Consider the following 44,176-nt stretch of genomic DNA (forward strand, 5'->3'; position numbering starts at 1 on the left):
AAGCAAAACTTGCTCTTACTGTACCTGGTATATTAAAAAAGTCCATAATAGGCTGTGTGCAGTGATGACCTGTGCGCACCGCTATACCCATCTTATCTATAATTGTGCCAATATCGTACGGATGTATTGCATCTATAATAAACGATAGTACAGAGGCTTTTTGTTGAGCCGTGCCAATAATTTTTAAACCTTCTATTTCTAGGAGCTTTGTTGTGGCATATTCTAATAAATCTTTTTCATAAGACGCTATAGCATCAAAACCTATGGTGTTTAAATATTCTATTGCTGTACCAAGAGCAATACCAGCCTCTATATTGGGTGTTCCTGCTTCAAATTTATGAGGCAGGTCGGCATAGGTGGTTTTGTTAAAAGTAACTGTAGCAATCATTTCGCCTCCACCTTGATAAGGGGGTAGTTTTTGGAGCCATTCTTCTTTTCCATACAGAATGCCAACTCCTGTAGGAGCACACATTTTATGACCCGAAAAAACATAAAAATCGCAATCAAGTTCTTGTACATCTGGTTTTAAATGAGGTACTGCTTGGGCTCCGTCTATCAAAACTGCTGCGCCAAATTGGTGTGCTTTGTCTATAATATATTTTATGGGATTTATAGTTCCAAGTGCATTAGAAATATGATTTACAGCTACTATTTTGGTTTTGTTGGATATTTGTTTTTCAAAATCGCTTAAAATAAGTTCTCCGTTTTCGTTAATAGGAATTACTTTAAGCAAAGCTCCTGTGCGCTCGCAAAGCATTTGCCAAGGCACAATATTACTGTGATGTTCTAAAGCTGAGATAAGTATTTCATCATCTTTTTGTAAATACTTTGTAAAACCATTTGCCACAGCATTAATACCATGTGTTGTACCTGCTGTAAAAATTACTTCATAATTATGTTTGGCATTGATATGTTTTTGCACAATGTTTCGTGCATTTTCATACGCATCGGTAGCCTTTTGACTTAATGTATGAACGCCTCTATGTATATTAGCGTTAATTTCTGTGTAATATTTTTGAATAGCATCTAGCACCACTTTGGGTTTTTGAGAAGTGGCTCCGTTATCAAAATAAACGAGGGGCTTGCCATTTACTTGCTGTGATAGCAAAGGAAAATCGGCTCTTATTTGGTCTATATCAAACATGTTATTTAGAAAAATTCTAAATACAAAGATAGTAATTTTAGTTTTTTACAAGCAATAGAACGTTAATAACTTTCGCCGCTACCACCGCCGCTAAATCCACCGCCACCAAACTCCATAGGTGATTCTTGTTTTAATGTGGTTGTAGTATCTATTTGGTGTAATAATAGTATATTTTTTAAAACATCAAAAGTCATCGGATTTATACTTTTATCGGGTAAGAAAGTAAATCCTTTTCTGTTATTTTTTATTTTTTGTATTAAAATGTAAGCTATAGAAAACAATACAACACCTGCAAGTATAAGTGCATATTCTGGTTCTAAAACAGCGTAGTAATATCTAATGGTGAGCACACTTAATGCAAAACAAAACACACTAATCCAAAGCATATAACGGTCTTTTGTTTTTAGAGCCCAATAAAAAATCATGATAGGAATCAAAAATGTAAGTACATAAAACAATATAGCAAAAGGAATGTCGCTATTGGGCTTTATTTCCAAATTCATAAAAGAAATCGCAACTTCTCTCACTGTATAATAATTAATAGAAACATAGGCTATTAAGACCGAAGAGTATTTAACTACGTGTAAAACATTTTGGTATAAATAACCCGATTCTTTCTTTGTAAAAACAAAGTATAGCCAAAGAAATAAAACGGAAACAAGTACTAGGAGTATCGGAAGCAAAAAAGGATTTAGTAATTTTTCTTCCAATACAAGGTATGATATAAAACTTACAACACCTAGCATTGTTAAAAATACACTCGGTGTATGCACATATCTTACAACACAAAAAATGCCAGATAAACTATAAACAAGTAATCCGAAAGCAACACTTTCTGTATATATACCAAATGAAAGGGCTGTAAATAAGTGTGCTCCCATTACGAATGAATCATCAAAACCAAATGCAAAGTAATTATTTCTATAAGCAATTTCTGATGCTCCATAACAAATTACAGCATACACAAAAAGCATTGCTTTATAAGACTCATTGCTTTCGGTAAAACCAGCAAAAATAAATAGAGATAGTATGCCAAATAGAGAAGAAAGCAAAAATAATCCTAACAGAAAAAACCCAATTCTTACCAAAATATTAGTATTTGTTTTAGTAATAACAAAATCTTGAACTGCTTTACTATATTGAATATCCGAAATGAGCATATTGCTTTTTAGCTCTTTTAAATCTTCTACCAAAAAAAGATTTTTTATCAGGTTGTAATTAAGCTTCGTCATGTTTGTGTGCATTAAATTTTTTAACAGCTTTTATAAAAAACACTATAGAAGCCAACAAATAAAAAGGCGTACAATACAATACTAACGCTGCCAAAAAATCTGTACTATACAAAATGGCTACGAGAATTTGGTTAAAGCCGATATAACCATATAATAGCGTAAATACATACAGTGCTATAGATTTGTATTGAAAACTTTTTTGGTAAAAATAATATGTGCTTGCAAGTAAAACTAAACAACACAACCACCAATATATATCGAAATTTAAACCACTTATACAAGCTACATTTATAATATGTACGGCAAACATTAAAAATACAAATCCAAAATGTAATTTAATTTTTGTTTTTACGGTAAAATACTCCCAAACCAATAAGATTATTCCAAATAAAATCGCAGAAAAAAGCACAGTCGTTTCATCTGTAAAACTTCCGTTAATAAATACATAAGAACTTAAACTTAAACCTACAAAAGTGGCAAAAGAACTTATACTGACTGTTAATGCGCTTGTGCTGTCAAAATAATACGCCATTATAACAGAAAAAATTCCTGCTAATAGACTAGAAACATTATAATTAGTATATTCTAATTTTAAATTATACTGAAAATAACCAATAAAAATGCACCCTAGCAAAGTAGTTAAAGTAACTAAGTAATCATACAAAGGATTTTTAAAGAAAAACTGTTCTTTTTGAAAACCATTAGCTTTTTTATAAGCAAAATAAAAACAAGCAACAGTACACACAAACAATGCAATTAATAATATTTGATGACCTATTGAATCTATGTTTTTATAAACTAAAACCCCTATCCCTGAAGTAAAAAATAAAACCGATACCGAAATTAGAAAAAGCAGTTCATTTCTTAGAGAAAACAGCCCCAATTTATTATAGCCGTCTATGGCATCTTTTTGTTTTTGAGTCAAAATATTTTTGGAAACAAAATACTGTAAAGCATATTCTTTAAAAAAACTCATACTTATCAACTTTAACCAAAGATAGAAATAAAATGCAAAATCTTGTATAAAACTTAGTATCTTGCTACAATTATATTAACGTATGTTTTTTATGAAAAAATTCTTAAAATACTTTGGCTTTGGGGTACTTATTTTTATTATTTATTTTGTAATTACCAGTTATCCAAAGCTAGATTTAATTTCTGGTTTTGCTTCAAAAAGCGTGGCATCGGCACATTTTATAGACAACAGACCTTTGAATCTTATAGAAAAAACAGACAATGACATTCCATTAGTAAAAAAAGCCTCAAACAGCATTGATGATAAAAATTTATGGGCAACTTCTTCTGTATTTGGACTCAAAGAAAGAAAAGCAATTTATAGAAAAGGCTTGGGTTGCACACTTATTGACGATACTTTTGATGTTAATGCACCTTATTTGGTTCCACATAGAGCCACAACAAAAACTTTATTATTTCCAAAAGGAAATGTAAAAAAAGATACTGTTTTTGCAAATATTGATTATAAAAAACTTCAAACAGCACTCAATAATGCGTTTGATGCCAAAGGAAAATCGACAAAAAAAACCCGTTCTGTTTTGGTAGTATATAACGATCATATTATTGCAGAAAAATATGCAGAAGGCTTTAACGAAAACTCCAAAATATTAGGTTGGTCTATGACAAAAAGCCTTACAGCCACCTTGTACGGTATATTACAACATCAAAATAAAATAAACATTACAAACCCTGTAAATTTAGCCGAATGGCAAAAAGACGAGCGTAAAAACATTACTTACAACGATTTACTACACATGAATTCTGGCTTAGAATGGGAAGAAGATTACACAAAAATTTCCGATGTAACACAAATGCTCTTTTTAGCCAAAAACATGGGGCAAGTACAAGCGGAAAAACCTAGCGTTGGAAAACCAAATCAAACATGGAACTATTCATCGGGAACAACCAATTTGCTTAGCTTATTATTAAGAAAACAATTCAAAACTCATCAAGAATATTTAGATTTTTGGTACAGTGCTTTACTAGACAAAATAGGCATGAACTCTGCTTTGGTAGAAGTTGATATGGCAGGCAATTATGTTGGATCGTCTTATGGCTGGGCAACCACTCGCGATTGGGCAAAGTTTGGATTACTCTATCTACATAAAGGAAACTGGTTTGGCGAACAAATTTTTTCTCCAGAGTGGGCAAAATATGTAGCAACACCTACACCTACTTCTGGCAATAGGTATGGTGCACATTTTTGGCTTAATGCTGGCGGAAAATTTCCAAATGTACCCAAAGAAATGTATTATTGTAGTGGATATCAAGGTCAAATGGTTGCTATTTTTCCAAATCATAATCTCGTTATCGTGCGAATGGGAACTAGCGAAGATTTTGATTTTGATACACTATTAAGCGAAATAATTAAAAGTATAAAACCAGAAAACACCAAATTGAAATGATGCAATGGGAAAAACTCTTGTCACTAAAAAGACAAGGAGATAAAAACAAAAGATTACGCATAAAGCAAGATGATTTAAGGCTTGGTTTTGATGTAGATTATGATCGTATCATTTTTTCGGCTGCTTTTAGAAGTTTGCAAGACAAAACACAAGTAATTCCTTTATCTAAAACCGATTTTGTACATACACGCCTTACCCACAGTTTGGAAGTTTCTGTTGTAGGGCGCTCTTTGGGTAGATTGGCCGGAAAAAAAATTCTTGAAAAATATTCCTATCTACAAGAAGAATATGGCTACCAAGCTACCGACTTTGGTACTATTGTAGCAGCAGCAGCACTAGCCCACGACATTGGTAATCCGCCTTTTGGTCATTCTGGAGAAAAAGCCATTGGTGAATATTTTTCTATTGGAAACGGACAAAAATTTAAAGATAATCTTACCCCAAAACAATGGCAAGACCTCATTGATTTTGAAGGAAATGCTAATGGTTTTTCTGTGCTTTCGGGCAGCAGACCTGGCGTAGAAGGTGGATTAAGGTTGTCTTATGCTACCTTGGGTGCTTTTATGAAATACCCAAAAGAAAGTTTGCCTAAAAAACCTACTACTGCCATTGCCGACAAAAAATATGGTTTTTTTCAAACAGATAAAGATTTTTTTATAGATGTTGCCCAAGAATTAGGACTCATTTATAACAAAACGGGAGAAGATATTGGTTACGAAAGACATCCATTGGCATATTTAGTAGAAGCCGCCGATGATATTTGTTATACCATTATTGATTTTGAAGATGGGATAAACTTAGGTTTGATTTCTGAAGATTTTGCATTAGAATATTTTATCAAATTAGTAAAAGGCACTATAGATACGCATAAATATAACTTGTTGCAAAACAAAGAAGACCGAATTAGTTATTTACGTGCCTTGGCTATTGGAAATTTAATACAAGATGCTGTTTCTATTTTTATAGAAAATGAAGAAGAAATAGTAAAAGGAAAATTTCCTTACGCCTTAATGGATAAGTCTCAATACAAAGCGCAAATGAAAGACATTATTACATTAAGCGTAGAAAAAATTTACCGAAGCCAAGAAGTTGTAGAAAAAGAAATAAAAGGATATCAGGTAATAAACACATTATTAGACGCTTTTATTACAGCCTACAATAATGAATATGAAAATAAAGCGACGAACTTTGATAATTTATTACTAAAAATACTTCCCGAAAAACATTTAGTAGAAAAAGAAAGTCTTTATGAACGATTATTACACATTTGTCATTTTGTATCGATGCTTACCGATGGAAAGGCTCTTATGTTTTATAAAATGATTAAAGAATAATTTATTTTACAAAAATTCTTGCAATACCTCAGCAATGCTTGTTACATCAATATCACATATTTGTTGTAGTTGAGCAATGGTTCCATGTTCTACAAAAAGGTCGGGAACACCCAAATTTTTTACTACAACTTTGTATTTATTTTTATGTGCAAACCTAGATATTTCTGAGCCAAACCCACCAATTATTACACCATCTTCTACTGTAACTACAGTGGTACAAGTAGTAAAAACATGGTGCAAAGTTTCTTCGTCTACTGGTTTTATAAATCCAAAATGATAATGTGCAATTTTTTCTTTTTCTGCTAATGAGTCAATAGCTAAATTAACATTATTAGCCATAACACCCGTAGATAGTACTGCTATATTTGTACCCTTTTTCAAACAAATAGCTTTTCCTATTTCTACAACTGCAAAATCATTTGCATTTACAGAAAAATGTGGTAAAAAACCTCTACCTCTAGGGTAACGTATGGCAATAGGTTGGCTTAAACCCAATGAAGCTGTATAAAGTATGTTTTGCAATGCTAATTCATCTTTGGGAGCAAAAACAATAAGGTTTGGAATACAATTTAAGTAAGCCAAATCAAAAACACCATGATGTGTCGCGCCGTCTTCTCCAACAAGCCCAGCTCTATCCAAACAAAATATTACAGGCAAATTTTGCAATGCTACATCATGTATAACTTGGTCGTATGCACGTTGCAGAAATGTAGAGTAAATAGCGCAAAACACAACCATGCCTTGTGTTGCCATTCCTGCCGAAAGAGTTACCGCATGTTGCTCGGCAATACCTACATCAAAAGCTCTTTCTGGAAAAGCATCCATAAACATTTTCATAGAGCTACCAGTAGGCATAGCGGGCGTTACACCTACAATTTTTACATTTATTTGTGCCAAACTCAACAATGTTTCTCCAAAAACATCCTGAAATTTCATTGGCAAATGGTTCTCTTCTTTTGGATATAATTTGCCCGTTAATGCATCAAACTTGCCTGGTGCATGGTAAACAACTTGATTTTCTTCGGCGAGTTGTAACCCTTTACCCTTGGTAGTTATTACGTGTAAAATTTTTGGCCCTTTTTTGTTTTTTAATAGTTCGAGTTCGGCAATCAAGCTTTCAATATCATGCCCGTTTATTGGCCCCGAATAATGAAATTTTAAGGCTGTAAATACATTATTTTCGGCGGCTTTATTTTGTTGTTTAATCTCTGTTAAATAATGTTTTAAAGCACCAACACTCGGGTCGATACCCATAGCATTATCATTAAGCACAATTAAAATATCTGTTTCTGTATCGCCTGCATGGTTAAGTGCTTCAAAAGCCATACCGCTAGCAATACTCGCATCGCCAATTACAGCGATATGTTGCTTGAATTCATTTTTTATTTTTGAGGCCAATGCCATACCTAATACCGCAGATATAGAGGTAGAAGAATGCCCTACGCCAAATGTATCGTAGATGCTTTCTGTTCTTTTTGGAAAACCAGATATGCCGTGCAGTTTTCTGTTGGTATAAAATACATCTTTTCTTTCGGTGAGTATTTTGTGTACATAAGCTTGATGCCCTACGTCCCAAACGAGTAAATCTTTAGGCGTATTAAAAACATAATGCAAGGCTATGGTAAGTTCTACTACACCTAGGCTTGCTCCAAGATGTCCTTCGTGTTCTGAAACAATTTTTATAATAAAATCTCTCAACTCTTGAGCCAAATGAGGCAATTGAGAAATATCGAGCTTTCTTAAATCGGAAGGACTGTTTATATTTTGTAGTAGACTGTTTTTCATTTGAAATAAAACACAAATTTACATTTTTAAAATCTAAATCAATAAGATGTGTTTTAATGCTTTGTTTTAATCTAAAAAAAATACCCCAAAAATAAATTTTGGGGCATTTTCAAATTAAAATTTAGAAACAATTATAATTAAGGCAATTATTCGTTTTCTAGTGCTAGTTTTCTAGCTGTTCTTCTATCTCTGAGCCAATATTTAACTCGTTTTACCAAATAAAACATTACGGGTACCATAACCAAAGTTAAGACTGTGGCGTAAGTCAATCCGAAAATAATTGTCCACGCCAATGGTCCCCAGAATACAACGTTGTCTCCACCCATAAAAAAGTGCGGATTAAAATCGGTAACCAAAGTAAAGAAATCAAAATTCAAACCTATTGCGAGCGGAATTAGTCCTAAAACTGCGGTTAAAGCTGTTAATAATACTGGGCGCAATCTTGACTTTCCTGATTCGATGATTACTTCTTTTATTTCTTCTAATGATAAATCGTCGTGGCTTTCTACTTGTTTTTCGGCTACTTTTTGATCGAGCAATAGCACAAAGAAATCCATTAATACAATTCCGTTTTTAACCACTATACCTGCCAAAGAGATAATACCCATCATGGTCATTAATATTACAAAATCCATGTTGGCAATTACATAACCGTAGAAAACTCCGCTAAAACTAAGCAAAACTGTAAATAAAATAACTAGAGTTTTGGATATCGAATTGAATTGTAACACAATAATTAACGTAATACCTGCCATTGCCAAAAAGAGTGCATAAAACAAGAATCCTTGATTTTTACCTTGCTCTTCTTGAACTCCAGAAAATGAATAGGTTACGGTTTTTGGTAATTTGTAACTTTTTAGTTCTGATTGAATTTGTTGCGTAATTTCATTTCCGTTAAAACCTGTTAATACATTAGAATAAACGGTCATGATACGCTTGTAATTTTTTCTCTTAATTTGGTTATACGTTGTCGTTTTATCGGTTTTAGAAATTGCTGAAACAGGCACTTGCATCATTTGTCCGTTATTCGGATTTCTAAAAGTAAGCGATTGATTGAAAAGAATGTTTTCGTTTTTACGTTGGTCGTCTTGCATACGCATTACAATATTGTAATCGTCATCGCCTTCTTTATAGGTTGAAATTTCTTGTCCATATACGGAACGACGCAATGTAAAACCAAGTTGTCCTGTAGAAACACCCATGCTACCCGCATTTACTCTATCTACTTTTACCTCAAGCTCTGGGCTTTCTCTATTTACATCGACACTCAACTTTTCAATTCCAGGAATGTTTTTCGAATTGATATAAGCAATCATTTTATCTGCTTCTTTTAGCATTACATCGTAATCCGTTCCTGTTAATTGAATACTAATAGGGTAACCCGCCGGTGGCCCATTAGCATCTTTTTCAACGGTAACTGTTGCACCTGGAATTCCTTTTACTTTGCCTCGAATTTCTTCCAAAATATCGGCTGTATTAATGCCTTGTCTAAATTTATATTCCGAAAAATTTACGGTTACTTTTCCTTTAAATGGAGTTTCTGAAGCCGAACCCGCATCTACATTTGGATTACCAGCTCCTACTCCTACTTGAGAAACAATAGACTCTGCAAGGAAATTTTTATTGGTTTTTGGATCTACATATTTTTGTAGAATATTGATAACTTGTTTTTCTACAAATAGTGTGGCTTTGTTTGTTTTTTCTATAGATGTACCTTGTGGGTATTCTATATAGGCAATTACTTGATTTGGAATATTTTCTGGAAAAAACAATACTTTTCGTGGGAATATTCCAACCAAAATGAAGGATAAAAATAACATTCCTATAATTCCTCCTAATGCATACCACGCTTTTTTGCCTGTTAATATTTTGGCTAAAAATACTTTGTATTTTTCTTCCATTCGAGGGAAAAAATTGTGCTGAAAATCTTGCGTCCACTGAAATATTTTTAAGCGATAAGCCCACATTAATACGAGCGATATTAATAGTATGTGACCAATACCTCTTATAAGTTTGTTATCAAACGTATATTTAGAACCCAAAACTGCAAATAAAACACCTACTACCAAAAACAATATTGTGTAACGTTTTATAGATTTTTTGGAAATATTTTTGTCTTCGATATCCATAGAACCACCTGTCATAGCAGCATTAATAACCATAGCTACAAACAAAGAAGCGGTAAGGGTAACTGTTAATGTTAGTGGAAAATATTTCATAAATTTACCCATAGTACCTGGCCATAAAGCAAAAGGTAAAAATGCCATAAGTGTTGTAGCTGTAGATGAGATTACAGGCCAAGCAATTTCTCCAATACCTATTTTGGAAGCTTTAACACGAGGCATTCCTTTTTTCATATTGGCAAAAACGTTGTCTACCACTACTATCCCGTCGTCTACTAGCATACCCAAGCCCATAACAAGTCCGAATAAAACCATTGTATTTAGGGTTAATCCCATAGCCGAAAGTATGGCAAAAGCAATCATCATAGATAATGGAATGGCTGCTCCAACAAACAACGAGTTTCGTAACCCCATAGTAAACATCAACACAATCATTACCAGTATAATACCAAAAATAATGTGGTTTGATAATTCGTCTACTTGATGTTCAACTCGTGAAGATTGATCGTTGGTTAATTCAATTTTTAAATTTTTTGGTAAATAAGTCTCTTTGGCCTTTTCTATGTGTTCTTTTACTTGTTCTATGGCAGAAATCATGTTTTGTCCTGCTCTTTTTTTCACATTAAGCATAACTACTTCTGTACCTTTTTCGCGGGCGTAAGTAGTTTTTTCTTTTTCTTTAAAACTTATTTTTGCGATATCTTTTAGATAAACAATTCCTCCAAATGATTTTATAACTACATTTTCAAGTTCTTTAGGATCTTTTATTTCTCCAACAATTCTAATATTATTTCTAGAACCTTGAGAAACTAGATTTCCTCCAGAAAGTGTCATATTTTCGTATTTAATAGCATTTTGAATTTCATCAAAAGTAACTTGAGCAGCAGTCATTTTGAATATATCTACAGCTATTTCAACTTCTTTATCATCTACACCCAAAATATCAACTTTTTTTACTTCAGATATTTCTTCTAAATCATCTTGAAGCAATTCTCCATATTTTTTTAGCTGTTGTGTAGTATAATTTCCTTGAAGATTTATATTTAGAATAGGCACTTCTTCAGAAATATTCAATTCAAAAACATTGGGTTCTACTTTGCTACCATTATCTAGATTTGGCCAATCGGTATCGGCTTTGGCATTGTCTACCTTATCTTTTATTTTTTGTTTGGCTTGCTCTATTGTAACCTTGTCTTCAAACTCTACGATAATCATACCATAATCTTGAAATGAACTTGAGGTTACTTTATCTACACCACTAATGTTTTTAAACTCTTTTTCTAAAGGTTTAATGACCAATTTTTCTACGTCTTCGGCTGAATTTCCAGGAAAAATAGAAGAAATATATACTTTGTTTTCAATAATTTCTGGAAAATCTTCTCTTGGCATAGTAATATAGGCTGTAATACCCAATATTACTATCATAAATGTGAGTATATATACTGTAACTCGATTGTCTACAGCCCAACTCGATATGCTAAATTCTTTAGTTTGATGACTCATATTTTTTTAGTTTATGAGGTTATTTGTTTATGGGTTTATAAGCAAATTATTTTAGCAATTGAGATTTATACAAACCATCAATCAGCAAGGTTACCTCTGTTATTTTTTCTCTAATTTCAATATATTTTTTCTCTTCGATGTATTCAAAGTCAAATGATAATATTACTTGGTTTAGTAATTCTAAAGCAGATCCAAAAGATATTTCTGTAAATCGAGCTTTATCTTTCATTGAACTTCTTCCAGAACCTTCAGCTAGGTTTGAAGCAATAGAAACCGAACATCTTCGCATTTGACTTGTCATTCCAAAAAGTTCATCTTTTGGAAAATGTTTTGTTATTTTAAAAATTTCTATCGCTAACTCTCTTGCTTTCTGCCATGCAATAAGTTTTTCAAAACTAAATGTTTTCATCTTTATACTTTTAAACTTATAAACACATCAACTTATAAACTAAAAATTCAATTTCATTCCTTCTGAAATGCCATTCATACCATCTGTTACAATAACATCGTTGGCAGATAAACCGCTTAGTATTTCGGTAACGTTGTCTGATGATTTACCAACTTTTACCAAAACTTTTTTGGCTGTTCCCGTTTTTCCATTGATGTTTACAACTGTAAATACAAATGTGTTATGCGAACCATCTTCTTGCACTACATTGGTAGGTACTACAATTGAATTTTTGCTTGTATAATCTATTATTTTTAGTTTAGCTACTTGGTTCGGGCGTAGTAAATTTTCAGGGTTTGGCACACTTACTTCTATACCAAAACTTCTATTGCTTGGATTGATAAAATTACCTACTTGACGTACTTTTCCTTTGTATGTTTTTCCTAATGATGCTAAAAATACATCTACCTCTGTACCAACTTTTAGTTTACCTATATATGTTTCTGGCACTGTGGTAGAAACATACATATTGCTTAAGTTTACAATACGCATTAATCCTTGTGGGCTTGGTGCTACAACTTGACCTTTTTCTACAAAAACTTCGTCAATAGTACCTGTAAATGGCGCACGAATAACTGTTTTCGCCAGTTGCGCTTTCATTTGTGCTACTCCTTTTTGAGCAGATACCATTTGCGTTTGCGCTTGAAGAAATTGTATTTCGGAACCAATTTTTTTATCCCAAAGATTTTTTTGCCTTTCAAACGATGTTTTTGCCAAAGCGTATTGGTTTTCCAAACTGGCTAATTGTTGGCTCATTCCTGCATCATCTACTCTACCAAGAATTTGACCTTTGGAAACTCTTTGTCCGGCTTTTACGGTAAGAGAAGTTAATGTACCACTAAACTCTGGCTGAATTAATATATTTTCTTTGGTATTTACATTACCTTGTACTTCCAAATAATGGTTAAACAATGTGTCTTTAAGTGTTGCTACAGAAACTAATGCTTCATCTTGTTTTACTTCGAGTGTGGCAAGCGCATCGTCTATTTTTGCTAAATCTGCCTGAATAAGCGCTTTTTTTGCCTGAAGTTCTTTGGTGTTTTTAGCTTTTATAAGTTCATCTATAGATTGATTATTTTCTTTACTTCCGCAAGAAAAAAGCAACAAAGATAAGGCTGTAATGGATACTATTTTTTTCATATTATGGGTTAGTTTTTGTTTATTATTTTTTCTAAAGTAGCTCTTTTGTTTATTACATCGAGCATGGCTTGCAAGTAGTTTTGCTGTGCTGTATATAGTTGCTCTTGTGCTTTGGTTAAATCAAAACTAGAAGCAAGTCCTTCTTTAAATTTTACTTGATTTTTAGTTTCGATGCGCTCTGCAAGTTTTAAGTTGTTTTTTGATGTAGTAAGTTGTTCTATACTAAATTCATAATCGCTTTTTGCTTTTTCAAATTGCAGTTTCAACCTTTGTTCTGTTTCTGTAAGTTGAGTTTTGGCTTGCTCTACAGCAATTTTGGCTTGCTGTGCACGAGCACTTCTACCAAAGCTACTAAAAATAGGAACGTTTAAACCTATACCTATATTGGAATAATTATTCCATTTTTGATCACCATTAAACATAGTAAATCTGCTACCAAAGGTATTTGCACCATAATTTATAGAAGCGCCCAATGATGGTAAAGCTTTACTTCTTTCTAGTTTTAACAAAAGCTCTTTACTTGTTTGAAGGTTTTTACCTATTTGATAGTCAATATTATTTTTTACATCAAAATCTTCTTTCAGCAAAGCTAAATCTAGATTTGTTGTGGTTAATGTATCGAGTTTATCAGTAAGTTTTAACTCGCTAGACAGGTCTATTCCCAAAATTAACTTGAGCATATCATTGGCAATATTCTTTTGTCTTTTTACATTTTCTAAACCGCTATTAATAGAAGCTAATGTAATTTGAAGCTGTTCTACATTTTCTTCTTCTATCAATCCGTTTTTGTAAATTTCTTTGGTATCAGAAAGTGTTTTTTCTAAGATTGCTTTGTTTTTTTGCAAAATTTGAATGCTTTCTTCTGCCAATAAAACATTTCCATAAGAGCTTATTACAATTTCTTTTAGCTCGTTGTTTGTTTTTATTTTGGCATTTTCCGAAATTTTTAAATACGTTTTAGCAGATTGCAATCCTACCAAATACGAACCATCAAAAATAAGTTGGCTTAGTGTAAGCTTACTATCCATAGTATTGTACTCTCCCATAGCTAGTTCTACCGGAACTCCTCCAAAACCAATTATCGATTTTTGAAGTCTAAATGCGTTTTGGTAAGCAACCGAACCATTAATTTGGGGTAAACCCATTGTTGTTGTTTCCCATTTTTTTTGTTTTGCCGCTTCTACATCTCTATTTGCATTTATAGCCGAATAGTTATTTTGTATAGCATACTCTATGGCTTCTTTTAGAGAAAAAGAATAACTCTTAAGCTCTTGGGCTTGAACCAAAGAAGCAAATAGCATTGCGGTTAATAAAATTTTCTGTTTCATTTGTTACATTTTGTTTTTTAGAGTTTGCTGATTTTTACAGCTTTTTGATTGATGATTATGTAGTAAGATTTAACAATTGTTTTTCGAGCTCTTCAATACCTTTTGGGGTTGCAATGGCTCTAGTATGATATTCTAAAGCTTTGCCTTCGAGTATAAAAGCTTCGCTTTCCAATACAGTATTTTCATTAATAGAAAATATCAAGGTGTAATAAAACTGAGTTGCAGCATCTACATCAGTATCAGGCCTATACAAACCTTGCAAGATACCTTTTCTTATGTTTTGAGAAAACATTGTATTACAATCTTCCATTTCATTGGCAATCATTTTCTCGTAAATTTCTGGATAATGTTTTTTTAATTGATATGCTGGTGAATGATCAAAAGATTGAAACATCTCTTTAAACATTTTTCGCATTTCAAAATTTTCTTCAATTGCGTTATAATTTTTAGCAATTACAGTATCCATAAGAGCATGAATTTTTCTATGCACAACTTCGGTTCCTTCTTCAACCAAAGCTTCTTTATTGCTAAAATATTTGTAAATTGTTTTTTTTGAAATACACATTTCACAAGCAATATCATCCATAGTAACACTCTTGAAACCTAATTTCAAGAACATATCGGTAGCCTTTTTGATGATTTTGTCTTTCATAATGATATTTACTTATATAACCTTAAATTTCTATACTTTTATTTTGGGTACAAAAATAAAAAGGAAACTTTAAATACCAAAAAAGTTTCCTTTGTTTTTTATTTTTTAACAATTTTTAGCTTTTGTTACAATAAATGAAGTAATTAGCATTAAAAACAGTAATTAAATAAAAACATCTATAAAATAGTTTAGATAGTTTGGATAATTCGCAATTTAAAATTGAAAAGTTTTAAATGAAAAATTACATTTTTTAAAAATATTTCATTTTTATAGATTGTTTTTTGAAAAAAAGTTTATCTTTGAGAACAATTAATTATTTTTTTAAAATGCAAACAGGAAAAGTAAAATTTTTCAATGAATCTAAAGGTTATGGATTCATTACAGATGACGAAACTGGAAATGACATTTTCGTTCATGCCACTGGTATAAACTCTGAGTCGCTTAACGAAGGTGACAAAGTATCTTATCAGGAAGAAGAAGGTAGAAAAGGTAAAGTAGCTGCTCAAGTAACAGTGATAGAATAATATATTTATTTTAAATTGCCTAATGACTCATGCTCTGGAAAATTCCAGAGCATTTTTTTTGAAAAATAAAATTATTTAGAATTAATATAAATAAATTTTGAGTGGCAACTTTTGCTTTTGATTATTGCTAATTAAATTAACCGCCGTATATTTGTGGCTAATTTTATATATATAAATTTTGAGTATGCAATCTAATCAACTAGATTATATCCCAATACTTATGCAAATTGGGCTTTCTGTGGGTTTTGTAGTAGGTACAATATTTATTTCCAACCTTTTAGGGCCAAAAAGACATTCTAAAAGTAAGGATAAAAATTTTGAATGTGGTATAGAATCTATAGGAAATGCGCGCATTCCATTTTCGATAAAATATTTTTTGGTCGCTATTTTATTTGTACTGTTTGATGTAGAAGTAATATTTCTATACCCTTGGGCAGTAAATTTTAGAGATTTAGGTGTAGAAGGATTAGTAAAAATGATAATTTTTATGGCACTTTTAATGATAGGGTTTCTTTATATCATTAAAAAACGTGCTTTAGAATGGGAATAAATTTGTAAAAATTTTTAATGACTAATTAAAAAATGAGTACAACAAAACCAAATATGGTAGCCCCTCCAGACGGTTATGCTGGCGAAGGATTTTTTGCTACAAAACTAAGCGATGTAGTAGGTTTGGCACGTGCAAACTCTTTATGGCCTTTGCCTTTTGCTACCTCATGTTGCGGTATTGAGTTTATGGCAACTATGGCTTCGCACTACGATTTAGCACGTTTTGGCATGGAGCGCAATAGCTTTTCTCCTAGACAAGCCGATATGCTACTAGTAATGGGAACTATTTCTAAAAAAATGGCTCCAATACTACGTCAAGTATACGAACAAATGGCAGAGCCAAAATGGGTTATTGCAGTAGGTGCTTGCGCTACTTCAGGTGGTATTTTCGATACTTATTCGGTATTACAAGGTATAGACAAGGTAATCCCTGTAGATGTATATGTGCCTGGTTGTCCGCCAAGACCCGAACAAATAGTAGACGGCGTTATGCAATTACAAGAATTGGTTAAAAACGAATCTGTTCGCAGAAGAAATTCGCCTGAATACAAAGAATTATTAGCTTCTTATAATATATAACATGGCTTTAGAAACGGCATACATACAAGAAAAATTATCTCAAAAGTTTGGCAACAATGTGCTGAATTTTGAAATGAAAAGAGATGTGTTTTCTTTTGAAGCTACTTCAGATTTTACCCATGAAGTAATACAATTTTTGAAAGAACAACCCGATTTGAACTTTCATTTTTTAACCGATTTATGTGGTGTTCATTTTCCAGATAATGATGAAAATCATCAATTTGAAGTAGTATACCTATTGCACAATTGGATTGAAAATACACGAATTCGAGTACGCACATTTCTTCCTGCTTCAAACCCAGAAATACAAACTATTACAGACTTATTTCTTACTGCAAATTGGATGGAGCGTGAAACTTTTGACTTTTTTGGAATTACTTTTAAAGGACATCCTCAATTGAAACGTATTTTAAATATGGATGAAATGGAATCTCATCCATTAAGAAAAGAATTCCCACTAGAAGATCAAGGAAGAACCGACAAAGATGACCGTTTCTTTGGTAGAATACCAACTACAACATTATAAAATATAATTTTTCACATTATACTAATGTCAGAACTATTATTACCACCAGAGCATCGATATGCTAAAATTATAGAAAAAACCAAAAATGAAGATGGTAGTGAGCTCTCTATTCTTAATTTAGGACCAACTCACCCAGCTACACATGGTATTTTCCAAAATATACTTCTTATGGATGGCGAACGCATTCTTGATGCCGAACCTACTATAGGATACATACACAGAGCATTTGAAAAAATTGCCGAAAACCGTGCTTTTTATCAAATAACACCACTCACAGACCGTATGAACTATTGTTCGTCGCCAATAAACAACATGGGGTGGTTAATGACTGTTGAAAAATTATTGAATATAGAAGTACCAAAACGTGCGCAATATTTGCGAGTTATCGTTATGGAATTGGCTCGTATTGCAGACCACATTATTTGTAATTCAATTTTAGGAGTTGATACTGGAGCCTATACAGGATTTTTATACGTATTTCAATATAGAGAAAAAATATATGAAATATACGAAGAAATTTGTGGCGCTAGACTAACAACCAATATGGGTAGAATAGGTGGATTTGAAAGAGAATGGAGCGATGAAGCTTTCAAAAAACTAAATACCTTTTTGGAAGAATTTCCAAAAGTTTGGAAAGAATTTGAAAATCTTTTCGAAAGAAACCGAATTTTTATTGACCGTACCGTAAATGTAGGTCCAATTTCTGTAGAAAAAGCTATGCAATATGGTCTTACAGGTCCAAATCTTAGAGCTGCAGGAATAGATTACGATGTGCGTAAAGCACAACCTTACTCATCATACGAAGACTTTGATTTTGATATACCAGTAGGAAAATCTGGAGATACTTACGACCGTTTTTGTGTAAGAAATGCCGAAGTTTGGGAAAGTTTACGCATCATTCGTCAGGCATTAGAAAAATTACCAGAAGGTTCATACCATGCCGATGTACCCGATTACTATCTTCCACCAAAAGAAGATGTATACCACAATATGGAAAGTCTTATTTATCATTTTAAAATAGTAATGGGAGAAGTACCTGTGCCTGTAGACGAAATTTATCATGCGGTAGAAGGCGCCAACGGCGAACTTGGTTTCTATTTAATTTCCGACGGAAGCCGTACTCCTTATAGACTACATTTTAGAAGACCTTGTTTTATTTATTATCAAGCTTATTCTGATATGATAAAAGGCGGAATGCTTTCTGATGCCATTGTAATATTATCTAGTTTAAATGTAATTGCAGGCGAATTGGACGCTTAGAGTTATGGAACACAATCAACATAAACACTACACTCAGGAAATTAATATTACGCCTCAATTGATGGAGCGTATTAACGAATTGATTAGTCATTATCCTGAAGGAAAACAAAAATCAGCACTTTTACCTGTTTTACACGAAGTACAAGATGCTCACGATAATTGGTTGAGTATTGAACTTCAAAATAAAGTAGCCGAAATACTTAGTATTAAACCAATTGAAGTGTATGAAGTGGTAACTTTTTATACCATGTTTAATCAACGTCCTATTGGTAAATATATGTTTGAATTTTGTCAAACATCTCCTTGTTGCCAACGCGGTGTAGAAGATTTAATGGATTACACCTGTGAGAAATTGGGAGTTAAAGTAGGGCAACCTACCCCAGATATGATGTTTGAAGTACGTGGCGTAGAATGTTTAGGTGCTTGCGGATATGCCCCAATGATGCAATTGGGAGATTTCTTTCAAGAGCATTTAACAAAAGAAAAAATCGATCAATTAATTGACGATTGTAAAGCGGGGAAAATAACTTTACACGATAAATAGTATCATGGGAAGAAAAATATTATTAGACAAAATAAATGTTCCAGGCATAAAAACTTATGAAGTATACCGCAGAGAAGGCGGTTATTCTTCTGTAGAAAAAGCCTTAAAATCACTCTCACCAGATGAAGTAGTAGAAGAGGTAAAAACTTCTGGACTTCGAGGTCGTGGTGGAGCAGGTTTCCCTGTAGGAATGAAATGGAGTTTTATTGATAAAAAATCAGGAAATCCAAGACATTTAGTTTGTAATGCAGACGAATCTGAACCAGGAACTTTCAAAGACAGATATTTAATGGAATACATTCCGCATCTATTAATAGAAGGAATGATTGTATCAAGCTATGCTCTAGGTGCTAACCTTTCGTACATTTATATTCGTGGAGAATATATGTGGGTATACAAAACCCTAGAAAGAGCAATTGCCGAAGCTAAAGCCGCAGGCTGGTTAGGAAAAAATATTTTAGGAACAGGCTACGACCTAGAAGTACATGTTCAAATAGGAGGCGGTGCTTACATTTGTGGCGAAGAAACCGCGCTCATTGAAAGCTTAGAAGGTAAACGTGGAAACCCAAGACTTAAACCACCTTTTCCTGCGGTAAAAGGTCTTTGGCAAAATCCAACCGTTGTAAATAATGTAGAATCTATATCGGCAGTACCGTGGATTATCAATAACTCTGGGGCTGATTATGCCGCCATAGGAAAAGAACGTTCTACAGGAACCAAACTCATTTCTGCATCTGGTAACATTAAAAAACCAGGTGTATATGAAATTGAACTAGGTTTATCTGTATATGAATTTATGAATTCTGATGAATACTGTGGCGGAATGGAAACCGATAGACCGCTAAAGGCATTGGTGCCTGGCGGAAGTTCTGTGCCAATTTTACCCGCTCATCTTATCTATAAAACAGCCAATGGCGATGACCGATTAATGACCTATGAAAGCCTTTCAGATGGTGGTTTTGCTACAGGTTCTATGCTAGGTTCTGGCGGATTTATTGTTTATGATGATAGAGCGTGTATTGTACGAAACACATGGAATTTTTCGCGTTTTTACCACCATGAATCGTGTGGACAATGTACACCATGTCGCGAAGGAACAGGTTGGTTGGAAAAAGTATTGTGGCGAATTGAAAATGGAGAAGGACGTGAAGAAGACATCGAATTACTTTGGAGCATTCAATCTAAAATTGAAGGAAACACAATTTGTCCATTAGGTGATGCAGCTTCTTGGCCTGTAGCTGCAGCAATACGTCATTTTAGAGATGAATTTGAATACCATATTCGTTTTCCAGAAAAAGTAAAAAATAGAAATCATTTTGTGACTGAACCTTTTGAAAAAGTAAAGCATTTAGTAGTAAAACAAGAGATATAAAATAGTTTCAGGTTTCAAGTTTTTTTAGTTTCAAGTTTTATAGCATGAAACATTAAACTTGAAACTAAAAAAACAAAAATAGATAATGAAAGTAACCATAGACGGTCAAGAAATTGAAGTAGCACCAGGAACGACCATTCTGCAAGCTGCTCGTATGATTGGTGGAGAATCAGTTCCGCCAGCCATGTGTTATTATTCGAAATTGGAAAAAACAGGTGGAAAATGCCGTTGTTGTTTGGTTGAAGTAACCAAAGGCAGTGATGCAGATCCACGTCCTATGCCAAAACTTGTTGCCTCATGTGTAACAGGCTGTATGGACGGCATGGAAGTAGCAAGCAAATCATCTGAAAGAGTAACCGAAGCTCGAAAAGCCGTTACCGAATTTTTACTTATAAATCACCCTTTGGATTGCCCTGTATGCGATCAAGCAGGCGAATGTGATTTACAAAACTTGAGTTTTGAACATGGCAAAGCGCAATCTAGGTTTATAGAAGATAAAAGAACTTTTGAGCCAGAAAATATAGGCGACAAAATACAACTTCACATGAACCGTTGTATACTTTGCCAACGCTGTGTACAAGTTGCCGAACAATTAACCGATTATAGAGTACACGGTGTATTAAATCGTGGCGACCACGCTCAAATTTCTACCTATGTTGCAGCGGCTATCGATAATGATTTTTCAGGAAATATGATAGATGTTTGCCCTGTGGGAGCATTGACCGATAAAACATTTCGTTTCAAATCGAGAGTATGGTTTAACAAACCTTTCAACGCACATAGAAATTGTGAGAACCCTGAGTGTTGTGGCAAGGCAACATTGTGGATGTTTGGAAATGAAATTCAACGTGTTACCGCAAGAAAAGACATTTATCATGAGGTAGAAGATTTTATTTGTAATACGTGCCGATTTGACAAAAAAGAAGTTACCGATTGGGTAATTGAAGGACCAAGAAAATTTGAAAAAGATTCGGTAATAAACCAAAATAATTACACACGCCCTATGGAAAAAGTAATTATGAATACCGAAAAAGGAATACTTGAAGGTAGAGAGCAAGACCGTAAAAAGATCAGTATGGCACAAATACCTTTTAACAATCAAAAAAAACAATAAGAAATGGATAGTGCGTTAATTATTGAAAAAAGCGTTGTTATAGTTGCTGTATTTGTCTTTACTATGATTATGGCAATGTATTCTACATGGGCAGAGCGTAAAGTAGCCGCCTATTTACAAGATCGTATAGGTCCAAACAGAGCAGGTTGGGGAGGATTATTACAACCACTTGCCGATGGTTTAAAACTATTTGCAAAAGAAGAATTTGAACCCAATACACCCAATAGAATTTTGTTTTTTACAGGGCCAGCCATAGCGATGAGTACAGCACTCATTACCAGCGCAGTAATACCTTGGGGAGACAAATTAGAATTATTTGGTAGAACCGTAATATTACAAGCTACAGATATAGATGTGTCTATTTTGTATGTTTTTGGTATTGTATCTATTGGAGTATATGGTATTATGATTGGTGGTTGGGCATCAAACAATAAATTCTCACTCATGGGAGCTGTTCGTGCTGCATCTCAAATGGTGTCATACGAAGTAGCTATGGGACTGTCTATCATTGCTTTATTAATGATGACAGGCACATTGAGTCTTAAAGAAATTGCACAACAACAATCTGGATTACATTGGAATGTATTTTACCAACCATTATCGTTTTTGATATTCTTAATTTGTGCCTTTGCAGAAACCAACAGAACACCTTTTGACTTAGCAGAATGTGAATCAGAGCTTATTGGCGGATATCATACAGAATATTCTTCTATGAAAATGGGATTTTACCTATTTGCAGAATATGCCAATATGTTTATTTCTGCTACCATAATATCAGTATTATTTTTTGGAGGATACAACTACCCTGGTATGTCTTGGGTAATAGAACATTGGGGTAACAATGCAGGAAATCTATTAGGAATGTTAGCATTATTTGTAAAATTATGCTTTTTTATATTCTTTTTTATGTGGGTACGTTGGACAATACCAAGATTTAGATACGATCAATTAATGCATTTAGGATGGAAAATATTAATTCCACTAGGTATTATAAATATCGTAATTACAGGAATTGTATTGTTAAGAAGTGAAATTTTTGCCTTTTTAGGATTTTAAATAATTACAGAACATGTCATCATTACAAACAATATCACTCTCGGGAAGTAAAAAAGAAGTTTCTAAAAAAGAAATGACTTTTTTAGAAAAATTATACCTGATTGCTATAATAAAAGGATTATGGATTACTATAAAACACTTTTTTAAGAAAAAAGCAACTATACAATATCCAGACCAAGTAAGACCTTTTAGCCCAGTATATCGCGGACGACACATGCTAAAAAGAGACAGTCAAGGAAGAGAAAATTGTACTGCTTGTGGGCTATGTGCTTTATCATGCCCTGCCGAAGCTATAACAATGAAAGCCGCAGAAAGAAAACCAGGTGAGGAGCATTTATACAGAGAAGAAAAATATGCCGAAATTTATGAAATAAACATGCTTCGTTGTATATTTTGTGGTCTTTGTGAAGAGGCTTGCCCTAAAGACGCCATTTATCTAACCATTTCAAAAGAATTGGTACCTGCTCAATACCATAGAGAAGACTTTATTTTTGGCAAAGACAAATTAGTAATGCCTTTAGAAATGGCAATTCGTAATACCCAACAAAACTCAGTAAACTAATGTCTACAGTATTAATAATTTTTTATATTCTATCGGCAATTACGCTATCTATGGCTTTTTTGGCCGTGTTTACACGAAACCCTATACATAGTGCTATCTATTTAGTTGTATGTATGATGAGTATAGGTGGGCATTTTTTATTATTTAACTCTCAGTTTTTAGCTATAGTACAAATTATAGTATACGCTGGTGCTATTATGGTACTTATACTATATACTATCATGCTCATGGATTTAAATAAAGAACACGAAGTACATAGACCAAGAGTTACTCGACTTGTAGCGATTATTTTGTTCTCACTTACGTGCATTATTTTAATATTAATATTTATCAATTCTGACCCTGTTGCAGGCACAATAGATAGATACGACAACTTTGGAGAAGATTTTCAATCGATTAAAAAGCTAGGAAAAGTATTGCTTAATGAGTATTTAGTACCATTTGAATATGCTTCTATACTACTACTTACAGCTATGATTGGAGCAGTATTATTGTCTAAAAAAGAAAAACCAGGGAAATAATATGAACAATATTTTAAATGAAATTGGTATAGAAAATTACATCTATCTTGCAGTAATTCTTTTTAGTATAGGTGTATTTGGTGTATTGTATAGAAGAAATGCCATTATAGTATTTATGTCTATAGAAATTATGCTTAATGCAGTAAACTTACTATTTGTAGCATTCTCTACATACCATCAAGATGCCGAAGGGCAAGTATTTGTATTTTTCTCTATGGCTGTAGCCGCCGCAGAAGTAGCAGTAGGATTGGCCATATTGGTTTCTGTATTTAGAAATATAGGCTCGATAGATATTGGTAAATTAAAAAATTTAAAAGGATAAATCCTAATGGAAAATAGTTTAGTTTTAGTATTACTACTTAGCCCTTTCATTGGGTTTTTAATAAATGTTTTCTTCGGAAAACAACTTGGCAAAACGGTTTCGGGAGCACTAGGCACATTGGCAGTAGTGGTTTCGTTTTTGGCAAGTATTTATTTCTTTGTTGAAATAAATCAAACAGGAAAACCAATTTCTATAAAGTTTTTCGATTGGATTTCGTTACATAATTTTAAGTTGGATATGGGTGTTTTACTAGACCAACTTTCATTACTATGGTTGTTATTTGTAACAGGTATTGGATCTTTAATCCATTTATACTCGATAAGCTATATGCACGATGACGAACATTTGAATAAGTTTTTTGCCTATTTAAATTTGTTTGTTTTCTTTATGATTACCCTTGTTGTAGGAAGCAACTTAGTAATCATGTTTATAGGCTGGGAAGGTGTTGGACTATGCTCTTATTTATTAATAGGATTTTGGTATAAAAATCAAGAGTATAACGATGCCGCAAAAAAAGCATTTATCATGAATCGTATTGGCGATTTAGGATTTCTAATAGGTATTTTTATATTGGGTAGCTTATTTTCTACATTAGATTTTTCAACATTAAAAACCTTAATTACTAGCGGAACTAATGCAAATGTAACTTTACTTTCTTTAGCAGCACTATCACTCTTTATTGGAGCAACCGGAAAATCGGCGCAAATACCGTTATATACATGGTTACCCGATGCAATGGCTGGGCCAACTCCTGTATCGGCATTAATACACGCAGCAACAATGGTTACAGCAGGTATTTTTATGATAACAAGAATGAACTTTTTGTTTGATTTAGTACCAAACATTCAGTTTATTATTGCTGTAGTAGGTGCTGTAACTGCTTTGGTAGCTGCTTCTATAGGATTAGTGCAAAACGATATCAAAAAAGTATTGGCATACTCTACAGTATCTCAACTCGGATTAATGTTTATGGCTTTAGGATTTGGCGCATACAACGTAGCTGTTTTCCACGTTATTACACACGCTTTCTTCAAAGCTTGTTTATTCTTAGGTTCGGGTTCGGTAATTCACGCTTTGCATCACGAACAAGATATGAGAAAAATGGGCGGCTTACGAAAAATTATGCCTATCACTTTCATAACCATGATGATTTCTACTTTAGCAATATCTGGAATACCTCCTTTTTCTGGATTCTTTTCAAAAGATGAAATACTCATGACGGCTTTTCACAACAATACAATACTTTGGGTTGTTGCGTCTGTAGCTTCAATAATGACTGCTTTCTATATGTTTAGATTAATGTATTTGACTTTTTATAAAGAGTATAGAGGTACAGAAGAACAAAAACATCATTTGCATGAAAGTCCTGCTCTATTAACATTTCCATTAATAGTTTTAGCAATTTTGGCAACTGTGGGTGGCTTGTTAAATTTACCAGGAAACAATTGGCTAAATCATTATTTAGCACCAATACTAAGTGCTACAGAACACAAAGAACATACCTTGGGTACTACAGAATATATGCTAATGGCTATAGCCGTTGCAGGAGGATTGGTAGGGATTTTTATGGCTTACTCAAAATACATCAAACAAAATTTCGTTCCAAAACCTGATGCAGAAATAAATGGCTTTGCAAAAACATTGTACAACAAATATTATGTAGACGAATTTTATATGAGCTTGATAGTAAAACCTATTAAATCACTTTCAAATTTCTTTAGAGAAACTCTCGAACCCGCACTTGGAAGTCTTGTATATGGTTTTGGTACAATGGCCAATAAAATGTCTGTTACAGGTAAAAAAATACATACAGGAAGCATTGGCTGGTACTTAACCATGTTTACTTTGGGTGTATGTTTAATACTTTGTTATTTATTCTTGTTTTAATACTTTTTACATAATGAATGTAACTACTATATTATTAATATTTTTATTAGGAGCTGTACTTACCTATGTTTCGGGAAATAAGTTGGCATCAAAAATTGCATTGGGTTTTAGTATTATGGCTGCACTTGCAAGCTTTTATTTACTCCAATTGTATTTAGCAAATCAAAATATAAGCTTTAATGGCGTTTGGCTACAATCGCCAAAAGTGTTTTTATCTTTACAAGCCGATGGTATTTCACTAGCGATGGTGTTACTTACCACTTGTCTTATGCCTGTTATAGTATTATCGTCTTTTGGCAATATATACAACAACGCCAAAAGTTTTTATAGTTTGGTGCTATTTATGGCTTTTGCCATGACAGGTACTTTCTTGGCTACAGATGGTTTGGTTTATTATGTATTTTGGGAACTAGCTTTAATTCCAATCTATTTTATTGCTCTTATTTGGGGTAATGGTAGTATAGAATCTAGAAAAAAAGCAATTCTTAAATTCTTTATCTACACGCTTGCAGGCTCATTATTTATGCTCATAGCTTTTGCTTATTTGTATACAAAAACAGGCTCTTTCTTGTGGAACGATTTAGTAAAACTTAACTTAACCAGCACAGAGCAAACATGGATATTTTTGGCTTTCTTTTTGGCTTATGCTATTAAAATTCCAATTATACCTTTTCATACATGGCAAGCAAAAGTATACCAAAAAGCACCTACAGTGGGTACAATGCTTTTATCTGGAATCATGCTAAAAATGGGATTGTATAGCGTAATTCGTTGGCAATTACCACTTGCCCCATTAGCTGCCAAAACCTATATGCCTTATGTACTTGCATTAAGTATAGCAGGTGTAATTTATGGTTCGATTGTAGCATTAAAACAAAAAGATTTAAAAAAGCTTTTGGCTTACTCATCTTTGGCTCACGTAGGACTTATTGCCGCTGGATGTTATACCCTAACGCAAGATGGTCTATCTGGAGCAATAGCACAAATGATAGCACACGGATTTGTAATAGTAGGACTATTTTTTGCTGCCGAAGTAATTTATAGAAGATACGATTCGTATAAAATAAAAGATTTAGGAGGCATTAGAAGTCAAACTCCCAAGTTTTCATCACTTTTTTTACTATTGGTTTTAGCATCTGTAGCTTTACCTGGAACTTATAATTTTGTGGGAGAATTTACAGTATTATTCAGCTTATATCAAATTAATATTTGGTACGCAGTATTTGGTGGTACTACAATTATTCTAGGAGCTTATTATATGCTAAAAATGTTCCAAAACGTAATGTTAGGAGAAACAAATACAAAAGCATTTGCAGATGTAAACTGGACAGAAACGTTTGTTTTTGTAGTCATTATAGCCTTTTTACTACTATATGGTTTATATCCTAAACCAATAACAGATTTGGTTACACCAAGTGTAAAAGAAATTTTAACAATAATAAATCGATAATTCTTCACTATAAATGGATACATTAATTGCAATAGCAGGATTGGGTATAGTAGTTTTACTTGCTGAAGTTATAAACCTCAGAAAATTTATCGTGCCTATTACTGTTGCAGGATTATTAGCAATACTAGCCTATTCTTGGAATAATTTTAATGGCACTGAGAGTTTTTATAATAATATGATTATTGTAAACAAGTTCTCATTGGCTTTTTCATCATTATTTATTGTGCTTTCTATATTTTTAATAGCTATGGGAGGCGATTTTTATAAAGAACACCCTACTAAATTTTCCGATTATATTTCAATAAAATTATTTATGCTTTCTGGAGCTGTAGCTATGGTTTCGTTTGGTAATATGGCTATGTTCTTTTTAGGAATAGAAGTGCTATCGATATCATTGTATATTTTGGCAGGAAGCGATAGGTTGAATGTTTTAAGTAATGAATCGGGTATGAAATATTTTCTATTAGGTTCGTTTGCTTCGGGTATTATATTATTTGGTATATGTTTAGTATATGGAGCTACAGGCTATTTTGATGTACCAAGTATTTATGGCTTATCACAAGGTGCTGGGTTACCTGTTTGGTTTCCTATAGGTGTTACAATGATTATAATAGGAATGTTGTTTAAAATTGCTGCTTTCCCATTTCATTTTTGGGCGCCAGATGTGTATGAGGGTGCACCTTCGCTAGTTACTGCCACTATGAGCACATTAGCAAAAGTAGTTGCTGTCGCTACATTGTATAAATTGGCAAGTAACTTAATGGTAGAACTCGACTATAAAACACAAATACTTATTGTTGTTATTTCGATACTAACAATGACTGTGGGTAACTTTATGGCACTCAAACAACATAATGTAAAAAGAATGCTTGCTTTTTCTGGTATTTCACATGCTGGATTTATGCTTATGGCATTATTAAGTATAAAAACTGTTGCTGCAAACCTATTCTATTATACAGCTGCTTATGCTTTGGCAGGTATTGCTGCTTTTGCTGTTATTATATATGTATCACGTAGTGGCAGAGATGAAAATATAAGTAGCTTTAATGGGCTAGGAAAGAAAAATCCGTTAATGGCTGCTGTATTAACAGCTTCATTACTATCTATGGCAGGTATACCTGTATTTGCAGGTTTCTTTGCAAAATTTATGTTGTTTAGTCAAACAATAGCTGCGGGCTATTTGGTAGTTGTTATTTTTGGAGTGGTAAATTCTATTGTAAGTATTGGCTATTATTTCAAACTTATATTGGCTATGTATACCAAAGAAGATAATACTACAGAAAACAACAAAGTATCTTTAATTTATTCAATAGTTGCTGTACTAGCAATAGTATTAAATATCATTATTGGAGTACACCCTAATCTACTTACTTCTTTACTATAAAGGAAATCAATTATATTGAAAATAAAAGAGACCTAGTTTAGGTCTCTTTTACTTTTATAATATGTACAGGGCAAGCCTTTTCGGCAAGTTCGCAATTTTCTACAATAGAATGGTCTGGCGATTTGAGCGTATGAAAACCTTTGTTGTTAATAGATTTTATTAAAACCGTTTTACCATCTTTTTTAGACATTCTAAATTGGGCAGGAGCCATTTCTACACAATAATTGCAGCCAATACATTTATCGCGTTGTAATGTTACTATTACCATTAGGCTTCTACTATTTTATACATTTTATCAGATAGTCTAATTCTAAAAGGAACCTTTAGTGTACAACTATCTCCTTTTGTAGCTTTATCTGAAACCTCATCATTCACAAACATATTGTCTATCACTAATTCTTGGGCACCAGTACTTGGACCTGTTATCAAAATCTTATCGCCTATTTTAATGTCGTAAGCTTCAATTTTGAACTCAGCAATATTCGATTTAGGGAAATAATGCATTCCTTTACCTACATATACTTTCTTTTGCGTAGCACTAGAACCAGGATTATCACTCCACTCGCCCAATTTTTGACCTAAGTAATACCCACTCCAAAAACCTCTATTGTAAACTGTAGACAATGCATTCATCCAAGTATTAATTTTATCTTTGGTAAATGTGCCTTCGTAGTAAGCGTCAATAGCTTCTCTATAGGTTTTAATTACCGTAGCCACATAATCGGCGGCACGACCACGTCCTTCAATTTTAAGAACTTTAATACCTGCATCGATTACTTGATCTAGAAAATCTAATGTACATAAGTCTTTTGGAGACATCATATACTCATTATCAATTTCTATTTCAAAACCACTTTCTTGATCAATTACTGTATATTTTTTGCGGCAATTTTGCTTACATGCACCTCGATTGGCAGACGAATTATGTGAGTGTAAACTCAAATAACACTTACCAGATACAGCCATGCATAAAGCACCATGACCAAATATTTCAATTTCTACTAGATTACCGCTTGGCCCTTTTATTTGTTCCTTTTCAATAAGCTCTGTAATGCTTTTTACCTGACGCAAACTAAGCTCTCTAGACAACACAATCGTATCTGCAAAAAGAGCATAAAATTTAACGGTTTCAATATTGGTTACATTAAGTTGAGTAGAAATATGCACTTCTATACCCATTGTTTTTGCTGCCATAATTACCGCTTGATCTGAAGCGATTACAGCCGTAATACCAGCTTCTTTAGCTTTTGCTAAAAGGGTTTTAACAATAGATAAGTCGTGGTCGTAAATAATGGTATTTAATGTTAAATAGGTTCTAACATTTTTTTCATTACATCTGCGAGCTATTTCTGGCAAATCGTCTAGAACAAAATTTATTGTAGCTCTAGCACGCATATTAAGTTGCTCTACGCCAAAATATACCGAGTCGCAACCATTGTCTAATGCTGCTTGTAGTGACTCAAAATTTCCAGCAGGAGCCATTAATTCTATTTTTCCTGAAGTTGTCATTGGTTATTTTAAAAATAAGATTAAAATTACTCTATTTAGAATAATTCTTTGCAAAGATAGAACAATTTGAATTTGATTGGTACAAAAAACAAACCATTAAAATGGATAAAATTAAAAGCTTAGCTCATAATTTAAATCCTTTTTAATGGTGGTTTATAATGTGACTTTGACGTTTAGCAGAATTCTGCGTAAGCATCTTTTAAGTTCTCAGCAATCATTTCTGCTGGACGACCTTCAATATGATGACGCTCTAGCATGTGAACTAATTCACCATTTTTAAACAAAGCCATACTTGGTGATGACGGCGGAAAAGGAAACATACTCGCTCTTGCTGCATCAACGGCCTCTTTGTCTACACCTGCAAAAACAGTAATAAGTTTAGAAGGTTTTTTATCGCCCGATAAACTCATAATAGCTCCTGGTCTAGCATTTCGAGCAGCACAACCACACACAGAATTTACAACTACAAATGTAGTTCCGTAAGCCTTAATCGCATTTTCTACCTCATCGGCAGTATATAAATTTACAAAACCAGCGTCTGTAAGTTCAGCACGCATTGGGTTTACCATTTCTTCTGGATACATATCTATTATAATTAGTATTAAATATCAATAATTCGATTTAAAAAATCGGTACAAAGATAATGAGAAAACCGTTCTTTAGAATAATTCTACGATAAAGATTCGTTATAATGTTATAAAGAAATTAATATTTGTAATTTTGACATTATAAACAACGTAAAATGAGTAAATCATTAGAAGAAGTACATGAATCTATAACGACCGAAGGTAAAAAAACAGGTTTTAGAAAGATACTTGCGTTTCTTGGGCCTGCGTACTTAATTAGTGTAGGCTATATGGACCCCGGGAATTGGGCAACCGATTTGGCTGGTGGAAGTCAATTTGGATATTCACTACTATGGGTTTTACTAATGAGTAATATTATGGCGTTGTTGTTGCAAAGTTTAAGTGCTCGTTTAGGTATTGTAACCCAACGTGATTTAGCTCAAGCTTCGCGCGAAACATACACGCCTTTTATTAATTATATACTCTATTTTTTGGCAGAAATTGCTATTGCAGCCTGCGATCTAGCAGAAGTATTGGGCATGGCAATTGGAATAAATTTACTGTTTGATATTCCATTACTTTATGGTGTGTTAATTACGGTTTTGGATACATTTTTATTATTATTTCTCATCAATAAAGGCATCCGAAAAATGGAAGCTTTTATTATTACGTTGGTAGCTATTATTGGTCTTTCGTTTGTTTTTGAAATGATTTTTGCCCAACCCGAATTACACAAAGTTATTGCAGGACTAGTACCTACTTTACCAAACCAAGATGCGCTCTATATTGCCATTGGTATTATTGGTGCAACCGTAATGCCACACAACTTGTATTTGCATTCATCGTTGGTGCAAACTCGTAAATTTAAGAGGGATAAAACAGGAATAAAGCAAGCTATAAAATATAACTTTATAGACTCTACAATTGCTTTAAATTTAGCTTTTTTTGTAAACGCAGCTATATTGATATTGGCTGCCGCAACATTCTATAAAAGTGGCATGTATGAAGTTGCAGAAATTCAAGATGCACATCAATTTTTGGCTCCGTTACTAGGTACAAAATGGGCTGCTATATTATTTGCCGTTGCCTTAATAGCAGCAGGACAAAGCTCTACCATTACTGGAACATTGGCTGGACAAATTGTAATGGAGGGTTATTTAAATTTAAGAATTCAACCGTGGGTAAGACGAATTATTACTCGCCTAATTGCTATTGTACCTGCTGTTGTCGTGATTTTAGTATATGGCGAAAGCGTAACGGGTAAAATGCTTGTTTTTAGTCAAGTACTATTAAGTTTGCAACTCGGTTTTGCCATAATTCCTTTAATTCATTTTGTAAGTGATAAATCGAAAATGAAAGGTTTTCACATCAATAAAACTACACAAATTTCGGCTTGGATTATTGCTTTGATTATTGTGTCGCTCAACATAAAATTGGTTTTTGATGAAATTGAAAACTGGATAAAAACAACACAAAACCCAATATATTTATGGGTTACTGTAGTACCTCTAGCCATTGGATTTTTAGTCTTATTGCTCTATATTGTATTTAAACCATTTGTTTCTAAATACAAAAACTATATAGACAATCATTCACCGCATCACACCAAATTAAAACTTGATTCATTAAAAAATTATACTAAAAAGCATATTGCAGTTTCGGTAGATTTTTCATCGGCCGATGAGAAAGCAATACAACACGCCGTAGATTTGGGAGGAATAAATGCGCATTATACATTAATTCATGTTGTTGAAAGTGTAGGCGCTATGTTTTATGGAAATAAAGTTGGAGACCATGAAACCGCTATTGATAAAGCTTTATTAGACAACTATTTTGAGGTATTAACAAGCAAAGGATATACTGTAACCACAAAATTGGGTTTTGGAAAACCCTCCAAAATAATCTCTACTATAGTTAATGAAGGAAACTATGATGTACTTATTATGGGAACACATGGGCACACAGGCATAAAAGACATACTTTTTGGCACTACGGTTAATATGGTTCGGCATAAAATAGCCATTCCTTTGCTTCTTGTAAAAGATTAATCGCAACCGCAATTATCAGTGCCACAACCTTTTTTTGGTTTTTTATTACCAAAAAACTTCTTTATTAAAAAAACAACAGAAACTGCTACTGCAATATATACTAAAATTTGTTGCATCATTATTTTAATAATTGATAAGCCGCAAGTGAACATAAATAGGCAAAACCACTCATAAAAGCCAACTGAATTAACGGCCATTTCCACGAGTTTGTTTCTCGTTTTACTATAGCCAATGTACTGATGCATTGCATAGCAAAAGCATAGTACAACAAAAGCGAAATACCTGTAGCAAAATCAAATACTGGAGCGCCATTTTCTCTTAATTCGTTTTTCATCTGACTTTTTATAGTCGCTTCTTCATCACTATGGCTACCCACGCTGTAAATAGTTGCTAGCGTTCCTACAAAAACTTCGCGTGCAGCAAACGAACTCACTACCGCAACGCCTATTTTCCAATCGTAACCTAAAGGTTTAATAATAGGTTCTATAGATTTACCAAGAATGCCTATATACGAGTGTTCCAGCTTATACTCATCTACCCTATCTGGTATAACAGAAGGATTAATAGGGTATTTACTAGTATATACTTTATCTTCAACAATTTTTTGAGCGTTTTTAAAATCGTTGCCTGGCCCATGCGAACCTAAAAACCAAAGCAATACCGATATGGCTAAGATTATTTTTCCTGCCCCAAAAACAAAAGATTTCGTTTTTTCTAAAACATTGATACCTACATTTTTTGCCATTGGCAATTTATAACTTGGCATTTCTACAACAAAATACGATTTGTGTTGCGATGCCATTATCTTGTTTAATACATAGGCCGATGCTATCGCCATAATAAAACCTATTAAATACAAACTCATTAAGGTTAAACCTTGCAAACTTAAAAAGCCAAAAAGTCTATTTTCGGGAATAATGAGTGCTATAAGTATGGCATATACGGGTAAACGAGCCGAACAAGTAATAAAAGGCGTTACCAAAATAGTAATGAGTCTTTCTTTCCAAGTTTCTATATTTCGGGTTCCCATAATGGCGGGTATAGCACAAGCGGTTCCCGATATAAGCGGTACAATACTTTTTCCTGAAAGCCCAAACGGACGCATAATTTTGTCCATTAAAAAAACCACACGGCTCATGTAGCCACTTTCTTCTAAAACCGAAATAAACAAAAACAAAAAAACAATTTGTGGAACAAATATAACAATGCCGCCAATGCCTGGTATAACGCCCTCGCTAAGTAAACTAGTAAACTCTCCCGAAGGTAAATTGTTTTTAGCATACGTGGCTAAATTGGCAAACCACTCATCTATATAGTCCATAGGTACACTACTCCAATCAAAAATAGATTGAAATATTAGCAATAAAATGCCAAAAAATATTACATAGCCCATTATTTTATGAGTAAGCAACGCATCTAATTTATACTGCCAACTTGTTGCTTTGGCTTTGTCTATTTTTTGAGCCATTTTTAGCGTATCATTGATAAATTGATAGCGCTTTATGGTTTCTTTTTGTTGTAGTTTTCTTAACTCTGAATGCGACTTGGTAAAACTATTTGGGATTTCTTTTCTATCTAAATTTAAAAAATTTACATCTTGTGTAATTACCAACCATAATTTATATAAAAGCTGATTTGGAAATGCCTTTTGTAATTTATCAAAATAAGCAACATCTATAGAAGACGCGTGCAAACAAGGTTCTGTAGATAGGTTTTTATAATTTAAAATTTGCTGTTTTATTTGATCTATGCCTATGTTCTTTCTAGAACTTACCAAAGCAATTTTGGTTTTTAAATGTTGTTCTAGTAACGGAATATCAAGTTCTATGCCCTTAAGCTTCATTCGGTCGCACATATTAATAACAAGTACAACAGGAATTTCTAAGTCTTTAATTTGGGTATATAATAATAAGTTGCGCTTTAAATTTTCTACTTCGGCAACAAGCACAACAACATCTGGAAAATGCTCGTCGTTTTTATTCATAAGCAATTCTATAACTAAATTTTCGTCTATAGAACTGGCATTCAAACTATATGTACCTGGTAAATCTAGTATTTCGGCTCTTGTAGTATCATTAATTTTACAAGTTCCTATTTTTTTATCTACCGTTATACCTGGATAATTGCCTACTTGCTGATGCAAACCTGTAAGTGCATTAAACACAGATGTTTTGCCCACATTGGGGTTACCAATTAATGCAACCTTGATAAGAGAATCTGCCATGTTTACAATTTTGCCAAAATATGTTTTGCGGTATCTTTGCGAATGGCAACATGCGCATCGTTTATACTAAAATAAAGCGGATCGCCAAAAGGAGCTATCTGTAGCAATGTTACTTCGCTATTGGGCAAACATCCCATTTCTATCAATTTCAATGGAATTTCATCCAACGAAACGTCTTCAATGATGCCTTTTTCGCCTTTTGCAAACGTATCTAATGTTTTTACCAAAGCTTTATTTAGATTGAATTAAAATACAAAGATACTTAAATAGAGATTTAAAAATATGATTTTTATCACATTTTTAAAACAAACGAAGTAAATAATTCTCAAAAAAGAATACGTACAGCAAACAATAAAAATACTATAACCGTGCTATAAACAATATGTTTTAGTTAAACAACGCTTTCAACTCGGTAGCATCGTGTGGATTTAATTTGCCTGCCAAAACCAAACTTAGTTGTTTTCTGCGAAGTGCAGCATCAAAACGTGTTTTTTCTTCTTCTGTTTCGGGTACAAGTTCGGGCACTTCTACAGGATTTCCAGTTTCATCAACCGCTACAAAAGTATATATAGCTTCATTGGCCTTGGTTTTTACGCCACTCTCGCGATCTTCAATCCAAACATCCAAATAAATTTCCATAGAAGATTTAAAAGCCCTCGAAACTTTTGCCTCAACAGTAACCACACTACCAAGCGGAACGGCTTTATTAAAAGCCACATGGTTTACAGAAGCCGTTACACATACTCTACGGGAGTGTCTTCGTGCGGCAATGCTTGCTGCTCTATCCATACGAGCCAAAAGTTCACCTCCAAAAAGGTTATTTAAAGGATTTGTTTCGCCTGGCAAAACAATATCGGTAAGGGTAGTAAGAGAATCTTTGGGCGTTTTTGCAATCATACTTCTATTTTTTTGGCAAAGGTAGTAAACATTTATAAGTTTACTTACAAAAAAGCACAGGCACACGAGCATACAAACTCGGCATTATATTCTTACTAAAAGGTTGTAATAATAGTTTTGTGCGTTTCTTTTTTTTAAAAGATGTACATCTTTTATATAATTCCTGTACATCTTTTACTTAATTTCCGTACATCTTTTACATGGTTTCTGTACATCTTTTTATTATTTTCTATATAGAAAAATAAATTCTTATTAGCTCAAACAATATTTATGTACTATAAAAAACAATAATCTGAGAATGGATATAGTATACAAGTAAAAAAGGGTAAGCATATATAGAACTTATGTTAAAGAAATTTTTATATTTGATACACCAACCAAAAAAAATGTTATGAAAAATAGTATCTTAAAAAACGGAATTATTTCGGGCATACTTGTCTCTATGTTTATGGTATGTATGACAATCTACATGAAATACAATCCTACTAGTGAACCCAGTATGATTGTTGGTTTTACAAGTATGATTTTGGCTTTTTCTTTTGTATTTATTGGAATTAAACAACAAAAACAGGCCAACAATGGGAGCATTTCATTTATAAAAGCATTTACAACAGGTTTTTTAATCGCTCTCATTGCTTCGGTAATGTATGTAATTGTATGGCTGTTTATTTACTACAATTTTTTTCCAAATTTTATCGAACATTACAGTCAAATGATGATTGATAAAGCAAAACCCGAAGATGTAGCAACCGTAACTGCAGAAATGAATCAGTACAAAGAATGGTACAAAAGTCCGGTAATGATTATTCTTTTAACATTTATGGAAATTCTACCTTTAGGCGTTCTTGTATCGTTACTTGGAGCTTTGCTGTTTAGTGTTATTTTAAAAAAGAAAAACTAAGTACTGCTTGTCTAGTTCTACAATGTAGTGCTTTTTGTTGTATACTAAAAACAATAGTCTCATACGAATTGTCTAGCATAACAATTTAAACGATAAGCATGTATTAGTGCTTAAAAGTTACATAAATAGATATTTAGAAAATAATGTGGTTTTATATGTAGAAACCACACGAAAGGATTCGTGTGTAGCGGGGTTTAATAAACTTGCATTTATTAATTTATAGCTACGTAATACTATTGATATACCTTATCTATACTTCTAGCATACACTAGGCATACATTAATGATACACTAAGCATATACTAGACATACATTGTAACTCATCTTTGCTTTTTTTGAAATACATGTTTATTTTATTTGAAAACTTTATCCCACAAACCGAAGATATTAACAGTACAATAGTATAAAAATAGTACGGTATTTTTAGGATGCCGTTGGTAAAGATTCGCAATTAATTCCAGATAAAATAATGCGCTACAAGAGTATAAAACCCCATGATTATTTCTCTTCAAAAAACCCAAAACAGGGAAATATGTTAAATTTTGATGTAGTTTATCGATTTTATTTTTTTGTTTACTAATATAGTTGTACTTATGTGTGTAAAACGTTAAAATATAATTGATTATGCACACCACGAAACAACTCTTTATTTGGTGTTTAAGCTGTATCGTTTCTTCTATGTCTGCTCAAAAAATAACTTGGGAAAAAAGCATGGGAGGCAAACACGCAGAATACCTTGCAGATGTTATACCCACAGCAGATTATGGGTTTCTACTTGCTGGAAGTTCTCTATCGGGGAAAACAGGCACTAAAGACCAAAACAACAAAGGAAATCTTGATTTTTGGCTTTGGAAAATGAATGAACACGGTGAACCCGAATGGCAAAAAAGTTATGGAGGTGAAGCCATGGATTTACTCAAAACCATTGCCCCTACTCCAGACGGTGGCTTTATTCTTGGTGGAGATTCTTTTTCTGATAAAGGAGCCGACAAAACGCAACCCGCATACGGACAAGCTGACTATTGGATACTCAAACTTGATGCCGCTGGAAACCTAGAATGGCAACGTACCATAGGTAGTGAAGGGCAAGAACAAATTAAAAAAATACTAGTAACCCCAGATGGTTATCTTATTGCCGGATCTTCTGCTTCTAGCAAAGCTTTTGATAAAACAGAAGAAAATTATGGTGCTCTAGACTATTGGGTTATTAAAACAGACCGTAAAGGCGCCATACAATGGCAAAAAACATTTGGCGGCAGTTACAATGATATTCTTGAAGATGCGATAGCATTACCCGACGGTGGTTTTATTCTTGGTGGCTATTCAAACTCTCCTTCTGATGGTACTAAAACAGCTACGCTAAATGGCATGGGCGATTTTTGGGTGCTTCGTATCGATAAAAAAGGAGAACTCCTATGGCAAAAATCTTATGGAGGCGCTCAAGACGACCATTTGACAGTACTTCTTCTTAAAACTAATGGCTCTCTATGGATGGGTGGTCATTCAAACTCTGAAACAGATAACGACAAAACTACAGCAAACAAACAAGGTACAGATATATGGCTTTTGCAAACAGATCTTGATGGTGTGGTACAATGGCAAGATACCTACAATATAGGAGCGTACGACCTTTTATCTTCTATTATAGACAATAAAGATGGTACCTATCTTTTAAGCGGTTTTGCTAAAGGAATTACTCAAAAAAAAGGCGCTAATCCGTTACTAGATTCTACTAAATATAAAAATGGCACTGCAGACTATGTTGCTCTAAAAATAAACGAAAAAGGAGACATCTTGTGGGATAAAAGTGTAGGCAGTGAAGGTGAAGAAGTTTTGGTAAAAACAGTATTGATGCGTGATGGTGCTTACTTAATGTGTGGCACAAGTAAAGCTCCTACAGTGCTTAGTATGGGCAAACAAACCGCTGCAGCTTCCAAAGATAGAAATACCGCTATAGGAAGTACCGATTTTTGGGTTGTAAAACTTAAAGACGAACAAAAACCTGATACTCCAAAAGTACTTATAGATGCTTACCCTAACCCCGCTTTGTCGTATACTAATATTGCTATAGGGTACGATTACACCTCGGGAACTGCTAGCGTTGTAGATTTATCGGGTAAAACTTTACAACGTTTTGATATTAATGGTAGCCGAACTATTCCTGTTGATTTATCTAACTATCCCGAAGGAATTTATATTGTAAACATTAAAACCAACGTACAAAACGATGGTGTGAAAATTATTAAATCTAATAACAAAAATTAAAGCCATGAGAAAAATTTTAGTAATAACAATATATACATTAATTAAATTTAATGTTGCTTTTGCACAGATTATAGATACCTCAAACAACTTCACGGTATCAAACCCTACATTAAACAATTTATATTTATTTAATGAAATAGAAACTATTTCTGCACATGGATTAGCAGATATTTCTTTTCCTGTATGTTCAATACCTACCATAGACGCCTCTGTAAATATTGACCTTACCTTGGCCTATCATCCTTATGGCATTCGTTTTGGAGGAATGGGAGGTGAAATAGGTGTGGGTTGGAGTTTATTTAAAGGAGGCTTTATATCTAGAAAAAGTATTTCTGGACCTCATTCACCTGATTACGAAGATTCTTCTACTAACAGTTATAAACAATCATATTCATTTAGCTTTTTAGGATATCGTGGGAAATTTAATATTAGAAGAAATAATGATGACTTTATTGTAACTATTACAGAAAACAAAAGTGGAGAATTAAAATTAAATGTTCAATATGACCCAGTAACAAATGTAATACATTCTTTCACATTTTATGATTCTAGTGGTAATCAATATTTATTTTCTGGATATAAAAGTAAAGAATGTGCAAATTATACTCCCCCATCTGGTATAAGAGGGTATTTTGCATATGATGAATTTATTCTTACAGAAATTAAAAATAAAAACGACCTTAGCCTTTGTGTATATAACTACCAAACTTTGCAAAAAGAAATTCCTAGTCCTTATTATCCTTGTTCTCTTAAAAATAAAATTTTAAGTTCTATAAATATAGTAGGCAAAGGAAAAATAGAGTTTACAAATGATACATTTGTTAGTAATCCGTTTCAAACAAAACTAAATGCAGTAAAAGTATTTGATTTTAATAACACTTTAATCTCAAAACATGATTTTTCTCAAATGCCTGGTAAATTATTTGTGTACAACAATAATGAATCATTAGCAGACAAATATGAGTTTAATTATAAAGAGTTATATCAAAATTCTTTTCAAGGCTATATACTTGGTTTTGATTATTTTGGATTTCAAAATGCATTTTGTGGACCTTGGTATGGAAGTCAAAAAGTATCGCCTGAAGTTTGCACTACAGGTGTACTACAAAAAATTAGTTATCCTACAGGAGGATGTAAAATATTTGACTATGAATCTAACGATTATTCATTTGACGAGGCAGGAGTAAGTTTAGGAGCAGATTTTTTGCCAGATTTTACTCCTTATGAAAGTGATGCTTTCTTTTCTGAATTATCACACAATTATAGCTATCAAACTATTTTTGATGGTCAAATTAACGGGTCATTAATTCTTAATAACATTCCGTCATTACATGGTTTGTTATTAGAGGCTGATATATCACCTTATACTATGGACGGTATACAAGAAGACAATAACAATTTATTATACCCTAAAATTGGTTTTTTTTCAGCTAGTAACTTAACTACTCCTGTTTGTACATTTGGTTCTACTTACTACCCTACAGAAGATTGTAACTTTACTGGGTTACGTGCCTCAGATATTAATACTTTAATCCCATTAACTCCGCCTTTTTTATTGAAAGTGCTAGCAGCAGATCCAGATATCTCAATACCATTTAGAATTAGAAAAAAAATTCCAAACCCTGTACTAAAAAAATGGGATTATGGCGCAGGTATTAGAGTTAAGAATATAGCTATTTTTGATAAAGAAGTTACTCCTATGTATTATACAACTTCAAACAATACTGTGAGAGAAGACAATATTCCAGTAAAAGAATTTCATTATGACTATAGAATGTTTAATGAACCTAATAGAAGTAGCGGGTGCAGACTTAACTTTATTATACAATTGTATTCTGCTTCAGATATAAATATGTTTGGTATAGATCCTTATCAACCAATAATAATCTATAAGAATATTACAGTCTCACAAAAACCAAATTTAGGTAAAGAAGAATATACCTACCTTGCTCCAGACTATTTTTTGCCTTATGGAACATCTGTTGTAGAAAATGATAGTTATATATCGACCCCTACTTATCCACCTCTACTTTGGGGACAAGTCTTACATAAAAAAACATATGATAGTTCTTATAAAATTAAACAAGAATTAACTAATGAATATTATTTTAGCAATTTGGAATATATCTCTATTAATCTTTCAAATCCCACTCCTAATGGGTTGTACATAATTAATTCTAGTTTACTTGCATGGGCAAAAATAAAAAAACAAACAGTAACTGATTACTTTTATAATAATGGTATAAGCCATTCAATAACTCAGGAAAAAGAGTATATATATGACACTGTAAATCGTTTACCTTATAAAGAAATTTTTAAAAACTCAAAAAATGAGATAATAACATCTACATTTATATACAATTCAATTGTAAAAAACTCTCTTTTTCCCGAATTTTCATCTGTAAGTAATAGTGACATTACACTAAGTAACAATTTAATAAATAAAAAATGCTCTGATGTTTTATTATTTAGCAAACAAGAAAAAAATGGAACGTTATTATCTACAAAAAAATACAATTATTCTTTATTTAATAATGCAATCTTACCATCTACAATACAATCTTCGAAGGGTAATAATAACCTCGAAACCAAAATTACATACAACAGCTATGACAACAAAGGTAATTTAACCCAATATACGCTAGAAAGTGGTATACCTGTAAGCATTATTTGGGGTTACAACCAAACACAACCCATTGCCAAAATAGAAAATGCAAGTTACAGCCAAGTGAGTAGTTATGTAAACAATTTGCAAACACTCTCCAATGGCAGCAACGAGGCATCGTTACTTACAGCTCTTGACGCCTTGCGTAGTAGTCTGCCCAATGCTATGGTTACTACATACACCTATATCCCGCTAGTAGGGGTAAGCACAATAACCGATCCAAAAGCAGACCGACAAACCTTTACTTACGATACCTTTGGACGATTACAATATGTAAAAGATAAAAACGGAAATATACTCAGCGAAAACCAATACCACTACAGACCTTAACCATTTAAAACCAAAGCCAAATGAATACATCATATACAGTATTGCCCGTTTTAAATAAACGCTTTTTTTATACATTTTTCTTTGTATGGGCATTTGTGTTACACCATTACGCACAAACCCAAAGCGAAAACTACATCAAAACCACTACCTACAAAGTAGCTACTACCAGTAGCCTTAGTACCCCAACTACGGCACAAGCTGTACAACAAATAACCTATTACGACGGACTAGGTCGCCCCATACAAACCATAGCAGGCAGGCAATCCAATACAGGCAAAGACATTGTTACACCTATCGAGTATGATGCCTTTGGAAGGCAAGCAAAAGAATACTTGCCTTATACAACCACATCGGCAACCCTTGCCTACAATGCCTCTGCTACTACCGATGTACAAAACTATACTCTCTACACAGGGCAAACACCCTATAGCGAAAAACTCTTTGAAGCCTCTCCGCTCAATAGAGTACTCAAACAAGCAGCTCCAGGAACAGTATGGAATTTAGGTAGCGGTCACGAAATAAAACTAGACTACCAAACCAATACCAGTATTGATACCGTAAAACGATTTAATGTAACAACCACATGGAATGCAACCAACAAGGTTTACGACATTAATATTATAGAAAACGGAACCTATGCTAACTACCAACTCTATAAAACCATTACCAAAGATGAAAACTGGACTTTGGGAAACAACAATACCATACAAGAGTTTAAAGACAAAGAAGGCAGAATAGTTTTAAAAAGAACCTTTAACAACAATACAGCCTACAACACCTATTATGTATACGACGATTATGGAAACCTAACCTATGTGTTACCCCCTTTGTTTACTACAATTTCAAGCGCAACACTCGATGGTTTATGCTACCAATACAAGTACGACTACCGCAACCGTTTGGTTGAAAAAAAACTACCTGGTAAACAATGGGAATATATAGTATACGACAAACTCGACCGTGTAGTGGCCACAGGGCCTACCTACTCCCCTTTTAGCGACCAACAAAACAATCTGCCAAACACCCCTATACAAGGTTGGATGATTACCAAATATGATGCTTTTAACAGGGTAGTTTACACAGGTTGGGAGCAAGAGACCACACCCTTTTCGGCAAGTTTACGTGCTACTAAACAAAGTACATATACTAACACTACAGTACTTAACGAAAGTAAAACCACCACAAATACTACCCTAAACAATGTAGCCTTGCGCTATACCAATACTGTAAGCCCTACCACTATGCAGGTGCTTACTGTACATTATTACGACGATTACGATTTTCCAAATGCCCCAACAAGTTTTGCCTCCATACAAGGGCAAAACGTATATTACAACAACACCGTAAAACCCAAAGGCTTACCTACAGGAAGTTGGGTACGAGTGCCCGAGAGCAGCACTACAACACCCATAAAAGGCACTACAAGCTATATGCTTTACGATGCCAAAGCACACATACTAAAAACCAGCACTACAAACTATATGGGTGGCTATACAGTGGTTGAAAACGGACTTGATGCTTTTACGGGTAGAGTAAATTTTACCGTTACCAAACACAAACGCATTACAAGCGATACCGAACTACTTACTCGCGATGACTTTAGTTACAGCCAACAAGAACGTCTACTTACACATACACACAAAATAGGCACCAACGGAACCCCAGAGTTGTTGGCATTTAACACCTACAACGAGCTAGGCAAGCTCATAAGCAAGCGTGTGGGAGGTACCGATACTACAGGAGCTACAGCCCTACAAAAAGTAGATTACACCTACAATATAAGAGGCTGGCTTACGGCAATAAACAACACACAAAGCCTACAAGATACACCAAACGATTTATTTGCTTTTAATATTAATTATGATACTGTACGAAACGAAGTAGGCTACACAGGTACACCGCTCTACAACGGCAATATAGCCGAAACCTATTGGCGTACACAAACCGACAATGTATTGCGCAAATACGGCTATCAATACGATAATTTAAACCGGCTTACCAACGCCATATACC

The 44,176-nt window shown here is 33.4% G+C and carries 37 protein-coding genes (1 of these 37 only partly in view); 22 read left to right on the plus strand and 15 right to left on the minus strand.

Features of this window, described 5'->3' with window-relative positions; all coding sequences use genetic code 11:
* The 3 genes from Q361_RS06795 to Q361_RS06805 form a co-directional block, all read right to left on the minus strand.
* Nucleotides 1–1,144, minus strand: partial view of an aminotransferase class V-fold PLP-dependent enzyme gene (locus Q361_RS06795; RefSeq protein WP_103725968.1) — the 5' portion only. It extends 71 nt beyond the left edge of the window; only the first 1,144 of its 1,215 coding nucleotides appear in the window; the start codon lies at nucleotides 1,142–1,144; its stop codon lies beyond the left edge, outside the window.
* 62 nt (nucleotides 1,145–1,206) lie between these two features.
* A complete protein-coding gene (locus Q361_RS06800) occupies nucleotides 1,207–2,376 on the minus strand; it encodes a hypothetical protein (protein ID WP_103725969.1) in 1,170 nt (389 codons plus the stop codon).
* The gene (locus tag Q361_RS06805) at nucleotides 2,363–3,352 is read right to left on the minus strand and encodes a DUF2157 domain-containing protein (protein WP_103725970.1); all 990 of its coding nucleotides are present in this window, start codon (nucleotides 3,350–3,352) and stop codon (nucleotides 2,363–2,365) included. The genes Q361_RS06800 and Q361_RS06805 overlap by 14 nt, the downstream gene beginning before the upstream one ends.
* Nucleotides 3,353–3,443: 91 nt before the next feature.
* On the opposite strand from Q361_RS06805, the gene Q361_RS06810 reads away from it, so the two are divergent.
* Nucleotides 3,444–4,796, plus strand: a complete 1,353-nt coding sequence (locus tag Q361_RS06810) for a serine hydrolase domain-containing protein (protein WP_103725971.1) — start codon at nucleotides 3,444–3,446, stop codon at nucleotides 4,794–4,796.
* Nucleotides 4,796–6,130: a deoxyguanosinetriphosphate triphosphohydrolase gene (locus Q361_RS06815; protein ID WP_103725972.1), complete on the plus strand. Its 1,335-nt coding sequence runs from the start codon at nucleotides 4,796–4,798 to the stop codon at nucleotides 6,128–6,130. Before Q361_RS06810 ends, Q361_RS06815 begins: the two co-directional genes overlap by 1 nt.
* Nucleotides 6,131–6,136: 6 nt before the next feature.
* Here Q361_RS06815 and Q361_RS06820 read toward each other — a convergent pair whose 3' ends face one another.
* The 6 genes from Q361_RS06820 to Q361_RS06845 form a co-directional block, all read right to left on the minus strand.
* Nucleotides 6,137–7,915, minus strand: coding sequence for a 1-deoxy-D-xylulose-5-phosphate synthase (locus Q361_RS06820; RefSeq protein ID WP_103725973.1), 1,779 nt, complete (start codon nucleotides 7,913–7,915; stop codon nucleotides 6,137–6,139).
* A 146-nt stretch (nucleotides 7,916–8,061) separates the two neighbouring features.
* Nucleotides 8,062–11,541, minus strand: a complete 3,480-nt coding sequence (locus Q361_RS06825; RefSeq protein ID WP_103725974.1) for an efflux RND transporter permease subunit — start codon at nucleotides 11,539–11,541, stop codon at nucleotides 8,062–8,064.
* Nucleotides 11,542–11,587: 46 nt separating this feature from the next.
* Nucleotides 11,588–11,950, minus strand: coding sequence for a four helix bundle protein (locus tag Q361_RS06830; protein ID WP_103725975.1), 363 nt, complete (start codon nucleotides 11,948–11,950; stop codon nucleotides 11,588–11,590).
* 39 nt (nucleotides 11,951–11,989) lie between these two features.
* Nucleotides 11,990–13,129 carry an efflux RND transporter periplasmic adaptor subunit gene (locus Q361_RS06835; protein WP_103725976.1) on the minus strand — a complete coding sequence of 380 codons (1,140 nt, stop codon included), beginning with the start codon at nucleotides 13,127–13,129 and terminating at the stop codon, nucleotides 11,990–11,992.
* An 8-nt stretch (nucleotides 13,130–13,137) separates the two neighbouring features.
* Nucleotides 13,138–14,457: a TolC family protein gene (locus tag Q361_RS06840; protein ID WP_103725977.1), complete on the minus strand. Its 1,320-nt coding sequence runs from the start codon at nucleotides 14,455–14,457 to the stop codon at nucleotides 13,138–13,140.
* A gap of 55 nt (nucleotides 14,458–14,512) precedes the next feature.
* Nucleotides 14,513–15,109: a TetR/AcrR family transcriptional regulator gene (locus Q361_RS06845; protein ID WP_103725978.1), complete on the minus strand. Its 597-nt coding sequence runs from the start codon at nucleotides 15,107–15,109 to the stop codon at nucleotides 14,513–14,515.
* Between the two features lie 326 nt (nucleotides 15,110–15,435).
* On the opposite strand from Q361_RS06845, the gene Q361_RS06850 reads away from it, so the two are divergent.
* The 15 genes from Q361_RS06850 to Q361_RS06920 all read left to right on the plus strand — a co-directional run bounded on the left by Q361_RS06850 (nucleotide 15,436) and on the right by Q361_RS06920 (nucleotide 28,759).
* A complete protein-coding gene (locus Q361_RS06850; RefSeq protein ID WP_103726010.1) occupies nucleotides 15,436–15,633 on the plus strand; it encodes a cold-shock protein in 198 nt (65 codons plus the stop codon).
* Between the two features lie 184 nt (nucleotides 15,634–15,817).
* Nucleotides 15,818–16,183, plus strand: coding sequence for an NADH-quinone oxidoreductase subunit A (locus Q361_RS06855; RefSeq protein WP_103725979.1), 366 nt, complete (start codon nucleotides 15,818–15,820; stop codon nucleotides 16,181–16,183).
* Between the two features lie 32 nt (nucleotides 16,184–16,215).
* Entirely contained in the window at nucleotides 16,216–16,761 is a 546-nt protein-coding gene (locus Q361_RS06860; protein WP_103725980.1) for an NADH-quinone oxidoreductase subunit B, read from the plus strand.
* Nucleotide 16,762: 1 nt separating this feature from the next.
* A complete protein-coding gene (locus Q361_RS06865) occupies nucleotides 16,763–17,287 on the plus strand; it encodes an NADH-quinone oxidoreductase subunit C (protein ID WP_103725981.1) in 525 nt (174 codons plus the stop codon).
* A gap of 24 nt (nucleotides 17,288–17,311) precedes the next feature.
* A complete protein-coding gene (gene nuoD, locus Q361_RS06870) occupies nucleotides 17,312–18,547 on the plus strand; it encodes an NADH dehydrogenase (quinone) subunit D (protein ID WP_103725982.1) in 1,236 nt (411 codons plus the stop codon).
* A 4-nt stretch (nucleotides 18,548–18,551) separates the two neighbouring features.
* Entirely contained in the window at nucleotides 18,552–19,091 is a 540-nt protein-coding gene (locus Q361_RS06875; protein ID WP_103725983.1) for a complex I 24 kDa subunit family protein, read from the plus strand.
* 4 nt (nucleotides 19,092–19,095) lie between these two features.
* Entirely contained in the window at nucleotides 19,096–20,463 is a 1,368-nt protein-coding gene (gene nuoF, locus Q361_RS06880; RefSeq protein WP_103725984.1) for an NADH-quinone oxidoreductase subunit NuoF, read from the plus strand.
* An 85-nt stretch (nucleotides 20,464–20,548) separates the two neighbouring features.
* Complete coding sequence (locus Q361_RS06885; protein WP_103725985.1) at nucleotides 20,549–21,577, plus strand: 2Fe-2S iron-sulfur cluster-binding protein; 1,029 nt, start codon at nucleotides 20,549–20,551, stop codon at nucleotides 21,575–21,577.
* Between the two features lie 3 nt (nucleotides 21,578–21,580).
* Complete coding sequence (gene nuoH, locus Q361_RS06890; protein ID WP_103725986.1) at nucleotides 21,581–22,633, plus strand: NADH-quinone oxidoreductase subunit NuoH; 1,053 nt, start codon at nucleotides 21,581–21,583, stop codon at nucleotides 22,631–22,633.
* Nucleotides 22,634–22,646: 13 nt separating this feature from the next.
* Entirely contained in the window at nucleotides 22,647–23,195 is a 549-nt protein-coding gene (locus Q361_RS06895; RefSeq protein WP_103725987.1) for a NuoI/complex I 23 kDa subunit family protein, read from the plus strand.
* A complete protein-coding gene (locus Q361_RS06900) occupies nucleotides 23,195–23,716 on the plus strand; it encodes an NADH-quinone oxidoreductase subunit J family protein (RefSeq protein WP_103725988.1) in 522 nt (173 codons plus the stop codon). The genes Q361_RS06895 and Q361_RS06900 overlap by 1 nt, the downstream gene beginning before the upstream one ends.
* A 1-nt stretch (nucleotide 23,717) precedes the next feature.
* Complete coding sequence (gene nuoK, locus Q361_RS06905) at nucleotides 23,718–24,038, plus strand: NADH-quinone oxidoreductase subunit NuoK (protein ID WP_103725989.1); 321 nt, start codon at nucleotides 23,718–23,720, stop codon at nucleotides 24,036–24,038.
* Nucleotides 24,039–24,044: 6 nt separating this feature from the next.
* Nucleotides 24,045–25,925 (plus strand): NADH-quinone oxidoreductase subunit L, encoded by a 1,881-nt coding sequence (gene nuoL, locus Q361_RS06910; protein WP_103725990.1) that lies wholly within the window; start codon nucleotides 24,045–24,047, stop codon nucleotides 25,923–25,925.
* 13 nt (nucleotides 25,926–25,938) lie between these two features.
* Nucleotides 25,939–27,375, plus strand: coding sequence for a complex I subunit 4 family protein (locus Q361_RS06915; RefSeq protein WP_103725991.1), 1,437 nt, complete (start codon nucleotides 25,939–25,941; stop codon nucleotides 27,373–27,375).
* Between the two features lie 13 nt (nucleotides 27,376–27,388).
* Nucleotides 27,389–28,759, plus strand: coding sequence for an NADH-quinone oxidoreductase subunit N (locus Q361_RS06920; RefSeq protein ID WP_103725992.1), 1,371 nt, complete (start codon nucleotides 27,389–27,391; stop codon nucleotides 28,757–28,759).
* A 37-nt stretch (nucleotides 28,760–28,796) separates the two neighbouring features.
* Here the strand turns inward: Q361_RS06920 and Q361_RS06925 are convergent, their stop codons facing one another.
* From Q361_RS06925 to Q361_RS06935, 3 genes are all read right to left on the minus strand, one after another.
* Nucleotides 28,797–29,027 carry a ferredoxin gene (locus Q361_RS06925; RefSeq protein ID WP_103725993.1) on the minus strand — a complete coding sequence of 77 codons (231 nt, stop codon included), beginning with the start codon at nucleotides 29,025–29,027 and terminating at the stop codon, nucleotides 28,797–28,799.
* Nucleotides 29,027–30,268, minus strand: coding sequence for a peptidase U32 family protein (locus tag Q361_RS06930; protein WP_103725994.1), 1,242 nt, complete (start codon nucleotides 30,266–30,268; stop codon nucleotides 29,027–29,029). Before Q361_RS06930 ends, Q361_RS06925 begins: the two co-directional genes overlap by 1 nt.
* Nucleotides 30,269–30,441: 173 nt before the next feature.
* Complete coding sequence (locus tag Q361_RS06935) at nucleotides 30,442–30,852, minus strand: BrxA/BrxB family bacilliredoxin (RefSeq protein WP_103725995.1); 411 nt, start codon at nucleotides 30,850–30,852, stop codon at nucleotides 30,442–30,444.
* A gap of 158 nt (nucleotides 30,853–31,010) precedes the next feature.
* On the opposite strand from Q361_RS06935, the gene Q361_RS06940 reads away from it, so the two are divergent.
* The gene (locus tag Q361_RS06940) at nucleotides 31,011–32,882 is read left to right on the plus strand and encodes an Nramp family divalent metal transporter (RefSeq protein ID WP_103725996.1); all 1,872 of its coding nucleotides are present in this window, start codon (nucleotides 31,011–31,013) and stop codon (nucleotides 32,880–32,882) included.
* A gap of 118 nt (nucleotides 32,883–33,000) precedes the next feature.
* Here Q361_RS06940 and feoB read toward each other — a convergent pair whose 3' ends face one another.
* The 3 genes from feoB to Q361_RS06960 all read right to left on the minus strand — a co-directional run bounded on the left by feoB (nucleotide 33,001) and on the right by Q361_RS06960 (nucleotide 36,003).
* Nucleotides 33,001–35,106, minus strand: a complete 2,106-nt coding sequence (gene feoB, locus Q361_RS06950; protein ID WP_103725997.1) for a ferrous iron transport protein B — start codon at nucleotides 35,104–35,106, stop codon at nucleotides 33,001–33,003.
* A gap of 2 nt (nucleotides 35,107–35,108) precedes the next feature.
* Nucleotides 35,109–35,333, minus strand: a complete 225-nt coding sequence (locus Q361_RS06955; protein ID WP_103725998.1) for a FeoA family protein — start codon at nucleotides 35,331–35,333, stop codon at nucleotides 35,109–35,111.
* 160 nt (nucleotides 35,334–35,493) lie between these two features.
* Nucleotides 35,494–36,003, minus strand: a complete 510-nt coding sequence (locus Q361_RS06960) for an acyl-CoA thioesterase (protein ID WP_103725999.1) — start codon at nucleotides 36,001–36,003, stop codon at nucleotides 35,494–35,496.
* Between the two features lie 391 nt (nucleotides 36,004–36,394).
* Between Q361_RS06960 and Q361_RS06965 the strand changes: the two genes are divergently transcribed.
* The 4 genes from Q361_RS06965 to Q361_RS06980 all read left to right on the plus strand — a co-directional run.
* Nucleotides 36,395–36,904, plus strand: a complete 510-nt coding sequence (locus tag Q361_RS06965; protein WP_103726000.1) for a DUF4199 domain-containing protein — start codon at nucleotides 36,395–36,397, stop codon at nucleotides 36,902–36,904.
* A 623-nt stretch (nucleotides 36,905–37,527) separates the two neighbouring features.
* Entirely contained in the window at nucleotides 37,528–39,168 is a 1,641-nt protein-coding gene (locus Q361_RS06970; RefSeq protein ID WP_103726001.1) for a T9SS type A sorting domain-containing protein, read from the plus strand.
* 4 nt (nucleotides 39,169–39,172) lie between these two features.
* Nucleotides 39,173–42,163 carry a hypothetical protein gene (locus tag Q361_RS06975; RefSeq protein WP_103726002.1) on the plus strand — a complete coding sequence of 997 codons (2,991 nt, stop codon included), beginning with the start codon at nucleotides 39,173–39,175 and terminating at the stop codon, nucleotides 42,161–42,163.
* Nucleotides 42,164–42,183: 20 nt separating this feature from the next.
* Nucleotides 42,184–44,176, plus strand: a 1,993-nt coding sequence (locus tag Q361_RS06980; protein ID WP_245874614.1) for a DUF6443 domain-containing protein, incomplete at its 3' end; no start/stop codon positions are given.

It is taken from the genome of Flavobacterium croceum DSM 17960, from assembly GCF_002917885.1.
In the GTDB taxonomy this organism is placed as follows: Bacteria; Bacteroidota; Bacteroidia; order Flavobacteriales; family Flavobacteriaceae; genus Flavobacterium; species Flavobacterium croceum.

What these genes read in the sequence shown, in the direction of transcription:
- Q361_RS06850 (WP_103726010.1), top strand. Translation starts at nt 15,436, where the DNA reads ATGCAAACAGGAAAAGTAAAATTTTTCAATGAATCTAAAGGTTATGGA.
- Q361_RS06975 (WP_103726002.1), top strand. Translation starts at nt 39,173, where the DNA reads ATGAGAAAAATTTTAGTAATAACAATATATACATTAATTAAATTTAAT.
- Q361_RS06935 (WP_103725995.1), bottom strand. Translation starts at nt 30,852, where the DNA reads ATGTATCCAGAAGAAATGGTAAACCCAATGCGTGCTGAACTTACAGAC.
- Q361_RS06865 (WP_103725981.1), top strand. Translation starts at nt 16,763, where the DNA reads ATGGCTTTAGAAACGGCATACATACAAGAAAAATTATCTCAAAAGTTT.
- Q361_RS06855 (WP_103725979.1), top strand. Translation starts at nt 15,818, where the DNA reads ATGCAATCTAATCAACTAGATTATATCCCAATACTTATGCAAATTGGG.
- Q361_RS06810 (WP_103725971.1), top strand. Translation starts at nt 3,444, where the DNA reads ATGAAAAAATTCTTAAAATACTTTGGCTTTGGGGTACTTATTTTTATT.
- Q361_RS06860 (WP_103725980.1), top strand. Translation starts at nt 16,216, where the DNA reads ATGAGTACAACAAAACCAAATATGGTAGCCCCTCCAGACGGTTATGCT.
- nuoF (WP_103725984.1), top strand. Translation starts at nt 19,096, where the DNA reads ATGGGAAGAAAAATATTATTAGACAAAATAAATGTTCCAGGCATAAAA.
- Q361_RS06885 (WP_103725985.1), top strand. Translation starts at nt 20,549, where the DNA reads ATGAAAGTAACCATAGACGGTCAAGAAATTGAAGTAGCACCAGGAACG.
- Q361_RS06805 (WP_103725970.1), bottom strand. Translation starts at nt 3,352, where the DNA reads ATGAGTTTTTTTAAAGAATATGCTTTACAGTATTTTGTTTCCAAAAAT.
- Q361_RS06830 (WP_103725975.1), bottom strand. Translation starts at nt 11,950, where the DNA reads ATGAAAACATTTAGTTTTGAAAAACTTATTGCATGGCAGAAAGCAAGA.
- Q361_RS06815 (WP_103725972.1), top strand. Translation starts at nt 4,796, where the DNA reads ATGCAATGGGAAAAACTCTTGTCACTAAAAAGACAAGGAGATAAAAAC.
- Q361_RS06925 (WP_103725993.1), bottom strand. Translation starts at nt 29,027, where the DNA reads ATGGTAATAGTAACATTACAACGCGATAAATGTATTGGCTGCAATTAT.
- Q361_RS06825 (WP_103725974.1), bottom strand. Translation starts at nt 11,541, where the DNA reads ATGAGTCATCAAACTAAAGAATTTAGCATATCGAGTTGGGCTGTAGAC.
- nuoL (WP_103725990.1), top strand. Translation starts at nt 24,045, where the DNA reads ATGGAAAATAGTTTAGTTTTAGTATTACTACTTAGCCCTTTCATTGGG.
- nuoD (WP_103725982.1), top strand. Translation starts at nt 17,312, where the DNA reads ATGTCAGAACTATTATTACCACCAGAGCATCGATATGCTAAAATTATA.
- Q361_RS06840 (WP_103725977.1), bottom strand. Translation starts at nt 14,457, where the DNA reads ATGAAACAGAAAATTTTATTAACCGCAATGCTATTTGCTTCTTTGGTT.
- Q361_RS06875 (WP_103725983.1), top strand. Translation starts at nt 18,552, where the DNA reads ATGGAACACAATCAACATAAACACTACACTCAGGAAATTAATATTACG.
- Q361_RS06900 (WP_103725988.1), top strand. Translation starts at nt 23,195, where the DNA reads ATGTCTACAGTATTAATAATTTTTTATATTCTATCGGCAATTACGCTA.
- nuoK (WP_103725989.1), top strand. Translation starts at nt 23,718, where the DNA reads ATGAACAATATTTTAAATGAAATTGGTATAGAAAATTACATCTATCTT.
- Q361_RS06800 (WP_103725969.1), bottom strand. Translation starts at nt 2,376, where the DNA reads ATGACGAAGCTTAATTACAACCTGATAAAAAATCTTTTTTTGGTAGAA.
- Q361_RS06970 (WP_103726001.1), top strand. Translation starts at nt 37,528, where the DNA reads ATGCACACCACGAAACAACTCTTTATTTGGTGTTTAAGCTGTATCGTT.
- Q361_RS06960 (WP_103725999.1), bottom strand. Translation starts at nt 36,003, where the DNA reads ATGATTGCAAAAACGCCCAAAGATTCTCTTACTACCCTTACCGATATT.
- Q361_RS06930 (WP_103725994.1), bottom strand. Translation starts at nt 30,268, where the DNA reads ATGACAACTTCAGGAAAAATAGAATTAATGGCTCCTGCTGGAAATTTT.
- Q361_RS06835 (WP_103725976.1), bottom strand. Translation starts at nt 13,129, where the DNA reads ATGAAAAAAATAGTATCCATTACAGCCTTATCTTTGTTGCTTTTTTCT.
- Q361_RS06915 (WP_103725991.1), top strand. Translation starts at nt 25,939, where the DNA reads ATGAATGTAACTACTATATTATTAATATTTTTATTAGGAGCTGTACTT.
- Q361_RS06965 (WP_103726000.1), top strand. Translation starts at nt 36,395, where the DNA reads ATGAAAAATAGTATCTTAAAAAACGGAATTATTTCGGGCATACTTGTC.
- Q361_RS06920 (WP_103725992.1), top strand. Translation starts at nt 27,389, where the DNA reads ATGGATACATTAATTGCAATAGCAGGATTGGGTATAGTAGTTTTACTT.
- Q361_RS06895 (WP_103725987.1), top strand. Translation starts at nt 22,647, where the DNA reads ATGTCATCATTACAAACAATATCACTCTCGGGAAGTAAAAAAGAAGTT.
- Q361_RS06940 (WP_103725996.1), top strand. Translation starts at nt 31,011, where the DNA reads ATGAGTAAATCATTAGAAGAAGTACATGAATCTATAACGACCGAAGGT.
- feoB (WP_103725997.1), bottom strand. Translation starts at nt 35,106, where the DNA reads ATGGCAGATTCTCTTATCAAGGTTGCATTAATTGGTAACCCCAATGTG.
- Q361_RS06845 (WP_103725978.1), bottom strand. Translation starts at nt 15,109, where the DNA reads ATGAAAGACAAAATCATCAAAAAGGCTACCGATATGTTCTTGAAATTA.
- Q361_RS06820 (WP_103725973.1), bottom strand. Translation starts at nt 7,915, where the DNA reads ATGAAAAACAGTCTACTACAAAATATAAACAGTCCTTCCGATTTAAGA.
- nuoH (WP_103725986.1), top strand. Translation starts at nt 21,581, where the DNA reads ATGGATAGTGCGTTAATTATTGAAAAAAGCGTTGTTATAGTTGCTGTA.